The sequence below is a fragment of the Staphylococcus sp. 231237_7MaSpsaltlick genome, assembly GCF_043107035.1.
In genome coordinates, this window is the sequence record NZ_JBICNX010000004.1 from 403,699 (window position 1) to 461,369 (window position 57,671).

49 protein-coding genes and 1 riboswitch (2 of these 50 only partly in view) are annotated in these 57,671 nt (G+C 33.4%); of the genes, 40 read left to right on the forward strand and 9 right to left on the reverse strand.

Features of this window, described 5'->3' with window-relative positions; all coding sequences use genetic code 11:
- The 7 genes from ACF91D_RS10280 to ACF91D_RS10310 all read left to right on the forward strand — a co-directional run.
- Window positions 1-1,048: the final stretch of an MMPL family transporter gene (locus ACF91D_RS10280; RefSeq protein WP_042740361.1), read on the forward strand. It extends 1,115 nt beyond the left edge of the window; 1,048 of the gene's 2,163 nt are visible here — the last part of the coding sequence; its start codon lies beyond the left edge, outside the window; the stop codon is at window positions 1,046-1,048.
- A gap of 135 nt (window positions 1,049-1,183) precedes the next feature.
- Entirely contained in the window at window positions 1,184-3,454 is a 2,271-nt protein-coding gene (gene aryK / locus ACF91D_RS10285; protein WP_107526642.1) for a transcriptional regulator AryK, read from the forward strand.
- A 411-nt stretch (window positions 3,455-3,865) separates the two neighbouring features.
- The gene (locus ACF91D_RS10290; RefSeq protein ID WP_392436975.1) at window positions 3,866-5,254 is read left to right on the forward strand and encodes an MFS transporter; all 1,389 of its coding nucleotides are present in this window, start codon (window positions 3,866-3,868) and stop codon (window positions 5,252-5,254) included.
- 90 nt (window positions 5,255-5,344) lie between these two features.
- Window positions 5,345-6,520, forward strand: a complete 1,176-nt coding sequence (locus tag ACF91D_RS10295; protein ID WP_107526644.1) for a M20 family metallopeptidase — start codon at window positions 5,345-5,347, stop codon at window positions 6,518-6,520.
- 225 nt (window positions 6,521-6,745) lie between these two features.
- Window positions 6,746-7,210: a hypothetical protein gene (locus ACF91D_RS10300; RefSeq protein WP_042740357.1), complete on the forward strand. Its 465-nt coding sequence runs from the start codon at window positions 6,746-6,748 to the stop codon at window positions 7,208-7,210.
- A 42-nt stretch (window positions 7,211-7,252) separates the two neighbouring features.
- Complete coding sequence (locus tag ACF91D_RS10305; RefSeq protein WP_232161458.1) at window positions 7,253-7,948, forward strand: alpha/beta hydrolase; 696 nt, start codon at window positions 7,253-7,255, stop codon at window positions 7,946-7,948.
- A 231-nt stretch (window positions 7,949-8,179) separates the two neighbouring features.
- Window positions 8,180-9,586: an MFS transporter gene (locus ACF91D_RS10310; RefSeq protein WP_107526645.1), complete on the forward strand. Its 1,407-nt coding sequence runs from the start codon at window positions 8,180-8,182 to the stop codon at window positions 9,584-9,586.
- A 101-nt stretch (window positions 9,587-9,687) separates the two neighbouring features.
- On the opposite strand, the gene ACF91D_RS10315 is transcribed toward ACF91D_RS10310, so the two are convergent.
- Window positions 9,688-9,978: a YrhK family protein gene (locus tag ACF91D_RS10315; RefSeq protein ID WP_107589190.1), complete on the reverse strand. Its 291-nt coding sequence runs from the start codon at window positions 9,976-9,978 to the stop codon at window positions 9,688-9,690.
- A 114-nt stretch (window positions 9,979-10,092) separates the two neighbouring features.
- On the opposite strand from ACF91D_RS10315, the gene ACF91D_RS10320 reads away from it, so the two are divergent.
- Window positions 10,093-10,626, forward strand: coding sequence for a methylated-DNA--[protein]-cysteine S-methyltransferase (locus ACF91D_RS10320; protein ID WP_107526647.1), 534 nt, complete (start codon window positions 10,093-10,095; stop codon window positions 10,624-10,626).
- 184 nt (window positions 10,627-10,810) lie between these two features.
- Here ACF91D_RS10320 and ACF91D_RS10325 read toward each other — a convergent pair whose 3' ends face one another.
- Window positions 10,811-11,980: a hydroxymethylglutaryl-CoA synthase gene (locus ACF91D_RS10325; RefSeq protein WP_042740353.1), complete on the reverse strand. Its 1,170-nt coding sequence runs from the start codon at window positions 11,978-11,980 to the stop codon at window positions 10,811-10,813.
- 103 nt (window positions 11,981-12,083) lie between these two features.
- On the opposite strand from ACF91D_RS10325, the gene ACF91D_RS10330 reads away from it, so the two are divergent.
- From ACF91D_RS10330 to ACF91D_RS10400, 15 genes are all read left to right on the forward strand, one after another.
- Window positions 12,084-13,238, forward strand: a complete 1,155-nt coding sequence (locus ACF91D_RS10330) for a thiolase family protein (protein WP_107526648.1) — start codon at window positions 12,084-12,086, stop codon at window positions 13,236-13,238.
- The gene (locus tag ACF91D_RS10335) at window positions 13,238-14,518 is read left to right on the forward strand and encodes a hydroxymethylglutaryl-CoA reductase, degradative (protein ID WP_119624434.1); all 1,281 of its coding nucleotides are present in this window, start codon (window positions 13,238-13,240) and stop codon (window positions 14,516-14,518) included. Before ACF91D_RS10330 ends, ACF91D_RS10335 begins: the two co-directional genes overlap by 1 nt.
- Before the next feature lie 156 nt (window positions 14,519-14,674).
- Window positions 14,675-15,646, forward strand: a complete 972-nt coding sequence (locus ACF91D_RS10340; RefSeq protein ID WP_107526650.1) for an SMP-30/gluconolactonase/LRE family protein — start codon at window positions 14,675-14,677, stop codon at window positions 15,644-15,646.
- A gap of 236 nt (window positions 15,647-15,882) precedes the next feature.
- A complete protein-coding gene (gene nhaC, locus ACF91D_RS10345) occupies window positions 15,883-17,346 on the forward strand; it encodes a Na+/H+ antiporter NhaC (protein ID WP_107526651.1) in 1,464 nt (487 codons plus the stop codon).
- A 258-nt stretch (window positions 17,347-17,604) separates the two neighbouring features.
- Window positions 17,605-18,480, forward strand: a complete 876-nt coding sequence (gene cidR / locus ACF91D_RS10350) for a cidABC operon transcriptional activator CidR (RefSeq protein ID WP_107526652.1) — start codon at window positions 17,605-17,607, stop codon at window positions 18,478-18,480.
- A 242-nt stretch (window positions 18,481-18,722) separates the two neighbouring features.
- Complete coding sequence (locus tag ACF91D_RS10355) at window positions 18,723-19,109, forward strand: CidA/LrgA family protein (protein WP_042740347.1); 387 nt, start codon at window positions 18,723-18,725, stop codon at window positions 19,107-19,109.
- Window positions 19,110-19,796, forward strand: a complete 687-nt coding sequence (locus ACF91D_RS10360) for an LrgB family protein (RefSeq protein WP_042740346.1) — start codon at window positions 19,110-19,112, stop codon at window positions 19,794-19,796.
- Window positions 19,797-19,872: 76 nt separating this feature from the next.
- Window positions 19,873-21,615, forward strand: coding sequence for a pyruvate oxidase (locus ACF91D_RS10365; RefSeq protein ID WP_042740345.1), 1,743 nt, complete (start codon window positions 19,873-19,875; stop codon window positions 21,613-21,615).
- Window positions 21,616-21,777: 162 nt separating this feature from the next.
- Window positions 21,778-23,172 carry a YfcC family protein gene (locus ACF91D_RS10370; RefSeq protein ID WP_107526653.1) on the forward strand — a complete coding sequence of 465 codons (1,395 nt, stop codon included), beginning with the start codon at window positions 21,778-21,780 and terminating at the stop codon, window positions 23,170-23,172.
- 229 nt (window positions 23,173-23,401) lie between these two features.
- Entirely contained in the window at window positions 23,402-25,447 is a 2,046-nt protein-coding gene (ptsG, locus tag ACF91D_RS10375; protein ID WP_107526654.1) for a glucose-specific PTS transporter subunit IIBC, read from the forward strand.
- Between the two features lie 431 nt (window positions 25,448-25,878).
- On the forward strand, window positions 25,879-26,433 hold the full coding sequence (locus ACF91D_RS10380) for a GNAT family N-acetyltransferase (protein WP_107526655.1): 555 nt from the start codon (window positions 25,879-25,881) through the stop codon (window positions 26,431-26,433).
- A gap of 103 nt (window positions 26,434-26,536) precedes the next feature.
- Window positions 26,537-27,511, forward strand: coding sequence for a D-cysteine desulfhydrase family protein (locus ACF91D_RS10385; protein WP_107526656.1), 975 nt, complete (start codon window positions 26,537-26,539; stop codon window positions 27,509-27,511).
- 143 nt (window positions 27,512-27,654) lie between these two features.
- Window positions 27,655-27,981 (forward strand): thioredoxin family protein, encoded by a 327-nt coding sequence (locus ACF91D_RS10390; RefSeq protein ID WP_107526657.1) that lies wholly within the window; start codon window positions 27,655-27,657, stop codon window positions 27,979-27,981.
- A gap of 201 nt (window positions 27,982-28,182) precedes the next feature.
- Complete coding sequence (locus ACF91D_RS10395) at window positions 28,183-28,701, forward strand: GNAT family N-acetyltransferase (protein WP_107526658.1); 519 nt, start codon at window positions 28,183-28,185, stop codon at window positions 28,699-28,701.
- Between the two features lie 108 nt (window positions 28,702-28,809).
- On the forward strand, window positions 28,810-29,787 hold the full coding sequence (locus ACF91D_RS10400) for an alpha/beta hydrolase (protein WP_107526659.1): 978 nt from the start codon (window positions 28,810-28,812) through the stop codon (window positions 29,785-29,787).
- 160 nt (window positions 29,788-29,947) lie between these two features.
- On the opposite strand, the gene ACF91D_RS10405 is transcribed toward ACF91D_RS10400, so the two are convergent.
- A complete protein-coding gene (locus tag ACF91D_RS10405) occupies window positions 29,948-30,868 on the reverse strand; it encodes a DMT family transporter (RefSeq protein WP_107526660.1) in 921 nt (306 codons plus the stop codon).
- Between the two features lie 105 nt (window positions 30,869-30,973).
- On the opposite strand from ACF91D_RS10405, the gene ACF91D_RS10410 reads away from it, so the two are divergent.
- Window positions 30,974-31,861, forward strand: a complete 888-nt coding sequence (locus ACF91D_RS10410) for a helix-turn-helix domain-containing protein (RefSeq protein ID WP_107526661.1) — start codon at window positions 30,974-30,976, stop codon at window positions 31,859-31,861.
- Window positions 31,862-31,952: 91 nt separating this feature from the next.
- Here the strand turns inward: ACF91D_RS10410 and ACF91D_RS10415 are convergent, their stop codons facing one another.
- Window positions 31,953-33,110, reverse strand: coding sequence for an ArgE/DapE family deacylase (locus ACF91D_RS10415; RefSeq protein ID WP_119624435.1), 1,158 nt, complete (start codon window positions 33,108-33,110; stop codon window positions 31,953-31,955).
- Window positions 33,111-33,264: 154 nt separating this feature from the next.
- Window positions 33,265-33,588 (reverse strand): hypothetical protein, encoded by a 324-nt coding sequence (locus ACF91D_RS10420; protein ID WP_107526663.1) that lies wholly within the window; start codon window positions 33,586-33,588, stop codon window positions 33,265-33,267.
- Between the two features lie 447 nt (window positions 33,589-34,035).
- On the opposite strand from ACF91D_RS10420, the gene pgsB reads away from it, so the two are divergent.
- The 5 genes from pgsB to ACF91D_RS10445 are packed head-to-tail and all read left to right on the forward strand — an operon-like array spanning window position 34,036 to window position 38,475.
- Window positions 34,036-35,193, forward strand: coding sequence for a poly-gamma-glutamate synthase PgsB (gene pgsB, locus ACF91D_RS10425; protein WP_107526664.1), 1,158 nt, complete (start codon window positions 34,036-34,038; stop codon window positions 35,191-35,193).
- Window position 35,194: 1 nt separating this feature from the next.
- Window positions 35,195-35,647, forward strand: a complete 453-nt coding sequence (pgsC, locus tag ACF91D_RS10430; RefSeq protein WP_042740332.1) for a poly-gamma-glutamate biosynthesis protein PgsC — start codon at window positions 35,195-35,197, stop codon at window positions 35,645-35,647.
- Between the two features lie 14 nt (window positions 35,648-35,661).
- Complete coding sequence (locus tag ACF91D_RS10435; protein ID WP_119624436.1) at window positions 35,662-36,732, forward strand: CapA family protein; 1,071 nt, start codon at window positions 35,662-35,664, stop codon at window positions 36,730-36,732.
- Complete coding sequence (locus ACF91D_RS10440; RefSeq protein ID WP_182475609.1) at window positions 36,722-36,880, forward strand: hypothetical protein; 159 nt, start codon at window positions 36,722-36,724, stop codon at window positions 36,878-36,880. The genes ACF91D_RS10435 and ACF91D_RS10440 overlap by 11 nt, the downstream gene beginning before the upstream one ends.
- 2 nt (window positions 36,881-36,882) lie before the next feature.
- On the forward strand, window positions 36,883-38,475 hold the full coding sequence (locus tag ACF91D_RS10445; protein WP_107527933.1) for a gamma-glutamyltransferase: 1,593 nt from the start codon (window positions 36,883-36,885) through the stop codon (window positions 38,473-38,475).
- 144 nt (window positions 38,476-38,619) lie between these two features.
- Here ACF91D_RS10445 and ACF91D_RS10450 read toward each other — a convergent pair whose 3' ends face one another.
- The gene (locus ACF91D_RS10450; protein WP_107527934.1) at window positions 38,620-39,957 is read right to left on the reverse strand and encodes an aspartate aminotransferase family protein; all 1,338 of its coding nucleotides are present in this window, start codon (window positions 39,955-39,957) and stop codon (window positions 38,620-38,622) included.
- A 498-nt stretch (window positions 39,958-40,455) separates the two neighbouring features.
- Between ACF91D_RS10450 and ACF91D_RS10455 the strand changes: the two genes are divergently transcribed.
- The 7 genes from ACF91D_RS10455 to ACF91D_RS10485 all read left to right on the forward strand — a co-directional run bounded on the left by ACF91D_RS10455 (window position 40,456) and on the right by ACF91D_RS10485 (window position 48,687).
- Window positions 40,456-41,172 (forward strand): D-ribitol-5-phosphate cytidylyltransferase, encoded by a 717-nt coding sequence (locus ACF91D_RS10455; protein ID WP_107527841.1) that lies wholly within the window; start codon window positions 40,456-40,458, stop codon window positions 41,170-41,172.
- The gene (locus tag ACF91D_RS10460; protein WP_107527840.1) at window positions 41,165-42,193 is read left to right on the forward strand and encodes a zinc-binding dehydrogenase; all 1,029 of its coding nucleotides are present in this window, start codon (window positions 41,165-41,167) and stop codon (window positions 42,191-42,193) included. Before ACF91D_RS10455 ends, ACF91D_RS10460 begins: the two co-directional genes overlap by 8 nt.
- Before the next feature lie 96 nt (window positions 42,194-42,289).
- Window positions 42,290-43,978, forward strand: a complete 1,689-nt coding sequence (gene tarL / locus ACF91D_RS10465) for a teichoic acid ribitol-phosphate polymerase TarL (protein ID WP_119624437.1) — start codon at window positions 42,290-42,292, stop codon at window positions 43,976-43,978.
- A 51-nt stretch (window positions 43,979-44,029) separates the two neighbouring features.
- Window positions 44,030-45,757, forward strand: coding sequence for a glycosyltransferase family 2 protein (locus tag ACF91D_RS10470; protein WP_119624438.1), 1,728 nt, complete (start codon window positions 44,030-44,032; stop codon window positions 45,755-45,757).
- A 154-nt stretch (window positions 45,758-45,911) separates the two neighbouring features.
- The gene (locus tag ACF91D_RS10475; RefSeq protein WP_107527970.1) at window positions 45,912-46,496 is read left to right on the forward strand and encodes an MptD family putative ECF transporter S component; all 585 of its coding nucleotides are present in this window, start codon (window positions 45,912-45,914) and stop codon (window positions 46,494-46,496) included.
- Between the two features lies 1 nt (window position 46,497).
- Window positions 46,498-47,217 (forward strand): energy-coupling factor transporter transmembrane component T, encoded by a 720-nt coding sequence (locus ACF91D_RS10480; RefSeq protein ID WP_107527971.1) that lies wholly within the window; start codon window positions 46,498-46,500, stop codon window positions 47,215-47,217.
- Window positions 47,218-47,226: 9 nt separating this feature from the next.
- The gene (locus ACF91D_RS10485) at window positions 47,227-48,687 is read left to right on the forward strand and encodes an ABC transporter ATP-binding protein (protein ID WP_107527972.1); all 1,461 of its coding nucleotides are present in this window, start codon (window positions 47,227-47,229) and stop codon (window positions 48,685-48,687) included.
- A 206-nt stretch (window positions 48,688-48,893) separates the two neighbouring features.
- Here ACF91D_RS10485 and ACF91D_RS10490 read toward each other — a convergent pair whose 3' ends face one another.
- Together ACF91D_RS10490 and ACF91D_RS10495 are read right to left on the reverse strand one after the other, a co-directional pair.
- Entirely contained in the window at window positions 48,894-51,005 is a 2,112-nt protein-coding gene (locus tag ACF91D_RS10490) for a helix-turn-helix domain-containing protein (protein WP_119624439.1), read from the reverse strand.
- Window positions 51,006-51,581: 576 nt separating this feature from the next.
- Complete coding sequence (locus ACF91D_RS10495) at window positions 51,582-51,848, reverse strand: hypothetical protein (protein ID WP_042740320.1); 267 nt, start codon at window positions 51,846-51,848, stop codon at window positions 51,582-51,584.
- Window positions 51,849-52,113: 265 nt separating this feature from the next.
- On the opposite strand from ACF91D_RS10495, the gene ACF91D_RS10500 reads away from it, so the two are divergent.
- The 3 genes from ACF91D_RS10500 (at window position 52,114) to thiC (ending at window position 56,153) form a co-directional block, all read left to right on the forward strand.
- Window positions 52,114-52,791, forward strand: coding sequence for a haloacid dehalogenase type II (locus tag ACF91D_RS10500; protein WP_107527965.1), 678 nt, complete (start codon window positions 52,114-52,116; stop codon window positions 52,789-52,791).
- Between the two features lie 368 nt (window positions 52,792-53,159).
- Window positions 53,160-54,062 (forward strand): phosphatase PAP2 family protein, encoded by a 903-nt coding sequence (locus ACF91D_RS10505; RefSeq protein ID WP_107527909.1) that lies wholly within the window; start codon window positions 53,160-53,162, stop codon window positions 54,060-54,062.
- 148 nt (window positions 54,063-54,210) lie between these two features.
- A riboswitch (TPP riboswitch) is annotated at window positions 54,211-54,311 on the forward strand.
- A gap of 105 nt (window positions 54,312-54,416) precedes the next feature.
- Entirely contained in the window at window positions 54,417-56,153 is a 1,737-nt protein-coding gene (gene thiC / locus ACF91D_RS10510) for a phosphomethylpyrimidine synthase ThiC (RefSeq protein WP_107527908.1), read from the forward strand.
- A gap of 334 nt (window positions 56,154-56,487) precedes the next feature.
- Here the strand turns inward: thiC and ACF91D_RS10515 are convergent, their stop codons facing one another.
- Entirely contained in the window at window positions 56,488-56,997 is a 510-nt protein-coding gene (locus tag ACF91D_RS10515; RefSeq protein WP_392436993.1) for a GNAT family N-acetyltransferase, read from the reverse strand.
- Between the two features lie 283 nt (window positions 56,998-57,280).
- Between ACF91D_RS10515 and srtA the strand changes: the two genes are divergently transcribed.
- Window positions 57,281-57,671: the 5' portion of a class A sortase SrtA gene (gene srtA, locus ACF91D_RS10520; RefSeq protein WP_107512049.1), read on the forward strand. The gene runs 194 nt beyond the window's last position; 391 of the gene's 585 nt are visible here — the first part of the coding sequence; the start codon lies at window positions 57,281-57,283; its stop codon lies off the right edge, out of view.

Genomic DNA, 57,671 nt, shown 5'->3' on the forward strand with positions numbered 1-57,671 from the left:
AGCAGCAATTCCTATTAAAGACATGCGTCTTGGTATACCAGATGATGGTGTGAAGGCTGCTGATTCAACACAGAAAAAAGCATACGATATTATATCTGATAAATTTGGCGAAGGTTTTAATGGCCAAATTGCAATGCTTGTAAATGTTAAAGATAAGAAAGATAATCCGCAACAGCTTAAACAAGATTTACAGAAAATGTCACAAGACTTAAAAGATAAAAAGAATGTTGATTTAGTGACGCCACCACAGTTATCAAAAGATAAAGACTATGCATTAATTGCTGTAATTCCTGAAAAAGGACCTAATGCAGAATCTACAAATAATCTCGTTCATGACTTACGTGATTATAATGATACTGCTAAAAAAGACTATGATTTCAAAACTGAAGTATCAGGTCAAAGTGTAATTAATATTGATATGTCGCAAAAATTAAATAATGCGATTCCGTTATTTGCTGGTGTTATCGTCGTATTAGCCTTTATATTATTAATGGTTGTATTCCGTTCGATTATCGTACCGTTAAAGGCAGTACTCGGATTCGTACTGTCTCTTGCGGCAACACTTGGCTTTACTACATTAGTTATGCAAGAAGGTTTCTTATCTAATATATTTGGCGTCAGTGAAACAGGGCCATTATTGGCATTCTTACCAGTAATTGCTATTGGTTTACTCTTTGGTTTAGCCATGGACTACGAAGTATTCTTAATGTCACGTATTCATGAAGAGTATAGTAAAACGGGTCAAAATAAATACTCTATTCGAGTAGGAATTAAGGAAAGTGGACCAGTGATTGTAGCTGCTGCATTAATCATGTTTAGTGTATTCTTTGCTTTCGTATTCCAAGAAGATGTAATGATTAAATCAATGGGTATATCATTAGCGTTTGGTGTATTATTTGATGCCTTTATTGTGAGATTAATGCTTATTCCAGCGTTAACTGCGTTATTTGGCAAAGCTTCTTGGTATGTTCCAAGTTGGTTGAATCGTATTATGCCGAATATTGATATTGAAGGACATGCATTACAAGAGAAATATACTAAAAAATAATGATTGAAGTATAACAACATGAAAGTAGCTCGACGAAATGGTCGGGCTACTTTTTTTGTCTAAAAATCAACAAAATAAATATTTTATAGAAAAATTATGTAAAGTCATTGAAAATATATTGTGATGAGGTGAAATATGAACAGCGAATACAATATAACATTTAATGACACGATGCATAGTACGCGGCGGATTAATAAAGGTATGTTAATCGTCTTAGTATTAAATGGTTCACTTTCTGTAGAACAGGGTTATACATCGACCATTTATCCTAAGGGCGAAATATTTATCATTAACCATAATGAAACATACCAATTTAAAGAATTAGCAGATTGTTATTATATTAGTATCCATATTCTACAAAATTATTTACAGATGACGTTATCAGAAGATATTGGGAAATATTTTATATTAAAAGGAAAAAAACTACAAGATACAATATATCAACAATTAGGACACACTATTGCCAAAATAGGTACAGTATTTATTAGAAAAGGACGTTTTCATCAACTTTATATCGCACAACAAATGATAGATTTACTTTTTATCATCATACGTTATATACCGACTAAAGAAGAACCTACAACCATAGTTAAAAATAAAGATAAACGTATTGCAGCAGTTTGTGATTATATTAAACATTATTATAGTGAACCGATAACTTTGAATGAAGTTGCTGATCACTTTGATGTAAGTGTGTCATATTTATCACGTAAATTTAAACAACAAGTGGGTATTGGCTTCACGCATTATATTAACCAAATTCGCTTAGAACATGCGAAAGATGATTTGTTGCATACACAACTCACAGTTACGCAAATTGCCTTTAAAAATGGCTTCAATTCTTCTAATTTACTAATTAAATATTTTAGACAAGAGATGAAACAAACGCCTTCTGAATACAGAAAGCAGTCTCATGAATCGAGACGATATACAACATTAGAACATATAAAAGAACCACATAATTACCAAAAATACTTGTATTATTTATCACTATTTATAAATCAAAATATGGATAATATTGTGCACTCACCTGAAGCGCAAAAGGTTATCAATGTACAATTAAAATCTAGCAACAAGGTATTGACACCGATTAAGCAAGTCGTACAAATAGGAACTTTGGATAACTTACTAGTTGAGCGCTATAAACAACAATTAAATGAAATAGAGCGAGACATGGGGGTAAGCCATATAATCATTAAAGATCCGATATTTGTAGGTGGATTAAATCAAACTTATATGGACAGTGATGAACAAATCCCTCATGTGCATCCATATATGCATATTGATGAAAGTTTAAATTATTTGATGATGAAAGGTATTGCTTTAGGGATAGAACTTGTACCACCACAGTCGGCGTTTCAATTTAAGCAGTATTTTAAAGAATTGAAACAATTGATTAAACATATGTGTAATGTCTATACACACCAAACTGCTTTACAGTTAGTAATCTATATACAAAGTGGAGATAAACAACAATTTTTGGATATAAGCAAGTTATTTAAAGCGTATTTTGTAGAAGTAAAAATGATACTTAATATACCTGTGCTTGACTTAGCGCACTTGGATCAAGATATAGATTGTTATCTAGAATTGATAGATGGAGTCGCGTTTTCAGCGAATCAAAATGATGTGATAGACCTTCAATCATTAGAAAGTGAACAATTTAATTTAGCAGAGAAGCATATACAGCAACAAATACGTCAGTTGAAGCATTACCTACAATCAAGGCAGCGTACATTATCATTTACGTTACTGAATTGGAACACGCTTACAGGTAATACGAATCTAACAAATGGTGAATACTTTAGAGCGGGAATTATATTTGAGCAATTGTTACAAATTAATCATGAGATAGATTACATAGGGTATTGGCTTAATTTTGAAATTCATCAAGCCTTTAATAGTGATGCCAGACCATCACAAGTGGGAGGCATAGAACTCTATCATCAATTTGATGCTAAACGTCCGGCGTACTTCACAAGTATGTTTTATAAACGTTTGTTCAAGCAAATTATGTATCAATGTGATTATTGTCTAGTTGTTGGTGATAAAGCACACTTTCAACTCGTTCTTTGGGATGCAGAGCATTATAATCCTTACTTTATAACAAAGAATGGGCGACAACAGTTAAATCATAGTGAATATCAAATTAATATCCGTGATATGGATGCTGGAAAGTATAAAGTTAAGCACCTCACCCTAGATAAAAATAATGGTGCGTTATATAAAATATGGCAACAATACAATACAACACATGGCATGGACCAAGAAACAATAGATTATGTCAATCGAATTACTTATCCCCAATTAAAGGTTAATGAGGTAGAGGTATTGTCATTTTTTACGTATCATATAAAATTGACAACTAATGCAATACATATAATTGAATTTAAGAAATATATATAAAGGGTATAAGAAAACATGTGATCTATTACAACAGGCGCAAGCAATAAGCATTATTTGTATGAATCGAATTAGTGTAAAAGTTTTTGTATTACGCATGAGTCGCAACAATCTATAGCGATAACGTTGGTGCCGTCATAGTTATTGATATCTTTGAAATATAAATCAAATAAAAATTGAAGGAGGTAATAGAAAAAACAGGAAATAGCCGTGAATGTTTTGCAAATAACAAAAATGAATGACTCAAATTTGCTTTATTTTACTAAGGTGAAAAATCTGTCATAAATTATCATGGTTGATAGCAAAAATGGCATATATCGTTCGAAGTACGTTCTCTATAATGATTTTTGAACTAAGAAATGTCTGAAGTATTAATTGTATTTTAAGACATGGTTATTATAGGAGGACAAGTTTATGGCAGAAGAGGTCAATACACAGCACTATAAAGGTGATAATAAACTGATATTAGGTATTGTGTTAGGTGTAGTTACGTTTTGGTTATTTGCGCAATCACTATTAAATGTTGTACCTGAATTACAACGTTCATTCCATAGTAATATTGGTACGATTAGTATTGCAGTAAGTATTACCGCATTATTTTCCGGCATGTTTGTCGTAGGTGCAGGTAGTTTAGCTGACAAAATTGGGCGTGTAAGAGTAACTTATATAGGGTTATGGTTGAGTATTATAGGATCGCTCTTGATTATAAGTACCAATATTCCATTATTCTTAATCTTAGGCAGAATTATACAAGGTTTATCTGCAGCAGCGATTATGCCTGCAACATTGGCAATTATGAAGGCATATTACGAAGGGAAAGAGCGTCAACGTGCGCTTAGCTTTTGGTCTATTGGATCTTGGGGTGGCTCAGGATTAGCATCATTATTTGGTGGTATGGTATCCACATTTATTGGTTGGCGTTGGATATTTATACTTTCAATTATCATTGCATTAATTTCAATGTTGCTGATTAAAGGAACACCAGAAACAAAATCTAAAGGCAATGTTGCAAGTAAATTTGATTTCTTAGGATTAATTCTTTTTGTAGTCATGATGTTAAGCATTAATGTTGTGATTACGCAAAGTGCTACATTTGGGTTACTTTCTCCAATTATACTAGTACTCATCGTAGTATTTATTATATATACTGTGGCATTTATTAAAGTTGAAAATAAAATTAACAATCCGTTGATTGATTTTAAATTATTTAAAAATAAGGCCTATACAGGTGCTACATTATCTAACTTTCTATTAAATGGAGTCGCAGGGGCACTATTAGTAGCAAATACTTTTGTACAAAGAGGTATTGGATTTAACGCCTTCCAAACAGGACTGTTGTCAATTACGTATCTTATTACAGTATTGTTTATGATTCGAGTTGGTGAAAAGGTGTTACAAAAGGTTGGTGCTAAAAAACCGATGTTGTTAGGTACTGCTTGTAACATGGTTGGTATTATTTTAATATCATTTACATTTTTACCAAATATGGTCTATGTCGTGGTGTGTATTGTAGGTTATTTATTATATGGTTTAGGTCTAGGTTTTTATGCAACGCCTTCTACAGATATGGCAATATCAAACTCTCCAGAAGATAAAGTAGGCGTAGCTTCTGGAATCTATAAAATGGCGTCATCTCTTGGCGGTGCATTTGGTATTGCTTTGTCAGGTGCATTATTCGGCATTGTGTCGAGTATGACTAATATTCATGTTGGTGCACTTGTTGGACTATGGCTCAATGTATTGATGGCAATCTTATCGTTTGTAATCATTGCATTTACTGTCCCAACAACCAAAAAATATTAATTTTTTAGAGTATTTAAACATATAACTTTTAAATAATTAGCCAGAAAATAACAGTATGTTACGTATTAAGCTATATAGGAGGAATGCACTATGATGAATGCATTAATAGAAAAATTAAAGACTAAAGAACAACGTATGATAGATATACGACGATATTTACATCAACATCCCGAACTGTCATTTCACGAGGAAGCAACACCGAAATATATCGCTGATTTTTACAAGGATAAAGACTGTAAAGTTGAAACGAATGTGGGTCCAAATGGCGTTAAAGTAACGATAGATAGTGGTAAGCCAGGAAAGACGATTGCGATTCGTGCTGATTTTGATGCATTACCAATTGAAGAACAAACAGGTCTATCATTTGCCTCGAAAACACAAGGCGTTATGCATGCTTGTGGTCATGATGCACATACGGCATATATGTTGATCTTGGCTGAAACTTTAATTGAACTAAAAGACGAGTTAAATGGTAAAGTCGTTATCATACATCAACCTGCAGAAGAAGTACCACCAGGTGGCGCACAAGGTATGATTAAAGATGGCGTGTTAGATGGTGTTGATCATGTGTTAGGTTTACATGTGATGAGCAACATGGAAGCAGGTAATATATATTATCGTGAAAAAAATGTTCAAACAGGCAGAGACTTCTTTAAATTGAAAGTCATTGGTCAAGGTGGACACGGTTCTTCACCTCATTCTGCTAATGATGCGATTGTAGCCGGTGCACATTTTGTATCTGTATTACAAACAATTGTATCTCGTCGTTTAAATCCGTTTGAAACAGGTGTAGTAACGATAGGTTCATTCGATGGTAAAGGGCAATTTAATGTAATCAAAGACAGTGTTGAAATCGAAGGGGATGTACGTGCTTTAACAGATGAAACAAAGCAAACAATTAAAAATGAAGTACATCGCTTATCTACTGGTTTAGAGGCAATGTTTGGAGTGACTTGTGAATTAGAATATCACGATGATTATCCAGCGTTATATAATGACCCTGAATTTACAACATTTGTAGTAGAGTCTCTTAATAATGCAGAAACGGATGCTATTAAGAACGTTGAACGATGTGAAGCACAACCACCATCAGAAGACTTTGCATATTATGCGAAAGAACTACCTAGTGTATTTATCTATGCTGGTGCTGCACCTGAGGATGGTAAGATTTACCCGCATCATCATCCGAAATTTAATATCAGTGAGTCATCTATGAGAGTTGCTGCTGAAGCGGTTGGCTTAACTGTATTAAATTACTTGAAATAATCAACTGTAAATATTAGAAACAAGGGTTGGGGCATAATGTCTCAACCTATTTTTGTTAAGGCAAACATTTTATAAGAGGTGAATATTTAATGTCATTTCTAAATAGTAATTAGGGTTATTTGATATGCTTATACATCAACTCGGGTGCATCTTCCATCTAGTTTAATATTGTATATTTGAGTGTATATATAAACTAATAAGAATTTATTCAAAGGATGATGGAAGATGAATGGAGATAAGAAACTGACAAGTTTGCTTGAAACATATAATAAATCGTTAAAAAAGTTATTTAAATACGATAAATCTAAAGCATTAAAGTTTGATCAGGATAGTAGAAGTAAAGTGAAGGAACAAAAAGGTGTATTTGTTATTTTTAATAATAAGCAGCCATTGTTTGTCGGGCAAGCCGGAGGTTATATGACAGGATATAAATTGACGCAAAAGGATTTAAACGACAAATTAGCGCAATTTAATTCGAAATCAGAAGCAGGTACAGCTAAATTTAGAAAAGCATTTTTAGAACAACAAAATATTACTGAAATTGAATCAAAGGATTTTAGAGCGGAAGATTATCAATTAAAGTTTCAATACATTAAAGTTAAAGGGAATCCAGCACTAATAAATCTGCTTGAAATACTTGCTTTAGAATATGCCAAGGAAAATGATATTAAGTTATATAATTTTCAATGATATAAATAGTGAGTAGGATAGCAGAGTGGGAAGTAGGCGATAATGATGAATATGAGAAGGTTAAATCTTTGTTACGATAACTTTGAGCTCAAGGTGAAGTTGCCGAAAAGTTATTTTAATAATTCAACTCGAAACTATCCGCTCCTTATTGTACAAGATGGTGATTATTTATTTAAGGATGTTGAAGCAGAAGTTATTTTCGTAGGGGTATTACCTCATGATAGAACGGCGGAATACACACCGTGGCCAGAAGAGGTATCTAGCAAGCGTTATCTTGGTGAAGCCGATGCTTATTTAAATTGGATTGTACAATCACTCATTCCTTATATGAGAAAATGCTTTAATATATCTGATAAGAGAGAGGAAATCGGTATAGCTGGTGCTTCATTTGGAGGATTGGTTTCCTTATATGCTTTATTTAAGTATCATGATGTATTCGGACACTATATATTATTATCTCCTTCAATTTGGTATCCGAATTTCATCTCATTTATGCGACATCAAACGATTATTGAAACAACACAACATATCTATTGGTATGTCGGTGCGCTTGAAGGTATAGATAGCACACATCTAAATCGTTATATGGTACCGAATACGGAACGCGGTGTTGATATATTAGATGAACTATTGATATCTGAAGAAACGACATTGCAGTTTATCCAAAATAGAAAAGGACTGCATAGGGATCATTTCTTTAAAAAGTATTTTGCTAAGGCAATTAAAAAAATATACTGATTTTGTAAAAATATTGCTGTTGATTATTTATAGCACCTAAAACTAAGTTGTAAATAAACACTTTTTAGTATAAATAGTGCTAAGGTAAAAAGTATAAGTTGAATTGCATTGATGATGCAATATAGTAATAAAAGTTCGAGGTTGAGAAACATTACAGTTCACAACCTCGTTTTTATTTTATGTTCAACGACTTTTTGTTTTAACTATTTTACTAAGGGTGGGGGATACTTTATGAAACAGCAAAACAAAAATATAAGTGAGCAGCAATTATTGTTAGGTATTGTACTGGCAATTTTGACCTATTGGTTATTTGCACAGTCATTTCTTAATATTGGACCAAAAGTACAAGGCACTGTCAGCACTTCTCCAGATATAGTGAATATTTCTATCAGCCTTACTTCATTTGTGACAGGGGTATTTATGGTTGTCGCAGGTAATATTTCAGACAGATACGGTATGTTAAAGATGACACGTATTGCATTAGTATTAAGTATAGTTGGTTCATTAATGTTAATCATTACAAATAGTGTTGTGCTGTTGTTAGTTGGAAGAATGATTCAAGGATTGTCAGCAGCATTTTTAATGCCAGCAACAATATCGATGGTCAATTATTACTTTGAAGGTGCTTCAAGACAACGTGCTTTAAGCTTTTGGTCAATAGGTGCATTTGGCGGTACAGGACTTTCTTCATTTTTCGCAGGGGCAATTGCAACATTTTTTAATTGGCAAGCGATATTTATGATTTCGATTATTGTCTCGGTATGTGCCTTGTTTTTATTTAAAAATTTATCTAACCAGCAGTTTGAAAAACACGCTAAAGTAACCAAATTTGACATCAAAGGATTAGTATTATTTATTGTGATGATTGCGAGTATAAGTTTCGTGATTACGCAAGGCTATAAGATTGGTTGGTTGAGCGCAATTACCTTCGTATGTATAGGGATTTTTATTATTTGTGGTTATTTATTTTATTATGTTGAACAACGACAGTCGACGCCATTCATCAATCTACAATTATTTAAGAATAAGCCATATATTGGTGCTGTGATTGCAAACTTCTTATTAAATACAGGGGTTGGTGTGATTGCGTTGTTAAATATGTATATCCAATCTGGAATTCACTTAAGTCCTTTATATGCTGGATTAATTACATTGCCTTATTTGATTGCTTTACTCATTGTCATACGGTTAGGAGAAAAAAGTATCAAGCGCTTTGGTGCGAAACGTGCAATGATTGTAGGACCGATATTGACTGCTTTAGGTGTTATATTATTTAGTTGTACCTTTTTAAACGCTACACAATATATTGTATTAGCAGTGATTGCTTCTGTACTGTTTGGTGCAGGGACAGGTCTATTTGCTACGCCAGCATTGAGTACAGCAGTATCAACGACAGACCCAGATAAGGTTGGTGTAGCATCCGGAATTTTTAAGATGGGGTCGACGTTAGGTGGTGCATTTGGTATTGCGATTATGACTTCTCTTTTTACTGGTGTGATGCAAGGAGGGTATAGCGTACATGTAGCGGCGGGAGTTGGTTTTATTGTAGGTAGTATACTTATCTTTGGAGCAGTTTGTGCAAGTGCAATTGTGATACCAACACGGTCAGTGAAGAGGTCGGTTATAAATAGTAGATAGTTAGTATCAAAGGTTGAACAATTAGTTGTAACTAAATGGATGTTAACACATGATGTAACAGACGATTTAGACAATGAATAATGTTCAACCTTTTGTTTTGTTTATGATTTGTATTTAAATGCTAAGTGTACATCATGTGCAAAAGCAATTAGAGGTCGAATGGTCATTTGAATACTCCCTATGACAAAGAGTACGGTTCCGCTAAAGGTTGTTGCACTATTGAAAAAGAGCAAACTACCAACTAAAAAGACTAATCCTAAAATAACATCATTTAATTGATAAAGTGCTTTATAAATCATTGTAAGCCGTGTAGGTTGTGTATGATGATTAAAGTTAAGATCAGGATTTGTGGTGTTTCTATTTAATTTGTTCAACTTATTTTTACTTGGCATTTGAGCATCCCTCTTTTCTTTGAGATATAGCAATCGTTCCCTCAATTAGTTTACATCAAACGCTGTGAGCATTATGATGATATTAATAATTGGGGAATGAAATGAGGGTGTGCGATGCATTATAAAACATATTATGAATCACCAATTGGGCGTATTGCTTTAACGTCTGATGGTACTAATCTAACTGGATTGTGGTTGCCTAAGCATAACGACTTTGAACAACAATACAATGAAACATTAAGAGAGGCTGAGCTACCTGTATTTAATAAGGTAAGCGATTGGTTAAATGACTATTTCTCAGGAAATAATCCAAAGATAAACTTTCCATTAGCTCCTGAAGGAACGGAATTTCGAAAGCGAGTTTGGAATTTGTTGCTTACAATACCATATGGCGAGACCGTTACTTATGGAGATATTGCACAGGACATTGCACGACAACTTGGCAAGGAGAAGATGTCTTCTCAAGCTGTTGGCGGTGCCGTTGGTAGTAATCTAATTTCTATTATTATTCCATGTCATAGAGTGGTAGGAAAAGATGGAAATCTAACTGGATACGGAGGCGGAATAGACACTAAAATAGCCTTGTTTAAAATTGAACAAATGAATATGGCTAATTACTATAGACCTAAATTTAGTACCAAACCCTGAAGTACTAAATTTGTATACTGTCATTAGTATTAAGTGCAAGTAGCAGAAAAATAAAAAGCCGCTTAGCTCAAAATGTTTATGAGCATGTAGCGGCGAATTTTTATGCATTTAGTTTTCGTAAGTATCTGTCCTAAATAATTTATCACAATCTTAATTCACAGGATAAGATTAAGTGATTTAAGCATTAATTTAAGGTATTATAGTTACGGATATGATCATTGATGCTATCTAAGTAGAAAATACTATTTTGTTCATTATCTAATTCAGTTTTATGATCAAATTCTAAGTTGTCAAAACGTTTGAAGAATGTTTCATACGTATCTACTGAAATCTCAGTACGGTTATTTAATAAATCTTTATGGCCTTGAATATCTAAAGCATTTTGGTAGCCTTCTACTAATTTACCGCTAAAGAATTCACCGACTGAACCAGAACCGTAACTGAATAAACCAATGTTTTCACCGGCAGAAAGGTTATGCGTTTCTAATAATGAAATGAGGCTGAGGTATAAAGAACCAGTGTAAATATTACCTACATAGCGGTTATAATATGTTGCTGCATCGTAGCCAGTTGTTAAACGTTCTTTTGTATCTTCGTCAATGTCATCTGTTAGAATAGAATCAAGTGCTTTTTTACCCATTTTTGTAAATGGAACATGGAAGCACAATGATGAAAAATCACTGAGCGATTTATTGTGACGGCGTGCATATTCATTCCAACTTTCTTGGAAAGAATGAATGTAAGCATCTTTTGATAATGCACCATCAACAAGTGGATAAGGTTGGCCACTTGGACGCCAGAAATCATATACATCTTCAGTAAATGCAACTGCATCATCATTTAGTTCAAGAATACGTGGGTTTTGTGATATTATCATGGCAACAGCACCTGCACCTTGTGTAGGCTCACCACCAGAATTTAAACCATATCGTGCAGTATCACTGGCGATGACTAATACTTTTTCGTCTGGACGCTGAGCTAAATAGTCTTTAGCTAACTGAATTGCTGGCGTTGCAGCGTAACAAGCTTCTTTCATTTCAATACAACGTGCGAATGGTTGTATACCTAGCAAGTTATGTATTTGGACTGCAGATGCTTTAGCCGAATCAATAGCAGATTCCGTTGCAACAATAACCATGCTAATTTGTTTTTTGTCTTCATCCGTGATGATTTCTTTGGCAGCATTTGCACCCATAGACACGATATCTTGGCTCATAGGACTTACTGACATTTCAGTTTGCCCAATACCGAGTAAAAATTTATTTGGATCAACTTGACGAGCTTCGGCAAGTTTGGCCATGTCTACATAAAATTTTGGAACATAAAAATTAATTTGATCAATACCAACTGTCATAAAGCGTATCGACACCTTTCTGTATATAAATAAGCAATTGTATCATACCAAATCAAACGAAGAAAATACAATAATTTAAAAATAGTTTCAAAGGAGATTTATAATGAATAATATAGCTATTGTTAGCGCAAAGCGTACACCAATCGGGAGATATAAAGGGAAGTTAAGCAATTATTCAGCTGTAGAGCTTGGTACTAAAACATTAGAAGCAGCTATGAAAGCGGTTGAAATTAATCCGGAAATCGTAGATCAAGTCATTTACGGAAATGTATTGCAAAGTGGTAGTGGACAAAATCCAGCACGCCAAATTAGTATTAATGCTGGTATACCGAATACTGTACCAGCGATGACAATTAATGAAGTGTGTGGTTCGGGACTGAAATCGATTATCTTGGGTAAACAGCTCATTCAATTAGGAGAAGCCAAGGTCGTTGCTGTAGGCGGTGTAGAAAGTATGACTAATGCACCTAAGTTAATACTAAACGATGATGAAACACCTGTAGCAAGCTTTATGCATGATGGTTTAACAGATGCTTTTATGGATGTACCAATGGGCATCACTGCAGAGAAAATAGCAGAGAAATATGATGTGACAAGAGAACAACAAGATGCATTTGCTAACGAATCTCAAAGAAAAGCACATGAAGCAACATTATCAGGGAAGTTCGACAACGAAATTGTACCGTTAAAAGATATAGACGGTGAATGGATGACGACAGATGAAGGTATTAGAGGCAATAGTAGTATAGAGAAATTAGCGACATTAAAAACAATCTTTAAAGAAGACGGAACTGTAACAGGTGGCAATGCTTCAAGTATCAATGATGGTGCGTCAACAGTGATACTTATGGACGCAGATTACGCGAAACAAGAAGGTTTTGAAATACTAGCTTATGTTGGTGAACATGCAGAAATTGGTTGTGATCCAGAATTTATGGGGTATGCACCATACCATGCCGTCACACAACTATTAAATAAAGTTGATAGAGATATTGATGAAGTTGATATAGTTGAAATGACAGAAGCATTTGCAGCACAAAGTATTCCTGTAACAAAGAATTTAAATATTCCTGAAGAAAAACTTAATTTATATGGTGGTGCAATTGCTTTAGGTCATCCAATTGGTGCAAGTGGCACAAGATTAGTAACAACTTTAGTGAACGCTTTAGCACAAGAGCAAAAGCAAACAGGTGTTGCAACGGCTTGTATTGGTGGGGGCTTAGGTATCGCTATGTTGATTGAGAAGGGGGATAAATGATGGAACGCTTAGGCAAGACATTTCGTCATTTGTCACGTAAAGAAAAATTAGAGGAATTGGTTACTAAAGGCTGGTTAAGTGAAGAGAATCGGGATATGTTTTTACATGATCCATTAATTTCCGAGGAAATCGCTGATAGTTTAATTGAAAATGTAATTGGGCAAGGTGCATTACCAGTAGGTTTATTGCCGGAAATTATTGTCGATGGTAAATCATATGTCGTGCCAATGATGGTAGAGGAACCGTCAGTTGTTGCAGCAGCAAGTTATGGTGCAAAGTTAGTAAATCAGACTGGTGGGTTTAAAGTTGTAGCTAGTGAGCGCTTGATGATAGGTCAAATCGTATTTGATGGCGTTACTGATACAACAGCATTAGCCAACAAATTACAAGAATTAGAACCAAAGATTAAGCAAATTGCTGATGAATCTTATCCATCTATTTTAAAGCGTGGCGGAGGGTATCATAAAATAGAAATTGATACCTTTGCAGAAGCGCAATTATTGTCATTAAAGGTATATGTTGATACACAAGATGCAATGGGCGCTAATATGCTAAATACTATTTTGGAAGGTATTACGGCCTACTTGAATAATGAATTGTCAGATATAGATATTTTAATGAGTATACTGTCGAACCACGCGACAGCATCAGTTGTTAAAGTGCAAGGTGAAATTGACGTCGATGCTTTGACAAAGGGTGATCGAGACGGACACGTTGTTGCAAAACGCATGGAACGAGCTTCTGTCTTAGCACAAGTGGATATTCATCGTGCTGCTACACATAATAAAGGTGTTATGAATGGAATTCATGCAGTAGTGTTAGCTACAGGTAATGATACAAGAGGAGCTGAAGCTAGCGCGCATGCTTATGCTAGTAAAGATGGTCAATATCGAGGTATTGCTACATGGGAATATGATGAGCAACGTCATAAATTAATCGGCACAATCGAAGTTCCAATGACATTAGCAACCGTTGGTGGGGGTACGAAAGTATTACCCGTTGCAAAGGCAGCATTAGATTTAATGAAAGTAACCTCAGCTAAAGAATTAGGTCATGTTGTTGCAGCAGTAGGACTTGCACAGAATTTCTCAGCTTGTCGAGCACTTGTATCTGAAGGCATCCAACAAGGACATATGAGTTTGCAATTTAAGTCGTTAGCTATCGTAGTTGGCGCACAAGGTGCAGAAATTGAACAAGTTGCTCAGTTGTTAAAGCAACAGCCACAAGCCAATACGGCAGTTGCCGAGCAATTATTAGCTGACATTAGAACGCAGCAATAATAAATATAATATAGTCTAAACGCTAGAATCAGATTTGAAGTACGATGTACTTTGTTATAGATGATAACTGGCTTTAGGCTTTTTTTATAGTATTACTACAAATAAAGTAAGCGTTATCATATAATGAGTGAGGATACTATTTGAGGAGGAATAAGCATGACCAATGAAATTCCAAAGTTAAATTATACGGGTGCAGCAGCTACTGCAGTTCCTTTACAAGCACACGAACAATACTTACAAACGGTTACTGCAGAACCATGGGTGAAAATTTCTGATGATGGTTTACAATTAGAAGGACTATGTTTTGATCGTCAAGGAGATTTAATATTGTGTGAGGTTTTTGGAGGGACTATCTTTAAAGTTGAAATGCCTGAAAAGAAAGTGAAAGCACATTTTACTGCTAATAAACAAAATCCTGCTGCAGTCAAAATTCATAAAGATGGTCGATTGTTTGTATGTTACTTAGGAGATTTTGAAAGTTCAGGTGGTATTTATGCGGTCGATGCTAACGGTGAACAACAACAAATGATTATTTCGGATATTGAAACGGAATACTGTGTCGATGACTTAGTATTTGATAGTAAAGGTGGTTTTTATTTTACTGATTTTAGAGGCTATTCGACAAATCCCAAAGGTGGCGTTTATTACGTCGATCCTGAATATAAAAGTGTGACACCTGTTCTGCTAAATCTTGCAGTAGCAAATGGTATTGCATTGAGCACGGATGAGCGTACTTTATGGGTAACAGAGACGAATGCGAATCGTTTGCATAGAGTTGATTTATTAGAAGATGGCGTCACAATTGCACCGTTTGGCGCATCAATTCCTTATTATTTTACAGGGCATGAAGGACCAGACTCTTGTTGTATAGATGCTGATGATAATCTATATGTTGCGATGTATGGTCAAGGGCGTGTGTTAGTTTTTAATCCTAAAGGTTACCCTATAGGACAAATATTAATTCCAGGTAGAGATAGTGGGAAGATGTTACGTTCAACACATCCTGCTTTTATCCCTGGTACAGATCAGTTGTTGATTTGTTCAAATGATATTGAAAATGGTGGCGCATCTTGGATATATACAGCTAAAGGTTTTGCCAAAGGTCATCATAGTTACCAATTTCATTAAGATAACTATTAATAGATCGCTAGCGTTCAGTATGATACTTGTCGCTAGCGATTTTTTAGATTTAATGCTTTTAATTAAAGATTGGTAATAGCTGAAAATATAAAATACAAATTATATAGAATATATTATGTTCAATGATAATTAGTGCTGAATAAAATACAGATAAAAGATAAATATGTTATTGAAAGCGCTTTCTTTTTTGGGTATTATTTATTTAACAAAGGGAGGCGCTGTTAATGTTTAATAAGAAAAAAGGAACTGAACAAGACAAAGTTACTACGAAAAAAGAAATAGGAATTACTGCTGCAGTATTTACATTAGCAATAATGATAGCTTGCATGTTATTCACGGTTGCTGTACTTGAGAAGCAGCCGCACATTCCACTCATGATTGGTACGGCAGTTGCTATTATTGTCACTATGTTACACGGTTATGCATTTGAAGAAGTTGAAGAAATGATGTATAAGGGGATACGTCACGCTTTGCCAGCAATCGTTATTATTATCTTAGTTGGTTTGATCATCGGTTCATGGATTGGTAGCGGTGTTGTAGCTACGATGATTTATTACGGTTTACAATTAATTGATCCTAGATACTTTTTAACGGTGGTCGTTATTCTATGTGGAATTGTGGCTTTAGCTATTGGTAGTAGTTGGTCGACTATGGCAACAGTTGGTGTAGCTTCTATGGGGATTGGTATTAGTATGGGAATATCACCTGGGATGGTTGCCGGTGCAGTCATTTGTGGTTCGTACTTTGGTGATAAAATGAGTCCACTGTCAGACACTACCAATTTGGCTTCAGGCCTAAGTGGTGTAGATTTATTTGATCACATTAAACACATGCTTTATACAACAATTCCTGCGTTAATTATTACTTTGATTGCCTTTTTCTTTATTGGTCAACGATTTGGTGCTAAGCATTTTGATACTAAAAATATCGACAAAATATTACATACAATGCAAGATCAGTTTGTTATTACGCCATGGTTACTATTAATTCCACTCATTGTCATTGCGCTAGTCGTAGTTAAAGTTCCAGCAATACCAGCCATTGTCGTAGGTATTATTCTAGGATTCTTTGCACAAATCTTTATTCAAGGTGGCAGCTTAACGGAAGCATTAACAGCCTTACAAACGGGTTACACGATTGACTCAGGTAATAAGTTAGTTGATGAACTATTTAACCGCGGTGGTTTGGAATCAATGTTCTACACGATATCATTAACACTTGTTGCGATGACATTTGGTGGGGTATTGGAATATTCCGGTATGCTTGCAGCATTGATTTCTGTAATCTTAAAGTTTGCAAAATCAACTGGATCACTTATTGCGTCAGTAATTGTGTCATGCATAGGAACAAACTTTACATGTTCAGAACAATATATATCAATCATTGTACCTTCTCGCATGTATGCAAGTACGTTTAAAGAGAAGGGATTACATCCAAAGAACTTATCAAGAGCATTAGAAGATGGAGGGACATTGACGTCTGTATTTGCGCCATGGAATACTTGTGGTGTATTTATCGCTTCGACATTAGGTGTTTCAGTTATGGAATATGCACCTTATGCTATCTTAAATTATACTGTGCCTATTATATCTATTATATTTGGTTATATTGGCTTTAAAATTATTAAATTAGACGATGATAATGATGGAAAATCATTAAGTAATACTAAAGGAACAGAGTTAGTTTAATTACACTCTGTTAAACCATACTTTAGACACTCGTTAAAGTCTATCGGCATGATAAGACAACATATGCGAATCAATATATGAATATGGCCATAATATTAATGGCTTACTGTTCAATATTGTAGGATGTGTATGCGTTAAGTCTGAATCATTGAGTCCGAATAACTATGCCGGGTGTCTATCTTTTTTTGTCTCAGCTTAATCAGTGTTATACTACTGATAATCAAGCTTTCACTTTGTTTGGATTAGGGGAGACGTACTATGGATATTAAGCAGATGAAATACTTTGTTGAAGTGGTAAATCAAGATGGCATGACAAATGCGTCTAAGTCATTATATATTGCACAACCGACAATCAGTAAGGCGATCAAAGATTTAGAGAAAGAACTTAATATGCCACTATTTGACAGAAGTAAACGTCAATTGGTATTAACGGATGCAGGTAAAATATTCTTTCAAAAATGTAAAGAAATCTTGACGCTTTATAATGATTTACCCAAGGAGATTAATAGTTTACTTGGTTTAGAGACAGGACATATTAGCATTGGATTATCTGCTGTAATGAATATGAATCAATTTATCCATATTTTAGGACAATTCCATCAACAATATCCAAATGTAACATATAACCTAGTTGAAAATGGCGGGAAAATGATTGAAACACAACTTATTAATGATGAAATTGATATAGGTATAACAACATTACCCGTAGATAAAACGATATTTCATTCAATACCACTTTATCAAGAAGATTTACGTCTCGTACTAAATAAGGAACATGAGCTAGCAGGTTACGATGAGATTGAAATGCACATGTTAAAAGATGAAGACTTTATTTTATTTAATGAAGATTTCTATTTAAATGATAAAATTATTGAAGCGGCTAAAAATGCAGGGTTTATCCCTAATACAATTTCCAAGATTTCGCAGTGGAACTTTATAGAAAATTTATTAAGTGCGCACCTTGGTGTAAGTATATTGCCAGAAAATATTGTGAATATGCTTGATAACAATTTTAAAAATATAAAAATTGTAGATCAATCCATGCGTTGGGAATTAGGAGTTATTTGGAAAAAGGATAAATATTTAAGTCATGCCACAAGACAGTGGATAGATTTTATGAAATTACATTTATAATGCGTGACATAATATAGAATAGATTATTGAATGCCAGCTCTATCGACAACTGAAAAGTCGATGGGGCTTTTTTGGTGTAATAAATTCATATTATAAATAACTATAATGTAAAACGGTTCCATAGAAAAAAGTAATACTTTATATTAAAAATCAATATTTTTATTATGAGTGATTCTCACTTATACTTAGATATGTAAACAAAAATAACAGTTCGTGAAACTGTTCTAAAGGAATGATGAGTATTGCATATCGCACGTAAAGTTATTAGAACACTGATGCAAATCATGGTCATAATGGTCATTACTTATTTGGGCAATGTGCTACAACAAGTGTTACACATCCCCATCGCAGGTAGTATTGTAGGTTTATTTTTATTTTTCTTATTATTACAATTTAAAGTTATACCATCTAAATGGGTGAATGATGGTGCTAACTTCTTTTTAACATTTATGGTATTTTTCTTTATACCTTCAGTGGTAGGAGTCATGGATGTTGTGTCAGAAATTGATGTTAACTTTGTGTTGTTCTTTACAATGGTAATATTTGGAACATGTTGTGTGGCATTAATTTCAGGATTTATTGCTGAAAAAATGGTTAAAATCACAAGATACGGGAATGGACAAAATTAGATGTTAATACTAAAAACAATTTTCATGATTGTATTAACGGTAATCATGTATATCGGCGCCAAGAAATTACAACAACGATACAAAAGTCCATTTTTAAATCCAGCATTAATATCATCCATAGGCATCATCATCGTACTATTATTATCAAATGAAGGCTATCAAGATTATATGGTCGGTGGACAATGGATCAATTATCTTCTAAATTGTACGGTTGTATGCCTTGCTTTTCCTCTTTATCAAAACCGTCAAAAGATAATGGCCCATTTAAAGATAATTGTTAGTAGTGTACTCGCAGCAGTGTTATTAAATTTCATATTTGTATATAGTATTCTTAAACTATTTGGCTATTCTAAAGAAGTGATAGTTACAATGTTGCCAAGATCTATGACTGCAGCAGTAGGTATTGAAGTGTCTCATCAACTCGGTGGTATAGATACGATTACCGTTATGTTTATCGTTGCAACTGGTTTGATTGGCAGTATTGTGGGTTCTTATTTGTTAAGATTCGGCAGATTTGAAACATCAATAGCTAAAGGTTTAACATATGGAAATGCGTCACATGCATTTGGTACAGCAAAGGCATTAGAAATGGATCTAGAATCAGGTGCATTTAGCTCAATAGGTATGATTTTAACTGCAGTGATGAGCTCAGTGTTGTTACCAATACTCATCCTTTTCTTATATTAGAGTAATCGTTTTATAGATTTTTGAATTATGGAAATTAAAAATATATAGTGAAATGTTTGAAAGGGGCTATTTTAAAATGGCAAAAATTAAAGCAAATCATGCATTAGTTAAAGCGTTACAAGCTTGGGATATTGATCACTTATATGGTATTCCAGGAGATTCAATAGATGCTGTCGTTGACAGTTTAAGAACAGTGAGAGAAAATATTGAGTTTGTACATGTAAGACATGAAGAAGTTGCAAGTTTAGCTGCAGCTAGTTATACAAAATTAACAGGAAAAATTGGGGTCGCTTTAAGTATTGGTGGACCTGGTATTGTTCATTTATTAAATGGTATGTATGATGCCAAGATGGATAACGTGCCACAATTGATTTTATCAGGACAAACGAATAGCACAGCATTAGGTACTAAAGCATTCCAAGAAACTGATATTAGTAAAATGGTTGAAGATGTAGCTGTGTATAATCGCCAAATTTCAGAAAATGATAAAGATATCTTTGGCATTGTTAATGAAGCAATTCGTACAGCTTACGAGAAAAAAGGTGTGGCAGTACTTATCTTGCCAAATAACTTGTTAACTAATAAGGTTAAAGACAATACCAATACACCAGTTGATACTGCTCCACCAGCACGTATTGCACCTAAACCTAGAAGTATTAAAAAAGCAACTAAATTAATCAATAAAAGTAAACGACCAGTTATGTTAATCGGTACTGGTGCTAAACATGCTAAAGATGAAGTACGTGAATTTATCGAAGCGGTAAAAATCCCTTCAATTATCACATTACCTGCAAAAGGAATTTTACCTGATGCACATCCATATAATATTGGTAATTTAGGTAAAATAGGGACTAAAACATCTTATCAAACGATTCAAGAAGCAGATTTATTAATTATGGTAGGTACAAATTATCCATATGTAGATTATTTACCTAAGAAAAATATCAAAGCAATTCAAATTGATACAAATCCGGAAGCAATTGGACATCGCTTTGACATTAATGTAGGTATAATTGGAGACAGTAAATATGCTTTACAACAACTTACAGATTCTGTGAAGTTTGTTTCTAATAGAGATTTCTTAAATAAAACATTAGAACGTAAGGCTACGTGGGACTCTTGGATGACTGCAGATAAACAAGATGAAAGTAGTCCAATTCGTCCAGAGCGCTTAATGGATGCGATTAATAAAGTCAGAACAGATGATGCAATCTTCTCTATAGATGTTGGTACATCTACAGTTTGGTCAACACGTTATTTAGATTTGACTGTTAATAATAAATTTATTATTTCAAGTTGGTTAGGTACAATGGGTTGTGCATTACCAGGTGCAATTGCAGCTAAACGTGCATATCCAAATCGCCAAGTCGTGGGTATTGCAGGTGACGGTGGCTTTGAAATGGTAATGCAAGACTTTGCCACTGCAGTTCAATATGACTTACCAATGACAATCTTTGTCTTAAATAATCAACAATTGTCATTTATTAAATACGAGCAACAAGCAGCAGGTGAATTAGAATATGCTATTGACTTTACAGACATTGATTTAGCAAAATTTGCTGAAAGTTGTGGCGGTGTCGGTTATACATTAACTGACCCACATCGAATCGATGAAGTTGTTGAAGATGCAATGTCACAAGACAAACCAACAATTGTCAATGTATATGTTGATCCTACTGCAGCACCATTACCAGGTAAAATTGTTAAAGATGAAGCAATTAATTATGGTAAATGGGCGTATAGATCAATCACAGAAGATAAAAAATTAGACTTTGATGAATTACCACCAATGTCTACGGCAATGAGACGTTTCTTCTAATCATTTAAATAGTAATCAATAAACAATCCGAAATGAGCAATGAGCTTATTTCGGGTTGTTTTTTTATATGAAATTAAGGTAATTGAATATTTCCCGGAAAATAGGCTATTGATATAAAGTAAAATTACATATGTGATGTATTGAAGGGGATGTTTATTCACAATGACAAAACGAATTAAACAATTGAAACACATTAAAACACCACATACTTATGCGCTACTATTATCTATTATTGTCTGTGCAAGTGTATTAACTTATATTATACCTGCCGGTGCATATGATAGAGAGAAAAAAGATGGACAAACATTAGTGGTATCAGGTACATACCATGAGATTAATCAGCATGGTGTATCATTTTTTGATATATTTCGTTCAATCCCGGAAGGGCTTATTAGTGGTGGTGAAATTGTATTTTATATCTTTTTAGTTGGTGGTGCGTTTGGGATAGTTCATAAGACTGGTGCATTTGAAAATGGTGTCAACGCAGCGATGCAAATATTGGGTAGATTTAAAGTGCTGATGATTCCGTTAACGATGCTCATATTTTCAATATTAGGATTTACAATCGGACTAGCGGAAGAAACAATCATATTTGTGCCAATAGGCATTATTATTGCACGAACATTGGGGTATGATGCAATGACTGGCGTTTCAATGGTTATACTGGATGCCGCAAGTGGATTTTTAGGAGGCATGCTCAATCCATTTACCGTTGGTGTCGCACAATCTGTAGCAGAATTGCCTATGTTCTCAGGTTGGGGATTACGAACAGTGATTTATATTGTAGTGTTACTTGTAGCGATATCTGTCGTTATGTTATATGGTCGCCGAGTAAAAAATGACATGTCTAAAAGTATCGTTTATGAATTAGAGCTAAAAGAAAGGACAGTACAAACGACGGTGGAGCAGTCTCGTTTCAGTAAGAGACAAGCACTCGGTCTACTGTTTATTGTTGCAACCATCTTGTTAAATGTTTACGGTATATTTTCTTTCGGGTGGTCATTTAATGAGATGAGTGCAAACTTCATTCTAGCAGGTTTATTAGCAGGCTTTGTTGGTGGTTTGGGCGTAAATGGGACCTTCGACGCAATGATTGAAGGGATGAAAGACATCTTATTTGGTGCTATGATCGTCGGTTTTGCAAAAGGTATTATCGTCATATTAGAAAATGGCCACATCATAGATTCTATAGTTCATGGTATGACATTATTGTTACATGGCGTACATCCAACAATAGTGATATTGATGATGTTTGTATTACAATTTTTATTAAACTTCTTTATTCCTTCCGGGTCTGGTCAAGCATTAACAACGATGCCGTTAATGGTTCCAATTTCCGATTTGTTGGAAATCAATAGACAACTTACAGTTTTGGCCTTTCAATATGGTGATGCGATTAGTAACGTATTATTTCCAACGTCAGCCATTTTGATGGGGGCGTTAGCAGTAGGGAAAATTACGTATATACAATGGTTAAAGTTTGCTTGGAAGCTCATACTACTTTGGGTGGTTGTTTGTAGTGTAGCAATGACGCTTGCATTGTTGTTAGGGTATTAAACTACATTGTTGTATGAATGTACGAAATTTTTCTTTAAATATGAAAAAAGATATTGTCGAAATAGCGCTTTCATTATATAATAATTTTAAATACAATATCATATTGCGTGTTACTGGTGATGCAGGCATGAGCAAACGAAATGACTATGGAAATGTATAGTCTTGTTTGTTCATGCCTTTTTTATATGCTTATAGCGCGTAATAAATGAATTAAGAAGGGATGTTATTCATGTTTAAGAAGCTTTTTGGACAATTGCAACGAATTGGGAAGGCATTGATGTTACCTGTTGCAATTCTTCCAGCTGCTGGTCTATTACTAGCACTTGGAACAGCTTTTCAAGGAGAGTTTTTACAGTCTTATTTACCATTTATTAAAGCAGAAGGTTTTCAGAATGTAGCTCAAATGATGGAAGGTGCCGGTGGGATAATCTTTGATAATTTACCGATTATCTTTGCGCTCGGTGTAGCCATTGGTTTAGCGAGTGGTGATGGTGTAGCAGCTATTGCTGCCTTTGTTGGATTTATTGTTATGAATAAGACAATGGGCGCATTTTTGCATATTACACCTGAAAATGTTAATGACACTGCAAGTGGTTATGCTAGTGTGTTGGGTATACCGACATTACAAACAGGGGTGTTTGGCGGTATTATCGTTGGGGCACTAGCTGCATGGTGTTACAACAAATTCTATAATATATCATTACCGAGTTATTTAGGATTCTTTGCTGGTAAACGCTTTGTTCCAATTATGATGGCAACATGTTCGTTTATCTTAGCATTTCCAATGGGATTAATTTGGCCGACTATTCAAACTGGCTTAAATGCCTTTAGTGAAGGATTACTTGATTCAAATACAGGTTTAGCCGTATTCTTATTTGGGTTTATCAAACGTTTACTCATTCCATTTGGCTTGCATCATATCTTCCATGCACCTTTCTGGTTTGAATTTGGTAGTTATAAAAATGCAGCAGGTCAAATCATTCATGGTGATCAACGTATATTTATAGAGCAAATTAGAGACAATGTACCATTAACTGCAGGTAAATTTATGGGTGGGGAATTCCCTGTTATGATGTTTGGTTTACCAGCAGCTGCCTTAGCAATTTATCATTCTGCTAAAAAGGAAAATCGTAAAGTAGTCGGAGGTTTAATGCTTTCAGGTGCTTTAACGTCATTCTTAACAGGTATTACAGAACCATTAGAATTCTCATTCTTATTTGTAGCACCATTATTATTCTTTATTCATGCAGTGCTCGATGGTTTGAGTTTCTTAATTATGTATGTACTTCATGTATATCTAGGTTATACATTCTCAGGTGGTTTTATAGACTTTTTATTATTAAATATTATGCCAAATAAAACAGCATGGTGGCTTGTTATACCTGTTGGTCTTGTGTATGGCGTATTATACTACTTTATCTTTAGATTTATTATTAAGAAATTCAACTATAAAACACCAGGCCGAGAAGATAAAGATATGCAAAGTAACAGTGTGGCGAAGAATGATCTGCCGTTTAAAGTCTTAGATGCTATGGGTGGAAAATCTAATATTAAACATTTAGATGCTTGTATCACACGTTTAAGAGTTGAAGTGAATGATAAGTCAGCTGTAAACGTTGAAGCATTAAAGCAACTAGGAGCATCTGGGGTACTTGAGGTTGGAAATAATATGCAAGCTATTTTCGGTCCTAAATCAGATCAAATCAAGCATGACATGGCAATGATTATGAGTGGTGAAATCACGAAACCAAGTGAAACAACGGTTACAGATGATGATGTAGTACAAGTACCAGCAGCAGATAATCAAGATACAGCCGATAAACAGACATTGATAGAAGTATTTTCCCCTGGTACTGGTAAAATCGTACCTTTAAGTGAAGTGCCGGATCAGGTATTTGCACAAAAAATGATGGGCGAAGGTTTAGGCTTTATTCCAGAGGATGGCACGATTGTTGCACCATTTAATGGTACTGTTAAGACAATATTCCCAACAAAACATGCGATAGGGTTAATTTCAGAAGATGGATTAGAACTATTAATTCATATTGGAATAGATACAGTTAAGCTAGAAGGTAAAGGATTTGAAAGCTTAGTAGCAACAGATGAACACATAAAAAAAGGTCAGCCAATTATGAAAGTGGACCTCGATTATATTAAAGAACATGCACCAAGTATTGTGACACCGTTAATATTAACAAACTTAGAAGAGCGTAACTTTAAAGTTCAAGATGTGGAACATGTAACAAGTGGTGACTTGCTGATTACTGTGAGATAATCAATAGATTTACTTACTGTTAGATTATAGTAAGACAGTATCAAAGATATAATTTAGAGTCTGGGACATATTTAACCAGCATAAAGCCCCTCAAAGATCAAAAATCTTTGAGGGGCTTGTTAATTTATATCAATACTTCGTATTATTATTGCTTGCTCGTCTAGGAGGTTGGGTCGAGTCTCATGTCGACACTCATTGTGACACGCATCATACTCCCTCAGAGGTATCGTAAACAATAATTAGTGCTTTTTATTACAATAAAAAATATAATATATCTTGATTAACTCTAACGGTGGAAACGAAAATGTTTATCTCTGAGAATGTTAACTTTAAATAGCTAATTTCGACAACGCATACTTTGTTCAAATTAAATGTTGAAAAATTCTGAATTTATATCTACTATGAAATAAATAGACAAAAAGGGTGATTATATGGAGTATCAGCTAGCGATAAATGTTACACCTCAAATTAAACTTGTACAGCCAGAATTATATATGGCAGAAGCGTTGTACAATACAATAAAATCAAACTATCAACATTTAGTAACCTTTCTAGATTTTATTCAAGAGGATATGACGCTTGAAGATGAGCAACAATATTTAACAATGATGCTAAATCATCAAGCACAAAATAAAGGTCGCTTGTATCTTATCTATTTTGAAGATGAATTGATTGGTACAATTGATTTGCATAATATTCAAATGCAACATAAAAAGGCGGAAATTGGTTATTGGATTGCGGAAAATTACGCAGGTCGTCAAATAACGACGCAATGTGTTCAACATTTGTGCTATCTTGCCTTTGAAGTATTTGGCTTGAATAAATTAACTATCAAGGCAGATGTACGCAATATTGCTAGTAATAAAGTCGCAGAAAAGGTTGGTTTCTCTTATGTTGGAACAGACTTAGAAGATATGTTTGATGGTGAGGCATACAGAGATATGAATCGTTATTCACTATTAAAGCGCGATTATAACAAGCAATGATCATTGCTCATACAGAATTATTTTATATGTTACGTGTTCTGAAATTTTAACGCGTTGTAGTAATGATTTAATAGAACAAAGATAATCGAAGGGGGAATGACCAATGTTACAAAGAAAGTTAAATATAGCGAATTTAAATACACCTATTCAAAAATTAGATCAATTAAGTAGCACATTAGGAAAGCAAATTTATGTGAAGCGCGATGACTATACTGGGGCAGAAATATCTGGAAATAAAGTGAGAAAGTTAGAATACACGATTCAATATGTGTTTGATAATGGCTATGACACAGTTATTACAACGGGAGCTATTACTTCAAATCATGCTCGCGCAACAGCAGCATTATGTGCTAAATACAATATTGAGTGTCATTTGGTGTTACGAGGAGATGCAGCTATTTTCGAAGGGAATTTATTTTTAGGTACGATGCTCGGTGCAAAAATTCATCAAATCAGTGCTAACACTTCGAGAGAAGATACAATGGATGAACTGTATCATCAATTAAAGTCTGAGGGTAAACATCCGTTGATTATACCCGTAGGTGCCTCGGATTGGATTGGGACACATGGATATATTAATGCATATGAGGAAATACTTAAACAACAACAAACGATGAATATTCGTTTTGATTCTATCAATGTAGCAGTAGGTTCAGGTGGCACATATGCAGGCTTGTGGTATGGGAACAACGTACATAATGAGCAGACAAAGGTGATTGGTTATGCAGTCGATCAAAGTGCGCCTGCCTTTACCGATAAAGTGAAAGAAATCATACATGATATAGATAAATCAGTCACATCATTCGATTCAATAAATATAAATGATCATTATATTGGTTTAGGATATGGTCAGGCTACGGATGAAGAATTAGTATTCTATGTTGAAATTGCGCAACAAGAGGGGATTATTTTTGATCCTACTTATACTGGTAAAGCCTTTCGTGGTTTAATATCTGAGATAAAGGAAGGAAACTATAAGGATCAAGAACACATATTATTTATTCACACTGGTGGTCTACAGGGCTATACAGAAGAGACAAGACAACGTATTCAACACATGATTAGTAACCAAGATTAAGTTGACCAATGTAAAATATATTTGAATTTTAGATAGAATATAAAGCTAAATTGAAAATACTATAAAAAGCAAATCGATTGCTATTTTGTAGGACAATGTTTCATAATGAGATACACTTTATGTGGTAAGGAAGGTGGTCATAAGTGGAGCAATTATTGTCAACAATTGCAGCATATCAAGATTTTGTTCATATGCATAAACTAGCTGTCATACATGTTATGAGAGATAATTGTAGTGTGTGTCATGCTGTATTACCACAGATCAGAGGTTTAGTCGAAGAGTATCCAGGTGTAGTTCTAGGCGTAATTAATCAGAGTGAATTAGAAGCCATTGCAGGTGAATTAAATATCTTCACTGTACCTGTTGATTTAATATATTTAGAAGGCAAAGAAATGCATAGACAGGGAAGATTTATTGATATGCAATTATTTGAAAAGCAATTAAACTTAATGTATCAAAGTATAGCGTGAAAAATGAATATAGAAGGAAGTATGGATGCTTCTTTGACGAACAATCACTCAGTTGGCATGGTTCGTTGGAGAAGCTTTCTTTATGTAAAATGCTAGATATAAATATTGTGTAAAATAAAAGATGGTTTCATTAAATAAGTTGTATCTTTATTAAATGAAATATTGTATTATAGTGATAATCAATAGGGGGAGGTTAATTGTATGAGAATTGAGCGCATATGTCCCGACGAAGCTGAAGCGCTATATCGTTGTATGAAACAAATTGATAAAGAGTCACAATTTATGCTGTATTTACCTGATGAAAGAGATTTCAATCAAGAAAAGTTAGCAGAAGAGCTTAAATTAAACTTTTTTATCGGAGTGAAAACAGATAACAATGATATTGTAGGATATTTAATGGTTCATATTAGTACAGTTTCTAAAATAAAGCACATTGGTTATATTGTTATTGGAATGATGAATGATTATCGTAAACGTGGATATGCCACACAGATGTTTGAGGAAACATTGAAATGGGCGGAACGTAAAGGTTTGAGAAGGTTAGAGTTAACTGTGATAACGACGAACACCCCCGCAGTGAACTTTTATGAAAAGTTAGGATTTAAGATAGAAGGTATCAAACGTCAATCTATATTTATGGATGAACATTACTTTGATGAATTATATATGGCAAAGTTATTAAATGAAGGTATAGATGGAGATAATGGCATAGTTTGGTAATTTCTACATTGAAGCACTTTGTACGTTTTGCTTAATACATATTTTTATAAATCAAAACCTTTTTCAAATAAATATAAATTCATTATGATTGGAAAAGGAGGCGATAAGATGCTGAAAAAATTAATGCTTGTACCATTGGCAACTATTGGTGCTACCTTTGCTTATGCTAAGGTTAAAGAGAAGAGAAGTTACAAAAGCTTTCTCATTGAACAGGTATTCAAAGTGACAAGAAGTAAATTGACATTTTCGACAGTTGAAGGGGCGCAGCGTGCACAATCTGTTATTCAATATGAAACGAAAGGATTGCATCAGCAACCGAAATATCAATTTGAGAATACAGTTGAAAGATGTGACCAGGATGATACTACAACATACATAATTAATCAGCAACGGGATGATGCACAAGATATTGTATTATATCTTCACGGCGGTGCTTGGTTTAAAGATCCACTGCAAGGCCATTTTGAATTTGTTGATCAATTAGCCAGTGAATTATCAGCTACTATTATAATGCCAATATACCAGAAAGTACCTCATGCGGATTATCGTGCGACATTTAAACTTATCACTGCTATTTATGAGCGTATACTAGACATTTATAAAGAACAAGACAGTTCTCGCATTATTCTAATGGGCGATTCTGCTGGTGGACAAATTGCTTTAGCCTTTGCACAGTTACTGAAGCATAAAGGCATGAGACAACCGGATAATATAGTATTAATATCTCCTGTTCTTGATGCAACATTCAATCATTCAGCAACGATTGAATATGAAACTGTTGATCCGTTATTAGGTATACAAGGGTTAAATTATTTCTTGAAACAATGGGCAGCAACGCTTCCACTAGAACATAGTATATTGTCACCAATAAATGGAGATCTGACTGGATTAGGTCACATTACATTAGTAATTGGTACAAAAGAGTTACTTTATCCAGATGCGTTGAGGCTATCGACAAAGTTGAATCACAATAACATCGAGCATGAATTTATTGTTGGATATAATCAATTTCATATTTATCCTATTTTTAATATACCTGAACGCCGACAAACAATTAATAAATTAAAGCGAATATTGAAGCGGTAATTGAATAAACGATGCAATTCGTACCCAAGGTGACGCTTAGGTATAGGTTATTAAAGATATTGAGTAGTAAACATAATTAACAAAGCGTGCGCTTGAACCTCTAAGTTCTTGCGACACGCTTCTTTTATAATATCAAGTTTACTGTATATTGATTGTTTAATCATTCAGTATCGCTAGGTTGTTTCTTTAACGATAATGTTAAAATTAAAATAATAATTAATAGAATGCCTAGAATTTGTAATGGTAAAAATTGAACATGTAGCCAAAGTGCACTAGAAACAATGGCCATTACTGGTTCTATTGTCCCAAATAATGTAGTTTCCTTGGCACTTAGATAATTTAAGCTTTGGATAAAAAATAAAAATGCTACTGCTGTACCAAATATGATCCCGAAAGCAAGGTACATACCGGTTGAGTATGTGATATGACTGACATCAATGTCCCAAATGGGTGCTTTGAAATTGAGTAAAATACCTGAAATGAACATTGCCCAACCAACGACTAAAATAGAAGGATAACGTAACAATAACCTCGTAGCATATAATGTATAAAAGGTGAGCGACAATCCTGAAATAATCCCCCAGTAAACACTAGGCATTGGCACAGTTAAATTGCTTATGGAACCATTCGTTAGTAATAAAAATGTACCTGACAATGTCAGTAAAATAGCTATACAGTCAAACATTTTAAATCGTTCTTGTCCTCGTAGTACATACCATATAATAATATATAATGGTGCGATATATTGTAATAATGTAGCCACTGCTGCATTACCGTAGTTAATAGATGCCATATATGAATATTGCACTAATAACATACCGAATATAGAAAAAATAATCAGTTGAATAAAACTACGTTTTGATGTAAATATGATGAAAATGGATTTACGAGGATAAAGTAGCTTATATATAATCAGCAGTAAGATGCCACTAATTAATAACCGTGCTGTAACGTACCAGTTTATTTCAATGTTGCGATGTTGAAATAAAAAATCTGATACAGTTCCCCCTAATCCCCAAAAGGAAGCGCCAGCAATAGCTAGGAAAATACCTAAAATTCTCTTTTCTGTGTTGTGTTGCATAATATCACCTATAAAATATAATTATATTTAAACTATAAGCTAAAATTCAGTGATATAATACGTAAATATCATTAAAAAATAACAATATATAGAGGTGGTGGCATATTGTATAGTGAAATTATTGTTACAGATACAAGTGAAGAATTGGTTCAATATCCGAATCAGCAATGGAAACATGTCGTATTGTATACTGTGTTAAACCAAACACGTTTTGGATATATACCATTACATTGGCATAAGGCATTACAATTCATTTATGTAATTGAAGGTGCGTTAGACGTTGCAATGTCAGAACTTAATGTTCCACTTAAGCAAGGAGAAGGGCTCTTTATCAATTCTAATACGGTACATGAAATTACAGAACAGGATCATGATACTAAATTTTATTGTTGGAATATAGAACTGACCGATCCATCTAACTACATTGAATATAGTTACGTGAGTCAAATCGTTACCAACGCGACGAAATTACCATATTTAAAGTTAACGTCAGATGTAGCTATTCACAATCAACTATTAAAATTAATTGTCGAAGCCGCTAATCTATATCTAAGTAAAGCAACAGATTATATGTTAGATGTAACTATTAATTACTTTCAAACATTAAAACTTATTAATAGAATAATGGATAACCAAGTGACAGCTAACGCATATCATTTTGATTCGCGTGTTAAACAACTGATTGAATATATTCAAAATCATGCTTCTACAAAGCTAACACTTGCAGAGCTAAGTCAAGTCATCCACATGAGTGAATCTGAAACGATTAAACTATTTAAACAATATATGCAACAAACACCTTTTCAATATTTACTCAATTTTCGATTGGAACAAAGTATAGACATGCTCTGTAGTAGCAGTGAACATACTATTACTGAAATAGCATTAGGATGTGGTTTCTCTACAACAAGTTATTACATCAAATTATTTAAAGTAAAATACGGAGAAACACCGAAACAATATCAAAGACGCATGCGTCAGTTAAATATATAATTGCAAATACCATAACACCCACTACCTATAAATTAATGAATATTGTTCGTATTGTGTGAACAATATTAACCTGAAGTAGTGGGTGTTTGATTTATTTTAAATTTTGTAAATATGTGGGGAACATTTCGCTAAATAATTTAACAAATGATAAATATATGGCTTTGTCTACATGTTCGTCAACTTGATGTGCTTGGCTAACATTGCCGGGACCAAACATTATAAATGGGAATTGTTCATCCTTATCGACTAATAAATCAGCAGCATCTGTTACGCCTGGAGAAGCTTGTGCTTCTAGCTTTGTATTTAAGTATTTCATGGCGAAAGTTTGTGCAATCTGTACCAGTGAATTGTCACCGGTTGTAAAGACTGGTGGTCTTGACATATAAGTATCCATGACGAGCTGTGACTCTGTTGATTCAACTTGTTGAAGGATGCGTTTGAAATAAGAAATGAATTGATTATTATCATGCTCAGGAATTGTACGAATATTAAATTCTGTTTCGGCATGTTCAGGTAATGAATTGACCTGATTTCCACCTTTGAAGATTGTCGCATTAAGTATTGGTGGACCTAGTAAACTGTTCGTTTGAGTGAAGTCCTTAAAGCCTTCGTCTACAGTATAGACAAATTTTATTAAAGGCTTAATTGCATTAAAGCCTAAATGTGGCATAGAACTGTGTGCGGCTTTACCTTTAGAGGTTACACGTATATCCATCGAGCCTTTATGTGCGTAAATAATTCTGTCTTCTGAAGGTTCGGCAATGATTAAGGCACTAACATCGTCCATATAACCTTGTTGATGAAAAGCCTTTGCACCTTCACCAACGATTTCTTCTCCTGCTGTAGCAAGTAGACGGATTTTACCATAGTTTAAAGTGCCAGCAGCTTGAATTTGAATCATACTAATAACAAGAGCGGCTAATCCTGATTTCATATCAGCCGTCCCACGACCATATAACTTGCCATCGACTTCTGTCATAACAAAAGGATCATAATGCCACTTTGAAATATCTCCTTCGGACACGACATCCATATGTCCAGATATAGCTAATACTGGACCATGCTCTCCAATTTCTGCAACTAGATTCGCACGCGTTTCAGATAATTTAATAATTTGAGCAGGAATGTTATGTGTCGATAATAAATCTTGCAGATAATGACATACTTCAATTTCATTGTCGTTTACAGATTTAATACGAACTAAATCACTTAATATGTTTACAATTTCTGTATCAGTTAATTTACCCATAAATAAAACCTCACTTTAAACACAGAATAATAATTCAACTCAATTATAACTTAGTTGATATTAGGATTTGGAAAATTCAGCTATGTGTAAAGTGTAGACTCAAGTTTAAGGTTAATAATTAAATAAAAAAGCGTGATTTATTCATAAAAATAACTCATACATGACTGGTAGATTTAGTGCTATCTACTGACCATGTATGAGTTAATTTTTCATATTGAATGGCATTATTTTGTGTATTGAATGATTGAGTATCTTTTGGAATACGGGATGTTTCAGAAGTTGTTGCTTCCTTTGAACTATTTGAATTATTATTTTTATTTATATTTTCGACATTTTTATTATTATCAGCATCTAAGACAGCGCCGCGCATATCATTTCCTTGAAAAGTACCAATTAAAATCATGATTAAATAACTACAACATAATACTGCTACGACTGTAAGATAAATTGAAACTGCAAACTTAACAGATCTACTCAATGAACTGCCTCCTAAATATAGTTATTAACTACTTCACATATAATGTAACACTTAATCTTTAATATCATGTAAAGATGCAGTAAAGTTTATATTTTTTACAAAAGCTAATTACTGTAAGAATAAAAATTTATTAAAATTTCTTTGTGCTTTTTATAAAATTATATTTTGTTTATAAAATGTTGTCATAACAGTATTTCAAACGGCACAACAGTGTAATATTACTTACATTGTAAAGGGTGATTTACATTTAATTAACGCGTCCTTTAAACAGTTAAAACTAAATCAATAACGCCGTGATAGCATATCTGTATTGAATGATAGGGAGTAGCTAACCTCGTATTAGTTAACTCTTTTTAATAACCATAATTCATGTCTCCTGAGATTCTTAAAGGAATAATTAAGTATTCAAATAAAAATTAAATGTGCTGACGAAAAGAGGGACCCAAGTTGCTACTAATCATAATTTGTGTAGGCTTAATTCTATGGTTGGGTATAGTCGAAAAGAAACGACACTCACGCCGATTAGAAAGAATACCTATACGTATAAATATTAATGGTATAAGAGGTAAATCAACCATTACAAGATTGATATACAGCACACTGCGTGAGGACAATTACAGAGTAATTGGTAAAACAACTGGCACTGACGCACGTATGTTGTATTGGTTTACACCAAGAGAATATCCAGTCTATAGAAAGCCACAAGGTGCAAACATTGGTGAACAAAGGGATATCATTCGTAAAGTGGTCAAACACAAAGCGAATGCTCTAGTTAATGAATGTATGGCAGTCAATCCTGATTATCAAATCACTTTCCAAAAGGAATTGGTCAAGGCCAATATTGGTGTGATTGTTAATGTTATGGAGGATCACATGGATGTACTTGGCCCAACATTGAAAGAAGTAGCAGAAGCGTTTACCGCAACAATTCCATATAAAGGTCATCTTATAGTAATGAAAGATGATTATACTGAGTTCTTTGCAAAGGTGGCAAAACGACGTAAGACCAAACTTATTGTTGTTGATAAAGATGAGGTTCCAGAATCTTATTTAAGACAATTTGGATACATAGTCTTTCCAGATAACGTTGCGATAGCAATGGGCGTAGCAGAAGCCTTAGGTATAGATAGAGAAACGGCATTGAGAGGTATGTTGAATGCGCCTCCTGATGTTGGCGCTGTAGAAGTAAAATACTTTAATGCAAACAATTCGACAAACGTCTATGTCAATGCATTCGCTGCAAATGAACCAAAATCTACGATAGCAATATTAAACAAAGTCGAAGATTACAATTATCCGTATTCCAGAATTGTTATCGTATTGAATTGTCGTGCAGATAGGGTGGATAGAACAAGACAATTTGTTGAAGACTTTATACCTCATGTTGAGTTCGATACGTTAATTTGTACTGGGAAAAGTACACAAATGGTCACTGAAGCAATGAAGAATCAACCAGATAAGAAATACTTGAACTTTGAAGGCAAAAGTATAAAGGCAGTTGAAGAAGCATTATATGCTGAATCGACAAACGCCTTAATCTTCTGTGTTGGTAATATTCATGGACCAGGTAAACAAATAGCGCAATATATAGAAGGGATCAAATAATATGATAGGTTCAGAGTTATATTTTTCATTATTTGTGGGCATCGTATTGAGTTTAATCTTTGCCGAAAAATTTGGTATTAGTCCAGCGGGTCTTGTTGTCCCAGGATACTTAGCTTTAATATTTGATCAACCGGTTATGTTATTATCCGTACTTATCATCAGTTGCATTACATATTTTATTGTAAATCATGGTGTGAGTCGATTTGTCATATTATATGGACGTAGGAAATTTGCGGCAATGATACTTACTGGTATGGTACTAAAATTTATATTTGATTTAATCTATCCACTGACCCCATTTGAAATGGTGGAAATGTCAGGTATTGGGGTTGTTATACCTGGTATTATTGCAAATACGATTCAAAAACAAGGTGTCATTATTACTTTATCTACATGTATGCTATTAACATGTATTACTTACGTCATCTTATTCTTTTATAGCTTTATTAATTAGTAAGGAGCATGTATATGAAGAATTCAAAACGACTTTCTATAGATGAACGTGTATTGAAGTGGACCAAGCGGCATAAAAAGCGCAACACTATATACACCAGTATTATCTTAATAGCTGCAGTAGCACTGTTAGTATTCACAATGACATCACAAAAAACATATCCAGTTAAGGCGATGACCAAAGCTAAGAATGACATCAGGATGACTTATCTGGGTAATGTTGAATTGAATAAACACATTCGTAAGAACAACATAAATGACGCTTTTAGTGCGGTGAAACCAATCTTGAAAGGGAGTGATTACTCCACAGCAAGCTTGAAATTCTCTAAATTCGCAAATGATAAAAATGGAAATATTAAAGGTAATTTAAATAATGTCATGTTCTTAAAGGGATTAAATATTAAAAGTTTAAATATTATCAATCAGGTGACCGATAATATTACTGCCAGAGATTTTAGTAAAGCAGTTGAAGCTAAAGCAGGTTATAACTATTTAACTGGCAATGGTTCAAATCCTATTAATAGTAAGACTGTTCAACAAACTGTAAAAGGGAAAAAAATTGCAACAGTGTCATTTTCAGATGTTGAATCTGACTATACAGATCCTTTAAAAAATACGACATCCATTAGTTTGGAGCCAAATATCTTTATTCCATTAATTAAAAAACTAAAAGAAAACAATGATTACGTAGTAGTTAATGTGGATTGGGGCATCCCTGATGAAAGGAGTGTCACAACACGTCAAAAACAATATGCACATGCTTTATCTGATGCAGGTGCTGATGTAATCGTTGGTCACAACACAGTTGTTCAAGAAATTGAACAATATAAAAACACAAGTATTTTTTATAGTTTAGGTAATGTTACTTCTGAAGGATTTTTATCTAAAAATAAACAAGGATTAACCGTTCAACAAAACTGGGACGGTAAGAAGTCACAATTTATGGTAACACCGATTAAGTCACAAGGTGGCAAGATTACTGAATCAAGACCAAACAAAATAGAAGAAATAAAACTGTTAAATAATTTGCAAAGTGACAGCGTAAAACTTAAAAAAGAGAATGGAGGTTACGTATATGAACATTAAAGAAAATTGGGTGAGCTTTACAGTGATTGTAGTTGTGTTAATCATTTTCTTATTGATCGTTTTTGCCAGAGCAAATGAAGGTCTTGATCAATATGAATTGAATGAACTTAAATCAACGCATCATCAATATCTGTCTAAAGGAGCCTGAGTATGAGCATTTATAATAAACGTGTGCTCATCGTAATACTTATCCTTACTATCATTATTTCTGTGTTATTTTTCTTAGTTACGAAAAAAGACAACTATGATAAAGACGATTTGTATGAGAATAAAATTGCTGATCATAAACAAGACACATCAGACAAAAATTACGGTGTAGCATCAAATAACCCTATCGCGACACGCGTAGGTGAGAAAATAATTAGAGATGGTGGCAATGCAATCGATGCATCTGTAGGTGTCTCTTATGCCTTAGCTGTTACTGAACCACACTCATCAGGTTTAGGTGGTGGGGGTGCAATGTTAGCTTATGATGGACAAGCAAATGTTGCGCCAAAGCAATGGCAATATAAAGATATCTCATCATTTAATTATAAAAACAAAGACCAAACTGGGACGCCTGGTTTTGTTCGTGGTCTCCATGATGCACATAAAGATGCCGGTAAAATGGACGAAAAGAAAATACTTAACTATGTTATACCACTAGCCGAAGATGGTTTCGAAGTAGACTCAGAATTAGAGCGAAGCTTAAAATTGTATGGGTCTGACGTGGACAGAGATTCTCCTTTCTTTGATGGTAAACAAACGAAACGAGAAGGAGATGTGATCAAGCAACCAGAATTAGCGAAAACACTACGCGGCATTAGAGATAATGGTCCGGATTATTTTTACGATAAAGTCGGTAAAAGTATTTCTAAACAAGTCGATGATAAATTGACTGAAAAGGACTTCAAATCCTATAAAACAACGAAGAAAGAACCTGTAAGTACAGATTATTTAAATACTAAAATTTATTCTGCATCAAATCCACTAGGCGGTACACTCATGCTACAAGGTATGAAGATTGATGAGGCAACCGATAATAAAGGGGCACCAGACAACCGCTTGGATTACATTACAGGTATATTGAAATCAAGAGCATTAATGTACAGAAATAGAGACATAGTTAATGGTCAGGATGAAGATTACGATCAATATTTATCTCAAGATTATCTATTAGGAAAATTAAACGAAGTTAATTTCAATAGTAACTTCAATACGACGAATATGGATAATACGAGTACTACGCACTTTGTCGTTATAGATAAGAAAGGTAAGTTAGTGAGTACAACCAATACATTGTCTAGTTTCTTTGGTACTGGTAAGTATATGAAAGAAGGATTCTATATGAATAACTCACTTTCAAACTTCTCTACGAATCCTGCAAGTCCAAACTATGCAGGTAAACATAAGGAACCAAGATCATTTACCGCACCTAGTATCGTTGTCGGACCAGATTATTACTTAGGCATAGGAACACCTGGAGGTAACAAAATACCGACTACCATTAATGAAGTACTTGTCGATTATTTAAGAGGCAATGGAACATTGCAAGAATCAATTGATAAACCTCGTTTCTATAATGATGGTGGAAAAATTTTCTATGAAAATGCAACCTCTAAACAAGATATAGACATATACAAAAGTTTAGGGTTCCAAATTGAAGAAAAACGCAATGATCCAAACTTTGGTAGTGTACAGGCAGCGCTATTCAATAAAAATGATAAAACTGTCGAAATAGGTCACGATGTAGGTAATAGATAAAATATAATATTAAACGTTTATGTTGATTTATCTATAAATGTTTAAACAATCAAAAAAGAATAGATATCCTTATTGTTAACTACAGGTAAGGGTATCTACTCTTTTTTTTAAACAGTAAAAGCATGTTGAGATATTAGATTAGGATTACCAGCCTTGACCAGCAATATTGTAGTTGTCTAGTTTGCCGGATTGTAAATCTTGGATCGCAGCTTCCAATACATTGAGCGCTTGATCAAGTTGTTCGTAAGTAATAACTAAAGGCGGTTGGAAACGTAAGACATTTCCAGCTACAGCGATAATAACAACACCATGATCGAAACAGCGATTACAAATCTTTAATGCAGCTGTAGCATCTCGAGTCTTATTCAATTTATCGGATACAATATCGATGCCGATTGATAAACCTTTGCCGCGTACATCACCAACAGCAGCATATTGGTTAACCCATTGATCCATACGTTTACGTACGTAGGCGCCTTTATCTTTACTTGCTTGCAGTAAATTTTGGTCCTCAATCATCGACAAAGTAGCTAGCGCAGCTTCACAGCTAACTGGGTTTGCCCCAGTCGTAAATAAGTGAGCTGGTGCATCTAAATAATCCATGATTTCAGCTCGACCAACAATGGCAGACATCGGGAGACCACCGGCAAGTGATTTACCGAAAGTGATAATATCGGGTTCGATATCAAAGTGTGAGACAGAACTCCATTCACCAGTTCGACCAAGACCTTGCTGAATATCATCAACTGCTAATAGAATACCGTGTTCTTTACACAGTGCTTGTAAGGCTTCAAAGTAACCATCAACTGGCTCTAATAGACCGCCATCACCTTGGAATGTTTCAATCATGATGCAAGCAACTTCTTCAGCGGGAACGTACTTTTCAAACATTTCTTTGAGTGGCGCTAAATAAGATTCAACAGAATTAGCTTCTGTATTGCCATACATGCCACGATATTTATCAGGATAAGGGATGTGATAGAAACCAGGTAACATGGGACCATACTTTTTACGCATATTTAAACTAATTGCAGACATGGATAATGAACCATAAGTTGATCCGTGATAGGCATTAACGAAACTTATAACATAAGGTCGTCCGGTGTAAGCCTTTGCTAGTTTGATTACACCATCATTAGCATCGGAGCCAGACAAGCCGAAGAGTACACGTTTGTCATAATCACCAGGTGAAATTGCGCATAACTTTTTGGCTAACTTTACGAGTGGTTCATGGTACATGTAGGCTGGTGTGTAATGTATAAAGCGATCGACCTGTGATTTTATGGCATTCGTTACAGGTTCAGGTGCATGGCCGACATTTTGTGAACTGGCACTGGATAGTAAGTCTATATATTCATTGCCGTCAACATCGACTAAAGTTGCACCATAGCCGTGTGAGATAGCTAGAGGATAATACGGTATTCTACCAGGTTTAGCAAAGTATTGATTATCTTCCATGATGATTTTTTCAGATTTAGACATAATTAATTCGCCTCCCAAGATATGGTGTTTGAGTTTAGCACTATATCATTCGAGGTCCATGTCTTTAAAATACGCATAATACCTCGTTTCATGTTATGCAATAGCGCTTTTGTTAGCTTTAAAATGTAAAACTATAGTTCGTAATCTATACTATATGTAAAAATATACTAATGATTATCTGACTTGTAAATATATTCTGAAAATTTAAAATTGAATAAAACTAAAAATAGAAGTTATTTTCTCAAAAAGGGAAAAATAACATTTATGTATTAAAGTTTTATACAATGACATTCGTAATTATTTTATTTTTTAAAAGTTGTATAAATTATAAAAGTTAGGGTATAAAACTTAAAAGTATTATTCCTGAATTCCTTTAACACGATATATAAAAATAAATAAGGCATCTTTAATTTCTAATAACGCAACATGCATAAATAAAATTCAAGTAACTAAGCACACGGTAGACAGAGAGAATGTAATTCTTAGGGAGGAATTTATATGATTTATGCTGGTATCTTAGCAGGAGGCATTGGTTCTAGGATGGGGAATGTACCATTGCCAAAGCAATTCTTAGATTTAGATGGTAAACCAATATTGGTGCATACAGTAGAGAAATTTCTGTTAACTAATGAATTTGACAAGATATACATTGCAACACCACAAAAATGGATTTCACATACCAAAGACACTTTGAAAAAACATAAAATCGATGATGACAGAATTACCATTATTCAAGGTGGCGCAGATCGCAATGAAACGATTATGAATATTATTGCAGCGATAGAAGCGGAATCTGGAGTTAATGAAACAGATGTAATTGTTACGCATGATGCTGTAAGACCATTTTTAACAAGAAGAATTATTAAAGAGAATATTGATCAAGTCATACAACATGGTGCAGTCGATACGGTTATTCCGGCAACGGATACCATTATTACTTCAGGCGATGGAGAGTCGATACAATCTATACCCGTAAGAAGTGAAATGTATCAAGGACAAACACCGCAATCGTTTAATATCAATTTATTGCGCTCGAAGTATAACAAATTATCTGCAGAAGATAAACAAGTGTTAACGGATGCTTGTAAAATACTTGTCGTTAGCAATGAACACGTTCAATTAGTGAATGGTGAATTATACAACATTAAAATCACGACACCTTATGATCTCAAAGTAGCTAACTCAATCATAAAGGGTGGGATGTCGAGTGATTAATCAAGTATACCAACTCGTTGCACCAAGGCAAATCGAAGTCACGTACAATAATGAAGATATTAAGAGTGATCAAGTCGTAGTTCGACCGTTATATTTATCCATTTGTGCAGCTGATCAACGCTATTATACCGGAAGTCGTAATCAAAGCGTCTTGCATAAAAAATTACCAATGTCATTAATACATGAAGGTGTTGGAGAAGTTGTTTACGATCAACAAGGTGAATTTGCAGTAGGAACGAAGGTGCTATTGGTTCCGAATACGCCTACTGAAGTAGACGCTACGATTTCAGAGAATTATTTAGCGAGTAGTAAATTTAGGTCGAGTGGTTTTGATGGATTTATGCAGGATTATGTATTTATGGATCATGATCGACTTATAGAATTGGATGATTCGATAAAGGATTTAAGTACAATTGCATATTCAGAGTTAGTAAGCGTGAGTTGGCATGCAATTCAACGATTCAAACAAAAATCTATTTCAAATAGAAAGCGTTTTGGAATATGGGGAGATGGCAATTTAGGATACATTACAGCAATGTTGCTGCATAAACTTTATCCTGATGCTAAAATTTATGCTTTTGGTAAAACAGACTTTAAATTAAGCCATTTTTCTTTCGTAGATGCAGTTTACCATATTCATGATATTCCAGAAGGTGTAACATTTGATCATGCTTTCGAATGTGTAGGTGGTAAAGGAAGCCAAGCTGCAATCAACCAAATGATAGATTTGATTTCACCTGAAGGCAGTATTAGCTTACTAGGTGTTAGTGAATATGGTGTTGAGATTAATACGCGTATGGTATTAGAAAAAGGGCTCACCTTGTTTGGTAGTAGCCGAAGTGGTGCGCAAGATTTTAAGGATGTAGCGCAATTATATAAAGATAATCCAGATATTGTTGAAAAGCTATCTTTATTAAAAGGTGAAGAATATGAAGTTAAAACCATCAACGATGCAATACAAGCATTTGAAGCAGATCTGTCTACATCATGGGGAAAGACAGTGATTAAGTGGACAATGTAGCATACGTAGATAATACACAAATTAGAATTGTACAACGTTAAAGTGAAGCTAGTTGATGAAAATATAAACCAGCGTACTTAGAGAGGATTTGTTAAATTGACTCAATCAAAGTTTATAATCGATCATATATATTGGGAACGAATACAATTATATATTGAAGGTCATGTTGAAGGTATTGCGTTGAAAGATAAAGCTATTTACCTTAGAAATTTGACAGAAACTAAGCAATTGTTAGCGAATCAGGTGACGGTTGAGAGTAATCATTTTACTGCACGATTTAATGTTGCCATTTTAGATGATGGGAATTATTTACCAAGTGGAGAATATCTCGTCGTTTACAAGGGCGATTATGATTATATTGCGCAAGTAAATGATACCTTATTAGACCCTACTAATTATGAGTTGTCAGAAGAAGCGATAGAACAATATGAAACACAAGAAACAATGAATAGTAAACATAACTTTTTACTAGATCATTATAAATGGGTATTTAAAAAAGGCGGGAATTCAAAGCAAACAGAATATAGCGTCAAGCCTATGATATCTAGTGAAGTAAATGAATTTGTCTTAGATATTAACTTTAAAAGTCCAGCACCAAAGGTAAATCCATTAAAAAGAAAAATAGATGAACTAAAGGCAAAATATAATAAATACTCATATAATATAAGGGATTTTACCTTTAAAACAATATTCAATATAACGAAGTTTTTCCATTTGAGAAAAGGCAATACAGTATTGTTTACATCAGACTCTCGGAGTGAAATGTCCGGTAATTTCTTGTATGTATACGAAGAAATGTTACGCCAAAATCTAGATGCTCAATATCAAATACATGCATTATTTAAATCAAATATTTCAGCACGAAGAAATTTTATAGATAAGTTTAGATTTCCTTATTTATTAGGTAAAGCTGATTACATATTTGTAGATGATTTCCATCCATTGTTATACAAGGTTAATTTTAGAAAAAGCCAAGAAATCATACAAGTATGGCATGCAGTGGGTGCATTTAAGACGGTTGGTTATAGTAGAGCAGGTAAAAAGGGCGGTCCTTTCTTTAACTCTGTGAATCACAGAAACTATACCAAGGCATTTGTATCTTCAGAAACGGATATTCCATTTTATGGGGAAGCATTTGGCATAAAGGAACAGAACATTATACCAACAGGTGTACCGCGAACGGATACATTATTTGATGAGCAATATGAGCAACAAATTATTGCTGAAATGGAAGCAGAATTACCGATTATTCAAGGTAAAAAAGTTGTGCTCTTTGCACCAACCTTTAGAGGAAATGGTCATCATACAGCGCATTATCCATTCTTTAAGATCGACTTTGCACGCTTGGCACAATATTGCCAAACAAATCAGGCTGTAATTTTATTTAAAATGCATCCTTTCGTTAAAAATAAACTGGAAATACCTAGGCAATATCAACAATATTTTGTAGATGTTTCAGAATTTAGAGAAGTAAATGACATATTATTTGTCACGGATATCTTAATTAGTGATTATTCATCACTTGTATATGAATTTGCAGTATTTAAACGACCAATGTTGTTTTATGCTTTCGATTTAGAAGATTATATTACGTCGCGAGATTTTTATGAACCTTATGAAACCTTTGTACCAGGAAAGATTGTTGAGACATTTACTGAACTTATGATTGCACTAGAGCATGGCGACTATGAGGCGGAAAAAGTAGAGCCATTCCTTAATAAACACTTTAAATACCAAGATGGACGTTCAAGTGAAAGATTAGTTAGAAATGTGTTTGGTAGTTGATTCATACTCAGTTACATGCATAAAGACGACTTGATAAAGGTGGAATAAATAATGAAATTTTCAGTGATTATACCTAGTTATAATTCAGAAAGGTATATAGCCGAATTACTCGATAGTTTGAAGAACCAAACAATTGATAAACAACAATATGAGGTATTATTAGTCGACGACTGTTCGACGGATAAAACGCTAGAAATTGCTAAAACTTATGAGAATAAGATGAATTTAAATATAAAACGTTTAGAACAGAACTCTGGAGGACCGGGCAAACCAAGAAATACTGCTTTGAAAATAGCACAAGGGGAATTTGTCTTCTTTGTGGATTCTGATGATTATATACACCAAGATACATTAAAAGATGTGCAACAGTTTATTGAACGTAATAATCAGGACGTGGTTTTAGTGAAAATGGAAGGTGTTAATGGTCGCGGAGTTCCAAAATCAATGTTCACTGAAACAAAGGCTGATGTTGCAATTGAAGATTCTAGAATCATTTATACATTAAGTCCAACGAAATTTTACCGCACAGCATTACTCAGAGCGCACGATATTTATTTTCCAGAGCATATTAGAAGTGCTGAAGATCAAATATTTACTATGCAAGCCTATGTGAATGCTCAGAAGATAGGTGTGTTAGCAGATAAATCATATTATTATGCAACGAGACGCGAAGGTGAACATATGAGTGCTGCTTATGTGGAGCCTAAAGACTATTATCAAACGATGAAGGAAATCGTCCGTGCAATTGTGTATAGTAAGACACTAAATAGCACTGATGCCGTATTACGTATATTTATCGAACGACATTTTAGTTTCTCAAGAACGACGCAATTTTCATTGAGAATTGCTGATGATAAGAAAGCTGAATGGATGGACGCAATTGGTGATTTTATTCGTGAAATACCAGAGCGAGTTGATCAAATTGTTAATGATAATTTAAAGCCATTATTATATTATGCGCGAAAAAAGGATCTATATCATTACCAAAAAGTGGAAGAAGGCTATCAAAATGGTGATATCTATGATATTAGTGCACATAAGAATAGTCTAACTTTACAGTTTGGAGAAGGAGAGCCATATTTCCACTTTGAGAATGCAGTCAAACCCGATATCAAGATGACTGACTTTACCTTTGATGAATCAGGAGTTAATTTGGAAATTGAATTTCTGAAAACATTGATTAATCCAAATCAATTAGCATCTAAGATTCAGTTAAAGCTAGTATCTAGAAATAAAAAGGAACTCATCTATATCCCTTTAACAGTAAATGATAAGACGCGCTTTAAATTTAGTATTAAGCATAATGAGTTAGTGCCATTTTTATTGAAAGAACGAATTTGGGATTTATTCTTAGAGATGCGTGTCGATCAAATGATAATAACGAAACGGATTGGAAACAAGCGCGCTAAATATCGTTATGCCAAAGAGACGAGTACAATTGTCAAACATGGTGAACGCTATTTTAGATTTACACCATATTTCACAAAAGACTTTGATAATTTATCGTTCTATATAATTGAAAATGAATTAATACAAATGCTCAAACCGAAATTAGTTGGTAAACATCAAATTCAGTTGGAGTGTCAAGAATTTAATTATATCTTGAATGAAGGTATTGCAACAATTAAGTCAGATGCGACATTTACAATAGGGTATTTATCGGTGAGTAAGACACAGCAACGATATAACTATCAAGTTGAAGTACCAGATAAAATGAAAAATAAAAATTTAAAAGGTCAATTTAATATCGAACTTCTGAATTTAAATTTAGAATTTTAATTTGAAAAATGATGTGTGAATCAATGTTAAATTGGTTCACACATTTTTTAATTACAATGTTATTGATAATGGTTTTCAATTATAGTATGGTTTTAATAATACTATAATTAATTTATAAAAATGTACTTAAATTAATGATTGAAGGGATTTATAAATGGAAAAGTCTAACATCGATGTGAAAGATTTAATAAACATTGGATTATTTACTGCCGTGTATTTTATCTTTATTGCACCGCCAGGTATCTTGGGTATTATTCCGATATTTATGCTATTGTTGCCTGCAATGATAGGTTTGATTGGTGGGATACCTATTTTGTTATTAATCACGAAGACGCAAAAGTTCGGCGCAGTAACAATTTGTGGCAGTATGATTTGTTTGATTCTTGCTGTAATGGGTCATCCTTGGATTGCTTTAGTGCTCAGCATTCCAGTAATTGTAATTGCCGACTGTATTTTAGCATGGGGCAAATATAAAAATTTAAAGCTAAATTATCTTGGTTATATGGTATTTTCATTATGGCCTATTGGGAATTTGTTGCCGTTTTACTTTATGAGAAATGATTATTTGCAATTTATACAGCAAAAATATGGTATTGCCTATGAAAGCACTGTTGCAAGCATATTCTCAATACAGATGATTCCTATCATTGTCATAGCAACATTGATTGGTTCATGGGTAGGCTTCTGGATAGCAACACAAATATTGAAGAAGCATATGAAACGCGCAGGTATTATTTAATATGAATAAAACTATGGATATAAACAAGGGAAGCTTATTATTAGATCCAAGAACTAAAATGTGTCTTATGTTCATTGTTTCAATTATAAGTTTAACAGGAAGTGAAGCTGTTCCTGCAATTTATATACGACTTTTGGTGATGCTATTACCGATAGTATTATTGTTAACAATTAAAAAATTTATACAAAATATATTGTGCGTAAGTGTTATCATAGTTGCATGGATGGTAGAATCGGTGATTTATATTAATTACGCTCCTATATATACCCTTATATTATTTATAATTGCTGGTATCGTTACAAGATTTTTACCAGCACTACTAATGGGTTATTATATTTTGAAGACGACAGAAGTCGCAACATTTATCACTAGTTTAGAACAAATGCATTGCCCACGAAAATTGACGATACCTTTATCTGTTATGTTTAGATTTATACCGACGATTAAAGAGGAAGGACAAGCGATAAAGCGTGCAATGAAAATGCGTGGTATAGATTATAAGTACGCACTGCTACATCCGTTAAAGTATCTAGAATTCAGACTAGTACCCTTATTAAACAGTGTGATAAAAATTGGTAACGAGTTATCGATGGCTTCAATTACTAGAGGTTTAACATTACAACACGCTAGAACAAACATGATTACTTTAACCATTAGGGCAATCGATTGGATAGTCATTATTGTAATAATGTTATTAGGTATACTTTATTATGTAATATGAGGGATAAATATGATAGAAATCAATGATGTATCATTCAGCTATAAACAGACGGATGGTATGCAACAATTAAAGGATATAAATTTAAATATTCATAAAGGTGAAGTCATTTGTTTAGCAGGGGCTTCCGGATGTGGAAAATCTACATTAATACGTTTGTTAAATGGCATCATTCCAACCTTTTTTCAAGGTGATATATCTGGTGTGATTAAAGTGGATAATCAATCTCTATTTGATCAATCAATGGATGATATTTCACGTTGGTATGGTACCGTATTTCAAAATCCTAGGACACAGTTTTTTTGTTTAAATACAACACGTGAGCTAGCTTTTGAATCAGAAAATATAGGACTACCAGCAACTCAAATTGTAGAGAGCCTGACACAGAGTGTTGAGAAATTTGAATTAGAACAATTATTGGATCGTTCTATTTTTGAGTTGTCAGGTGGGGAAAAGCAATTGATCGCCTGTGCAAGTGTTTATATCACTGGGCACCAATGTATTATTTTAGATGAGCCATCATCGAATCTGGATATTAAGGCAATAAAGAAATTAAAACGCATGCTAGAGATTTGGAAAGCTGAAGGGAAAACAATCATTATTGCAGAACATCGATTACATTATATGATTGATATTGTCGATACCTTTGTCATTATGGAACAAGGTCGTATAGTAAATGAATTGACCAATCAAGCATTTAAACAACTGACGACAGAAGATTTACAGCAATATGGTTTGCGAAGTACTACGATAGAACAAATACAATTTAAATCTGTAAAAAATCAAGGATATCGCACACTTAATATTGAGCGATTGCAATTTAAATACCAAGGACAACAAAGTCTAGTGTTAAACATAAGTCCAGTTAAATTAGAGTTTGGAGCAATAACAGCAATCATTGGAGAGAATGGTGCAGGTAAATCAACTTTAGCACGATGTTTAACAGGACTAGAACGTAAAATGAATGCACAAATAACAATAGATGATCAATCACTTAATGCCAAAGACTTGGCAAAAATGGTATTTCAAGTATTCCAAGATGTAAACAATCAATTGTTTACCGAAAGTATTGAAGCGGAACTACGATTAAGTAATGATTCTATAGCTGAAGATCAAATAGTCAAACGTTTGCGCGAACTTGGCATTTCTGAACATATTGAACGACACCCATTATCTCTGTCAGGTGGTGAAATGCAACGCTTAGCGATTGCAAGTGCACTAGAATCTAATAGAAAGATTTTAATTTTTGATGAACCTTCGAGTGGCTTAGATGGCAGAAATATGCGCAAGCTTAGTACATTACTGAATGAATTAGCACGATTTGGACACATGATACTAATTATTACGCATGACTTCGAATTTGTTACGTATTGTGCAGACCACATCGCTACAATGGAAAATGGCCAAATCATAGATTACTGTGACAATAATCCGCTCAATCGTGATCGGTTAGCCCATTATATTGGATTATAAACATGAGTCTATTGTAGTAAAAGTACTAATAGCATGCTTGGTACATGCTGTGTTGCAAAAATAAAAGCAAATATTAAATTTAAAAAGATCAATCAGTTTTTAAACATTTGGCGTAACTTAGTTACATCTATTTGATGTATGGCCAAATGATTTAACCTCTGGTTGATCTTTAATATGTATAGCGTCATGTGTGCAACGCGATAATATTAGTTTAAGTTATGATGTTTTCCGTCATTATTTGGAGATAGCATCATATATTGTATCGTTGCTGTCTCTAATGAAATAGATAATGGTAGTTTATTGCTATGCAAAGTTAACGTAGCTAAAGGATGATTAGATTGATTTATTTGTTGTAATACTTGTGGATCAATAAACGTATGGTTCAATTGTGCAGAAATCATATTCGTAATCAATCCGTGCTCAGGATTTAAAATTCTATTAAATACAAAATACTCATTTGTATAAGGTGTCGTAACGGATATAACTAAAGGCGCTGTATTTGTTAATGCATTATTTTTGTTAATGAGTAACATATGAAAATTACTATTCACCTTACAAACAATGCCGTTTGGTAAGCGCAATATATATTGATCAATAAATGGTGCTAATAAACTATAAATATAAACAATTGGCATCGTATTTTGATGTTGATCTATAAGCATGACCTGATCATCATCAGCTGCATAAAGTGGAAAGCCGATTCCAGCTATTTTCCCATTTAAGTCTAATAAAAGGCGAGATAATAATATATGTGATTCACTTATACTATTTTCGTAGTATTTTAATAAACTGCTATAAGTCACATTGTTAATAATTAACTTATTTGAATGTGGTACGAGATAGCTAATAAATTGCATAAATGTTTGCTTTAAGTCAGAACAGGGCTGAATAAATTTGTCGTGAACTAATTCATGAAATAACTTAAGATCACTATTAATATAATAATTAGTTGCAGGATACATTGTGATTGCATTGATTATTTCAGGTATCGTTTGATATTCAGTTAAAAGATTATCTATTACAATACCTATGCCCATATTGCGATATCTCTGAGTTAGTAATTGCATGATAGATTGGAAGTATTCGTCTTCCCAATTTGCAGGATTAAATATCAATGTCAGATACCTTAATATAGATTGACGTTTATCTGTTTTGGCCAATGGCCTGATAATTGCGTTATGTATGGAATGGAAATGATCAACAGTTGCAACGTTTAATGTAACTTTAAAGTCATTACTTGCTAACCGTTGGATAATATTTAACAATTTCTGTAACTCTAAATTATTAAGATATTTAATGTCTACATTATTAATGTGTAAATTCACTCTTGAGAAATTTTCCGCAATCAATGACTCAAAATGACTTTCTGAAAAATTAATCAGTTCATATAAATTGTTTAGTTGAATCACGTTAACCATTGGTTCAAAGTAATTGTTAAATTGTAAGTCATCTAAATTTATATTAGAAATTACATTGTTCTTTAATTTAATATTCTGTTTTAGTTGAGATAAATATTTCGAAATATATTCAACGTCTGTATGAATTTTGACAGGGTGATCGCCTTTCATACTACGATAGTGATAAATAAATTTTTTTGGAGGCATATGAACAAAACTTTTAAAATGCTTTGAATAAGTGCTCACGTTATTAAAGCTGTACTGTGTTGCAGTTTCATGTATAGATTTACTATGTTGTACTAAATCATACAAGGATAATGCGACTTTTAAGGATGATACATAAAACTTAAAATTTATATTGAGCATTCTTGAGAACATAATAGAAATATAGGATTGTGAAATGAAGAATTTTTTTGAGACATCTTGTGTAGTTAAATGCTCATGTATATTTAAATTAACGTAGCGAATTAATTTTTGTGCCAGTAAATTTTTGGTTCGTAAAGTAGGTACATAAGTAGTATGTAATGTGACTTTGGCTTCCTTTAACAAAAAATCAACAATGTCTGCTACGTAATGTAACTGACCATTGGTCAAATAGGCTTCATTATATAAAATTTGTAATACCAAAGTTCTGAATTGATCAATATTACGAATTTGTGCAAAATCAAAATAACAATTGGATAAAAATTGCTCTTGTTCAAAAAAAATGGGAAGTGGAATCTTTAATTCGACAACATCATCTAATTTAATCATTTGATATAAATCTGAATTATTTATAATTAATCCATTATCAACGGACAAAATAATTCCATTTAAATTAACCTTACATGGTTTATTTAATGGAAGTAGTATAATAATTTGGTTTATGCAGCGCGTAAATTCAGTTGAATAATCTTTTCTTACACTTAATGAGCTAATCATAAATACCACCTAAGTCAGAAATTAGAACTATCAGTTAATAGTAATAAAATCATTGTACATCTGTAATAAGAAAAAAGAATGATAATCCCACATTATTATTAAAGTGACGATATAAATTAATAAATAGCACTTTTGCGGAGAATTTTTCAAAAATTGTAAGTAAATTAATAATAATTTGAAGTGGTGTAGTAATAAACGTATAATCTTATGGTTAATATGTTAAAAGATAAAAAAAGAGATCTAAAAACACTGCCTGAAAGTGACTTTAGATCTCTTATTATTTTCGTCCATAGGAACGAAGTTATACTGAGAATGTTGTGTTATTTACTTTGTTTAAATGGGTGCATAAAGTTTAATTCTGGGAATGGAATATAACTATGATGATAGATGGCAAGTTAAATAGCCGTTCATAACACATGAAATACATCCTCATACAATATTATATAACTAATAATCTTCTAATACAATATACAATTATTTTGTTATTTAATTTATTATAGGCTTTAACTGAGCTGTTTGTTATTGAAGGATACACGAATTGTCAGATTAAACGAATGTGAAAATTTACAATAAGATTTATTTGCTGTCTTTTCTATATAGATCATATGCTTTGTAAAGAAATAAAATAATCGTAATGACTAAAAATAGAGTAAATAGACCATTGAAGATGGAATTGCTATAAATTTTAAAAATTGTAATAGAACTTAAGCCTTCTAAAAATACTGAACCGGTTGTTTTAATTTCAAAAAGATCAAATGCAAGTAGCGTTAATGAGATAAGCGTCATGTATCCGAGCGTAATAATAAAGAGGTTAAACAAATCGACGAAAAATATTTTTCTCATAACAACCAGCCTCCTCTCTTACTTTTATATTGCCAACTAATCAATGATTTAAAGCTTGGTTTAATATAATTTACATAAAATTTACAATCAATAATTAGGTGGTACACAGAGTGGTTGTCGAACAAATATAATATTTATTGATAATAAATTAACTAAAATTACAAGATTCGTAAACAAATTTAATTCTAAATTGTTTTGAATGTGTGTTTATTGTGTAAAATAATAAGTAAGTTTCATTTTTATGGAGTTGCAGAGGAGGGAAAGTATGTATAAGGCTATTATTTTTGATGTGTATGGTACTTTGTTTGATATGGATTCATTAAAAAATGAAATGATTGAGTTTGATGAAGATACTGCAACAAAGATTACTAAGTTATGGCAAAAGACTCAATTAAGACATATGTTTATGAGGCAGGTTATGCAAAGATATATCCCTTTTGATGAATTGACGAAAGACTCACTACGACATACTTTAAATGTTTATGATATTCAATATAATAGAGAAGATATTAATAGATTGTTTGAAGCATTTTTTAATTTAAATTATTACAAGGAGATACCTAAATCATTAGCCAATTTAAGAGATAAAAATATTGATGTAGGTATACTATCAAATGGTAATGATAATATGTTAATGCCACTCATAGATAATTCAGAACTAGGTGGATATATCGACACACTTATTAGTGTTAATGAAATTAAACAATATAAACCGAGTGCTGCAAGTTATGCACTTGTATTAGAGTATTATCATATGAATAGAGAAGATATATTATTTGTCTCTTCAAACTCATGGGATATTACTGGTGCTAGTAACTTTGGATTTGATACAGCTTGGGTAAATCGAACAAATAAAAAGTTTGATGTAAACGGTCCAACACCATCGATAACGGTAAGTAATGTGAGCGAAATGGTGAAATGGCTAGAGTTAAATCATAAATAAAAAAGCAGTAAAATTCATGTTTAAGTCGACATGAATTTACTGCTTTTTTTATATTTAGCGAAGCTAAATATGCTTATAAAAATAAGGAGAACTTTAAAATTAAAAAAACTATATTCGCTACACAAATAATATATCATGAATAAATGATATTGTGACCTAACAGTTATGTCACATTTAGAATTTTACTATGGAATTTAGGCTTCCAATAATATAAAAAGATTGCAGTTATCTCTACAAAGATTATGAAAATTTTATTTAATTCAAACATACATAAGCATAAAATGGGTATGGTTAAGCAGTAATAAAATTCATGAATAATAAAATAGTTATTAAAATTATTGTTAAAAGATATTAATTAGGAGGGCATCATGGTTATTTCAAAAAGGTTCACAGCAATTGCATTACCTGTATTTTGCATTATTTTAGTACTCGCTTTATTTATTGATTTGCCAGTATCTAAACATTTTATGAATCAAAATTCAATCTTTGGGACAGTATTTCAAGATTTAGGTCTTTTTCCGCCAACTGTTATTTTGATTCTTTCAATGATTATTTTGAATTTTTATGTGTTTTCAAAGTTTGAAAGTAAATTGATTAAATATATCATTTTATTTTTATCTTTTATTTATACTTTGATAAAAACTAATACTTTGGTATCTGAAACATTTAAGTATATCTTTGCAACAATGGACAATATTGAACGACATAAGCCATTAGGTGTGGCTAGTAATGAAGGTGATACCAGCAATGCATTACCAATGGGGCTAAGTTTCTTAATCACATTCATTTTACTTATGTTAATTACATTATTTGTTACAAAATTTTGGTTACAACAAGTGACTCAAACAGAGATAGAAAGATTAGTTCGCGTTGCATTTGTTAGCTTTTTTGTATTATTAGTAGGATTAGAAACGATTGATAGTTTGAAGGAATTATGGGGGCGAGCAAGACCTTATGAAATTGGTCATGACGGCGCACATTTTACAAATTGGCTTACAATCAATGGTAATACTGGTCACAGTTCATTTCCATCTGGTCATACAACAGATGCGGCTTATTTAATGTTTTGGGCATTTTACTTTAAAACACGTGTAGCCCAAAAGCGTATGTTTATTATTGCATTTATGTTTACTATTATCATGTGTGTGAGTCGTTTGCGTATTGGTGCACATTTCTTAGGCGATGTAACTATGGCCTTTACATTAATTACTTTATTGATGATAGCAGCAGATTATATGATTTATAAATGGAATGCAAAACACTTACATTAAAATGGAACAGAACATTAATATAAGTACCTAGGATCCTGTTTGTTAAACAGAATCTTAGGTTTTTATTGTACTAGATTATGTTTATATTAATTTTCAAATTTATTTGTAATTATTTTTTATTAGTGTTAAGTTTAATTTAGAATTTAATAAGAATTGCTAGGGGTGCTTGTTAGCTGAAAGAGACATTAGTCTCAACCCTTTGAACCTGATCTGGTTAGTACCAGCGTAGGGAAGCAGAAAAGTACAGTATAAATGGAAAGTCTATAGAGTAGACTTTTATTTACTGTCGCTTCACTAAATATGTGATTTTCGACCAGGTCTCCTAGCAATAATAAAATGCTAAGGAGTTTTTTTATGAAACAAGAAAAAATAGAATTAAAAAAGCAATTTCCATCAAGTCAAAGGATTTGGGTGAGTGGAGAAGATCCAGATATTCAAGTTCCATTTAGAGAGATACAACTTTCCCCAACAGTAACAGAAGAAGGAACAACGGTTAACAAACCGGTGTTAGTCTATGACACTGCAGGACCATATCATGATACTAGTTATACAGTTGACGTGCAAAAAGGTATACCCAAATTAAGAACACCATGGATAGAAGATAGAAATGATACATTGGAATATGAAGGTAGGAAAATTGTCTCACTGGATAACGGATTTAAGTCTAATAATCATAAAAAATTTGTCGAGACACCATTTAAATATCAACCGAAAAAGGCAAAAACAGGACAAAATGTTACACAAATGCATTATGCGAAACAAGGTATTATCACGAAGGAAATGAAATTTGTAGCTAAGCGAGAAGATGTCTCACCTGAATATGTGCGTTCAGAAATTGCACGAGGACGTGCGATTATTCCTAATAATGTCAATCACCCTGAATCAGAACCAATGATTATAGGTAAAAACTTTCAAGTGAAAATAAATGCTAATATTGGTAATTCGGCAGTCAGTTCTTCTATAGAAGCTGAAATAGAAAAGTTGGTTTGGGGCATTCATTGGGGGGCTGATACGATTATGGATTTATCTACTGGTAAAAATATCCATGCTACGAGAGAATATCTATTGAGAAATTCCCCGGTTCCTGTTGGCACTGTGCCTATCTATCAAGCATTAGAAAAGGTAGATGGTTCTGCTAAGGACTTAACTTGGGAAATTTATCGCGATACTTTAATTGAACAAGCAGAACAAGGCGTTGACTACTTCACGATACACGCAGGCGTATTATTACGTTATGTCCCGACAACAGTGGATAGATTAACTGGTATTGTTTCAAGAGGTGGATCTATCATGGCACAATGGTGTTTAGCGCATCATGAAGAAAGCTTTTTATATACACATTTTGAAGAAATTTGTGAAATAATGAGCCGTTATGATATTGCAATTTCTCTTGGAGATGGATTAAGACCCGGATCAATATATGATGCAAATGATGAGAGCCAAATTCTGGAATTAAAGACATTAGGGGAATTAACTGCAATAGCTTGGGAATATGACGTACAAGTGATGATTGAAGGGCCAGGACATGTTCCGATGCATAAAATAAAGGAAAATCAAGACTTAGCTGATTTCCATTGTCAAGAAGCGCCTTTTTACACATTAGGTCCATTAACAACAGATATTGCACCAGCCTATGACCATATTACGTCTGCAATCGGGGCAGCCCAAATTGCTAGTTATGGTACAGCAATGCTTTGTTATGTTACTCCAAAAGAGCATCTGGGATTACCTAATAAAGACGATGTGAGAGAAGGTGTTGTCACGTATAAGATTGCAGCACATGCAGCTGACTTGGCAAAAGGTGTCAAAGGAGCACAACAAAGAGATGATGAAATTAGTAGAGCACGATTTGAATTTAGATGGTACGATCAATTTAATCTGTCGCTAGATCCTGATAAGGCACGTTCATATCATGATGAAACACTACCTGCTGAAGCAGCAAAGGTTGCCCATTTCTGCAGTATGTGTGGGCCTAAATTCTGTTCGATGCGTATCTCTCACGATTTAAGAAAGCACAATGATTTAAAAGAAGAAGGATTGAAACAAAAGTCTGAAGAATTTGTTTCAAAAGGTAGTAGGATTTACCGTTAGAGATAGAGTTTTGGGCGAAAATTCTCATTCTTAAAATAAGAGAACTATGCTATGAAGTGATGCTCCCTTTAAAGTAGTTACTGAAAAACGTAAACTTTGAAGGGAGCTTTTTATGACCAAAAGTAAATGAGTTTTACTAAATATAAACCACAGCGCATTATAAATTATATAATAATAGCGGTATAAAATATTGAGAAGTATTAGGTCGAGACTCCTGAGGAAACAGTGTCAGTTGAAGGCCGAGGCTGAGACGGCATCCTAGGAAAGTGAGCTGACAATATAAATATTGTAAAGTAAATCTGCTAGCTAAAAGTCTGAATGTATATAGCACAAATTAATGTTTCGTACTTTGAGAAGGGTTTAAATCTAATTGATAGAATACTAAATCTAACCATTTATCAAATTTATAACCTACATTTTGAATGGTTCCAGAATGTTTGAATTTAAATTTTTTATGCAAGTAAATACTATAATCATTCGTAGCGTCAATGCCTGCAACAAGTGTTCTATAGCCATTATTACGAGCAGTTTGGATGATTTCAGCCAGCAATTGTGATGCAATCCCTTTTCCTCTATGATGTTTATTTACATAAATAGAGTGTTCAATAGAATATTGATAAGCGGGCCAATCTCTAAATGTACCATAAGTAGCGAAGGCTATCGCTTCACCTCTTTCATCGTAAACAAGTACAGGCTCTTGTTTATTTAGTTTATTTTCAAACCAAGTTTCACGTGATGCCAAAGTTTGAGGTTTATAAGTATAAACAGCGGTAGTATTCAAGATCGCATCGTTGTATATTTCTAGTATATTCGGTAAATCTGATTGCTTAGCATGACGTATCATAGCGCATCCCACCTTATATTAAAGTAAATTAGAAATCACTATCACAGTTATAAAAGTATGGCATTCATAATTAATATGAAACACTTAGTTAAACCAAGATATTTACAATGAGTGATTTAATACTATTTAACACTTAATTATTAAGTTCTGCAATGTATTGTTGTAAAAATTCTCCTCATTTATTTAAATATTTGGAATGCGAAATAACATATGGGCTAGTCCAATTCTAAATGTATTGTGCTATACTTATATTCTGAAATATAAGTGCTAACATTAAAGGAGTATGAAAGAAATGAATAAGCTACTAAGGATAGTTGGTGTCATTTTTATTTTAATTGCAATTTACTTTTTAGCTAAGCCTCATATTGATAATTATTTAACAAAGAAAGCCGATGAAGATAAAATAACGGAATACGATAAAAAACAACAATTTTCTGGTGAGATTCCCAAAGATAAATCTAAAATGGTAGGCTATATTGAAGTGCCTGATGCTAAAATTAAAGCGCCAGTATTTCCAGGGCCCGCTACCCCGAAACAATTAGATCGAGGAATTAGTTTAGTTGAAGCGGACGAATCATTAAATGATCAAAATATAGCTATAGCTGGTCATACTTTCGAAGGCTCGGATACGTATCAATTTTCAAATTTACCTAAAGCACATAAAGGCAGTGTCG

What these genes read in the sequence shown, in the direction of transcription:
- aryK (WP_107526642.1), top strand. Translation starts at nt 1,184, where the DNA reads ATGAACAGCGAATACAATATAACATTTAATGACACGATGCATAGTACG.
- ACF91D_RS10290 (WP_392436975.1), top strand. Translation starts at nt 3,866, where the DNA reads ATGGCAGAAGAGGTCAATACACAGCACTATAAAGGTGATAATAAACTG.
- ACF91D_RS10295 (WP_107526644.1), top strand. Translation starts at nt 5,345, where the DNA reads ATGATGAATGCATTAATAGAAAAATTAAAGACTAAAGAACAACGTATG.
- ACF91D_RS10300 (WP_042740357.1), top strand. Translation starts at nt 6,746, where the DNA reads ATGAATGGAGATAAGAAACTGACAAGTTTGCTTGAAACATATAATAAA.
- ACF91D_RS10305 (WP_232161458.1), top strand. Translation starts at nt 7,253, where the DNA reads ATGATGAATATGAGAAGGTTAAATCTTTGTTACGATAACTTTGAGCTC.
- ACF91D_RS10310 (WP_107526645.1), top strand. Translation starts at nt 8,180, where the DNA reads ATGAAACAGCAAAACAAAAATATAAGTGAGCAGCAATTATTGTTAGGT.
- ACF91D_RS10315 (WP_107589190.1), bottom strand. Translation starts at nt 9,978, where the DNA reads ATGCCAAGTAAAAATAAGTTGAACAAATTAAATAGAAACACCACAAAT.
- ACF91D_RS10320 (WP_107526647.1), top strand. Translation starts at nt 10,093, where the DNA reads ATGCATTATAAAACATATTATGAATCACCAATTGGGCGTATTGCTTTA.
- ACF91D_RS10325 (WP_042740353.1), bottom strand. Translation starts at nt 11,980, where the DNA reads ATGACAGTTGGTATTGATCAAATTAATTTTTATGTTCCAAAATTTTAT.
- ACF91D_RS10330 (WP_107526648.1), top strand. Translation starts at nt 12,084, where the DNA reads ATGAATAATATAGCTATTGTTAGCGCAAAGCGTACACCAATCGGGAGA.
- ACF91D_RS10335 (WP_119624434.1), top strand. Translation starts at nt 13,238, where the DNA reads ATGGAACGCTTAGGCAAGACATTTCGTCATTTGTCACGTAAAGAAAAA.
- ACF91D_RS10340 (WP_107526650.1), top strand. Translation starts at nt 14,675, where the DNA reads ATGACCAATGAAATTCCAAAGTTAAATTATACGGGTGCAGCAGCTACT.
- nhaC (WP_107526651.1), top strand. Translation starts at nt 15,883, where the DNA reads ATGTTTAATAAGAAAAAAGGAACTGAACAAGACAAAGTTACTACGAAA.
- cidR (WP_107526652.1), top strand. Translation starts at nt 17,605, where the DNA reads ATGGATATTAAGCAGATGAAATACTTTGTTGAAGTGGTAAATCAAGAT.
- ACF91D_RS10360 (WP_042740346.1), top strand. Translation starts at nt 19,110, where the DNA reads ATGTTAATACTAAAAACAATTTTCATGATTGTATTAACGGTAATCATG.
- ACF91D_RS10365 (WP_042740345.1), top strand. Translation starts at nt 19,873, where the DNA reads ATGGCAAAAATTAAAGCAAATCATGCATTAGTTAAAGCGTTACAAGCT.
- ACF91D_RS10370 (WP_107526653.1), top strand. Translation starts at nt 21,778, where the DNA reads ATGACAAAACGAATTAAACAATTGAAACACATTAAAACACCACATACT.
- ptsG (WP_107526654.1), top strand. Translation starts at nt 23,402, where the DNA reads ATGTTTAAGAAGCTTTTTGGACAATTGCAACGAATTGGGAAGGCATTG.
- ACF91D_RS10380 (WP_107526655.1), top strand. Translation starts at nt 25,879, where the DNA reads ATGGAGTATCAGCTAGCGATAAATGTTACACCTCAAATTAAACTTGTA.
- ACF91D_RS10385 (WP_107526656.1), top strand. Translation starts at nt 26,537, where the DNA reads ATGTTACAAAGAAAGTTAAATATAGCGAATTTAAATACACCTATTCAA.
- ACF91D_RS10395 (WP_107526658.1), top strand. Translation starts at nt 28,183, where the DNA reads ATGAGAATTGAGCGCATATGTCCCGACGAAGCTGAAGCGCTATATCGT.
- ACF91D_RS10400 (WP_107526659.1), top strand. Translation starts at nt 28,810, where the DNA reads ATGCTGAAAAAATTAATGCTTGTACCATTGGCAACTATTGGTGCTACC.
- ACF91D_RS10405 (WP_107526660.1), bottom strand. Translation starts at nt 30,868, where the DNA reads ATGCAACACAACACAGAAAAGAGAATTTTAGGTATTTTCCTAGCTATT.
- ACF91D_RS10415 (WP_119624435.1), bottom strand. Translation starts at nt 33,110, where the DNA reads ATGGGTAAATTAACTGATACAGAAATTGTAAACATATTAAGTGATTTA.
- pgsC (WP_042740332.1), top strand. Translation starts at nt 35,195, where the DNA reads ATGATAGGTTCAGAGTTATATTTTTCATTATTTGTGGGCATCGTATTG.
- ACF91D_RS10435 (WP_119624436.1), top strand. Translation starts at nt 35,662, where the DNA reads ATGAAGAATTCAAAACGACTTTCTATAGATGAACGTGTATTGAAGTGG.
- ACF91D_RS10440 (WP_182475609.1), top strand. Translation starts at nt 36,722, where the DNA reads ATGAACATTAAAGAAAATTGGGTGAGCTTTACAGTGATTGTAGTTGTG.
- ACF91D_RS10445 (WP_107527933.1), top strand. Translation starts at nt 36,883, where the DNA reads ATGAGCATTTATAATAAACGTGTGCTCATCGTAATACTTATCCTTACT.
- ACF91D_RS10450 (WP_107527934.1), bottom strand. Translation starts at nt 39,957, where the DNA reads ATGTCTAAATCTGAAAAAATCATCATGGAAGATAATCAATACTTTGCT.
- ACF91D_RS10455 (WP_107527841.1), top strand. Translation starts at nt 40,456, where the DNA reads ATGATTTATGCTGGTATCTTAGCAGGAGGCATTGGTTCTAGGATGGGG.
- ACF91D_RS10470 (WP_119624438.1), top strand. Translation starts at nt 44,030, where the DNA reads ATGAAATTTTCAGTGATTATACCTAGTTATAATTCAGAAAGGTATATA.
- ACF91D_RS10475 (WP_107527970.1), top strand. Translation starts at nt 45,912, where the DNA reads ATGGAAAAGTCTAACATCGATGTGAAAGATTTAATAAACATTGGATTA.
- ACF91D_RS10480 (WP_107527971.1), top strand. Translation starts at nt 46,498, where the DNA reads ATGAATAAAACTATGGATATAAACAAGGGAAGCTTATTATTAGATCCA.
- ACF91D_RS10485 (WP_107527972.1), top strand. Translation starts at nt 47,227, where the DNA reads ATGATAGAAATCAATGATGTATCATTCAGCTATAAACAGACGGATGGT.
- ACF91D_RS10490 (WP_119624439.1), bottom strand. Translation starts at nt 51,005, where the DNA reads ATGATTAGCTCATTAAGTGTAAGAAAAGATTATTCAACTGAATTTACG.
- ACF91D_RS10495 (WP_042740320.1), bottom strand. Translation starts at nt 51,848, where the DNA reads ATGAGAAAAATATTTTTCGTCGATTTGTTTAACCTCTTTATTATTACG.
- ACF91D_RS10500 (WP_107527965.1), top strand. Translation starts at nt 52,114, where the DNA reads ATGTATAAGGCTATTATTTTTGATGTGTATGGTACTTTGTTTGATATG.
- ACF91D_RS10505 (WP_107527909.1), top strand. Translation starts at nt 53,160, where the DNA reads ATGGTTATTTCAAAAAGGTTCACAGCAATTGCATTACCTGTATTTTGC.
- thiC (WP_107527908.1), top strand. Translation starts at nt 54,417, where the DNA reads ATGAAACAAGAAAAAATAGAATTAAAAAAGCAATTTCCATCAAGTCAA.
- ACF91D_RS10515 (WP_392436993.1), bottom strand. Translation starts at nt 56,997, where the DNA reads ATGATACGTCATGCTAAGCAATCAGATTTACCGAATATACTAGAAATA.